The 56,550-nt window shown below is 63.0% G+C and carries 57 protein-coding genes and 1 riboswitch (1 of these 58 only partly in view); of the genes, 33 read left to right on the forward strand and 24 right to left on the reverse strand.

The genetic code is table 11. From position 1 onward, the window contains the following. The first annotated feature begins 39 nt into the window (after positions 1-39). The gene (locus tag ACFWAD_RS09715) at positions 40-690 is read left to right on the forward strand and encodes a TetR/AcrR family transcriptional regulator (RefSeq protein WP_378446232.1); all 651 of its coding nucleotides are present in this window, start codon (positions 40-42) and stop codon (positions 688-690) included. Positions 691-1,100: 410 nt separating this feature from the next. On the opposite strand, the gene ACFWAD_RS09720 is transcribed toward ACFWAD_RS09715, so the two are convergent. Together ACFWAD_RS09720 and ACFWAD_RS09725 are read right to left on the reverse strand one after the other, a co-directional pair. Next, positions 1,101-1,226 carry a hypothetical protein gene (locus ACFWAD_RS09720; protein WP_007733507.1) on the reverse strand — a complete coding sequence of 42 codons (126 nt, stop codon included), beginning with the start codon at positions 1,224-1,226 and terminating at the stop codon, positions 1,101-1,103. Between the two features lie 87 nt (positions 1,227-1,313). Continuing rightward, positions 1,314-3,638, reverse strand: a complete 2,325-nt coding sequence (locus ACFWAD_RS09725) for a helicase-associated domain-containing protein (RefSeq protein ID WP_378543202.1) — start codon at positions 3,636-3,638, stop codon at positions 1,314-1,316. A gap of 60 nt (positions 3,639-3,698) precedes the next feature. Between ACFWAD_RS09725 and ACFWAD_RS09730 the strand changes: the two genes are divergently transcribed. Then, entirely contained in the window at positions 3,699-3,887 is a 189-nt protein-coding gene (locus ACFWAD_RS09730; RefSeq protein ID WP_019744939.1) for a hypothetical protein, read from the forward strand. Positions 3,888-3,970: 83 nt separating this feature from the next. Here the strand turns inward: ACFWAD_RS09730 and ACFWAD_RS09735 are convergent, their stop codons facing one another. Further along, positions 3,971-4,534 carry a transglycosylase family protein gene (locus ACFWAD_RS09735; protein WP_378543204.1) on the reverse strand — a complete coding sequence of 188 codons (564 nt, stop codon included), beginning with the start codon at positions 4,532-4,534 and terminating at the stop codon, positions 3,971-3,973. Between the two features lie 8 nt (positions 4,535-4,542). Beyond that, positions 4,543-4,763: riboswitch (cyclic di-AMP (ydaO/yuaA leader) on the reverse strand. Between the two features lie 383 nt (positions 4,764-5,146). Between ACFWAD_RS09735 and ACFWAD_RS09740 the strand changes: the two genes are divergently transcribed. Continuing rightward, positions 5,147-6,541 carry a YncE family protein gene (locus ACFWAD_RS09740; protein WP_378543206.1) on the forward strand — a complete coding sequence of 465 codons (1,395 nt, stop codon included), beginning with the start codon at positions 5,147-5,149 and terminating at the stop codon, positions 6,539-6,541. Between the two features lie 93 nt (positions 6,542-6,634). On the opposite strand, the gene ACFWAD_RS09745 is transcribed toward ACFWAD_RS09740, so the two are convergent. Beyond that, positions 6,635-7,024: a YccF domain-containing protein gene (locus tag ACFWAD_RS09745; protein ID WP_003939919.1), complete on the reverse strand. Its 390-nt coding sequence runs from the start codon at positions 7,022-7,024 to the stop codon at positions 6,635-6,637. Between the two features lie 33 nt (positions 7,025-7,057). Further along, positions 7,058-7,285, reverse strand: coding sequence for a hypothetical protein (locus tag ACFWAD_RS09750; protein ID WP_003940194.1), 228 nt, complete (start codon positions 7,283-7,285; stop codon positions 7,058-7,060). A gap of 215 nt (positions 7,286-7,500) precedes the next feature. On the opposite strand from ACFWAD_RS09750, the gene ACFWAD_RS09755 reads away from it, so the two are divergent. After that, entirely contained in the window at positions 7,501-7,914 is a 414-nt protein-coding gene (locus ACFWAD_RS09755; RefSeq protein WP_007733502.1) for a cold-shock protein, read from the forward strand. A gap of 87 nt (positions 7,915-8,001) precedes the next feature. On the opposite strand, the gene ACFWAD_RS09760 is transcribed toward ACFWAD_RS09755, so the two are convergent. The 3 genes from ACFWAD_RS09760 to ACFWAD_RS09770 form a co-directional block, all read right to left on the reverse strand. Beyond that, entirely contained in the window at positions 8,002-8,469 is a 468-nt protein-coding gene (locus ACFWAD_RS09760) for a DUF2771 domain-containing protein (protein WP_225989529.1), read from the reverse strand. Between the two features lie 26 nt (positions 8,470-8,495). Next, positions 8,496-10,190: an MFS transporter gene (locus ACFWAD_RS09765; protein WP_378446236.1), complete on the reverse strand. Its 1,695-nt coding sequence runs from the start codon at positions 10,188-10,190 to the stop codon at positions 8,496-8,498. 69 nt (positions 10,191-10,259) lie between these two features. Beyond that, the gene (locus ACFWAD_RS09770) at positions 10,260-11,090 is read right to left on the reverse strand and encodes a glutaminyl-peptide cyclotransferase (RefSeq protein ID WP_378543209.1); all 831 of its coding nucleotides are present in this window, start codon (positions 11,088-11,090) and stop codon (positions 10,260-10,262) included. A gap of 38 nt (positions 11,091-11,128) precedes the next feature. Here ACFWAD_RS09770 and ACFWAD_RS09775 point away from each other — a divergent pair, with 38 nt between their 5' ends. The 3 genes from ACFWAD_RS09775 (at position 11,129) to ACFWAD_RS09785 (ending at position 15,249) form a co-directional block, all read left to right on the forward strand. Then, positions 11,129-11,950, forward strand: coding sequence for a DUF3027 domain-containing protein (locus ACFWAD_RS09775; RefSeq protein ID WP_230814746.1), 822 nt, complete (start codon positions 11,129-11,131; stop codon positions 11,948-11,950). 68 nt (positions 11,951-12,018) lie between these two features. After that, a complete protein-coding gene (locus ACFWAD_RS09780; RefSeq protein ID WP_378543211.1) occupies positions 12,019-14,691 on the forward strand; it encodes a sacsin N-terminal ATP-binding-like domain-containing protein in 2,673 nt (890 codons plus the stop codon). Between the two features lie 6 nt (positions 14,692-14,697). After that, entirely contained in the window at positions 14,698-15,249 is a 552-nt protein-coding gene (locus ACFWAD_RS09785; protein WP_378543213.1) for a phosphatase PAP2 family protein, read from the forward strand. Here ACFWAD_RS09785 and ACFWAD_RS09790 read toward each other — a convergent pair. Together ACFWAD_RS09790 and ACFWAD_RS09795 are read right to left on the reverse strand one after the other, a co-directional pair. Beyond that, on the reverse strand, positions 15,239-16,300 hold the full coding sequence (locus ACFWAD_RS09790) for an iron-siderophore ABC transporter substrate-binding protein (RefSeq protein WP_378543215.1): 1,062 nt from the start codon (positions 16,298-16,300) through the stop codon (positions 15,239-15,241). The genes ACFWAD_RS09785 and ACFWAD_RS09790 overlap by 11 nt on opposite strands. A 90-nt stretch (positions 16,301-16,390) precedes the next feature. Beyond that, positions 16,391-16,648, reverse strand: coding sequence for a DUF2530 domain-containing protein (locus ACFWAD_RS09795; protein WP_007733492.1), 258 nt, complete (start codon positions 16,646-16,648; stop codon positions 16,391-16,393). Positions 16,649-16,750: 102 nt separating this feature from the next. On the opposite strand from ACFWAD_RS09795, the gene ACFWAD_RS09800 reads away from it, so the two are divergent. From ACFWAD_RS09800 to ACFWAD_RS09810, 3 genes are all read left to right on the forward strand, one after another. After that, positions 16,751-18,205, forward strand: a complete 1,455-nt coding sequence (locus ACFWAD_RS09800; RefSeq protein ID WP_378446242.1) for an NCS2 family permease — start codon at positions 16,751-16,753, stop codon at positions 18,203-18,205. 65 nt (positions 18,206-18,270) lie between these two features. Then, on the forward strand, positions 18,271-18,702 hold the full coding sequence (locus tag ACFWAD_RS09805) for a MarR family winged helix-turn-helix transcriptional regulator (RefSeq protein ID WP_003939901.1): 432 nt from the start codon (positions 18,271-18,273) through the stop codon (positions 18,700-18,702). An 81-nt stretch (positions 18,703-18,783) separates the two neighbouring features. Next, positions 18,784-20,091 carry an MFS transporter gene (locus tag ACFWAD_RS09810; RefSeq protein WP_378543838.1) on the forward strand — a complete coding sequence of 436 codons (1,308 nt, stop codon included), beginning with the start codon at positions 18,784-18,786 and terminating at the stop codon, positions 20,089-20,091. Here ACFWAD_RS09810 and ACFWAD_RS09815 read toward each other — a convergent pair. Continuing rightward, positions 20,075-20,623 carry a hypothetical protein gene (locus ACFWAD_RS09815; protein ID WP_378543217.1) on the reverse strand — a complete coding sequence of 183 codons (549 nt, stop codon included), beginning with the start codon at positions 20,621-20,623 and terminating at the stop codon, positions 20,075-20,077. The two genes, ACFWAD_RS09810 and ACFWAD_RS09815, sit on opposite strands and share 17 nt — an antisense overlap. 73 nt (positions 20,624-20,696) lie before the next feature. On the opposite strand from ACFWAD_RS09815, the gene ACFWAD_RS09820 reads away from it, so the two are divergent. From ACFWAD_RS09820 to ACFWAD_RS09830, 3 genes are read left to right on the forward strand one after another with little or no spacing between them, the layout of a single operon-like run. Further along, a complete protein-coding gene (locus ACFWAD_RS09820; RefSeq protein WP_378543219.1) occupies positions 20,697-21,284 on the forward strand; it encodes a TetR/AcrR family transcriptional regulator in 588 nt (195 codons plus the stop codon). A 48-nt stretch (positions 21,285-21,332) separates the two neighbouring features. Beyond that, a complete protein-coding gene (locus tag ACFWAD_RS09825) occupies positions 21,333-22,139 on the forward strand; it encodes a TrmH family RNA methyltransferase (RefSeq protein WP_378532289.1) in 807 nt (268 codons plus the stop codon). Then, the gene (locus tag ACFWAD_RS09830) at positions 22,136-22,396 is read left to right on the forward strand and encodes a DUF2537 domain-containing protein (protein WP_378532292.1); all 261 of its coding nucleotides are present in this window, start codon (positions 22,136-22,138) and stop codon (positions 22,394-22,396) included. Before ACFWAD_RS09825 ends, ACFWAD_RS09830 begins: the two co-directional genes overlap by 4 nt. Positions 22,397-22,416: 20 nt before the next feature. Here the strand turns inward: ACFWAD_RS09830 and ACFWAD_RS09835 are convergent, their stop codons facing one another. From ACFWAD_RS09835 to ACFWAD_RS09850, 4 genes are all read right to left on the reverse strand, one after another. Continuing rightward, positions 22,417-23,202 carry a DUF6928 family protein gene (locus tag ACFWAD_RS09835; RefSeq protein WP_378543221.1) on the reverse strand — a complete coding sequence of 262 codons (786 nt, stop codon included), beginning with the start codon at positions 23,200-23,202 and terminating at the stop codon, positions 22,417-22,419. 52 nt (positions 23,203-23,254) lie between these two features. After that, the gene (gene sepH / locus ACFWAD_RS09840; protein ID WP_378543223.1) at positions 23,255-24,151 is read right to left on the reverse strand and encodes a septation protein SepH; all 897 of its coding nucleotides are present in this window, start codon (positions 24,149-24,151) and stop codon (positions 23,255-23,257) included. A gap of 199 nt (positions 24,152-24,350) precedes the next feature. Continuing rightward, complete coding sequence (gene serC, locus ACFWAD_RS09845) at positions 24,351-25,472, reverse strand: phosphoserine transaminase (protein ID WP_007733484.1); 1,122 nt, start codon at positions 25,470-25,472, stop codon at positions 24,351-24,353. 62 nt (positions 25,473-25,534) lie between these two features. Further along, positions 25,535-26,662 carry a citrate synthase 2 gene (locus ACFWAD_RS09850; RefSeq protein WP_230814514.1) on the reverse strand — a complete coding sequence of 376 codons (1,128 nt, stop codon included), beginning with the start codon at positions 26,660-26,662 and terminating at the stop codon, positions 25,535-25,537. A 245-nt stretch (positions 26,663-26,907) separates the two neighbouring features. Here ACFWAD_RS09850 and pdxH point away from each other — a divergent pair, with 245 nt between their 5' ends. From pdxH to ACFWAD_RS09875, 5 genes are all read left to right on the forward strand, one after another. Further along, the gene (gene pdxH, locus ACFWAD_RS09855) at positions 26,908-27,621 is read left to right on the forward strand and encodes a pyridoxamine 5'-phosphate oxidase (RefSeq protein ID WP_378532298.1); all 714 of its coding nucleotides are present in this window, start codon (positions 26,908-26,910) and stop codon (positions 27,619-27,621) included. Next, positions 27,618-28,883, forward strand: a complete 1,266-nt coding sequence (locus ACFWAD_RS09860) for an MFS transporter (protein WP_378532300.1) — start codon at positions 27,618-27,620, stop codon at positions 28,881-28,883. The genes pdxH and ACFWAD_RS09860 overlap by 4 nt, the downstream gene beginning before the upstream one ends. A 41-nt stretch (positions 28,884-28,924) precedes the next feature. Further along, the gene (locus ACFWAD_RS09865; RefSeq protein ID WP_378532302.1) at positions 28,925-29,872 is read left to right on the forward strand and encodes an aldose 1-epimerase family protein; all 948 of its coding nucleotides are present in this window, start codon (positions 28,925-28,927) and stop codon (positions 29,870-29,872) included. Between the two features lie 358 nt (positions 29,873-30,230). Beyond that, entirely contained in the window at positions 30,231-31,529 is a 1,299-nt protein-coding gene (locus ACFWAD_RS09870) for a citrate synthase (RefSeq protein WP_003940509.1), read from the forward strand. A gap of 70 nt (positions 31,530-31,599) precedes the next feature. Beyond that, on the forward strand, positions 31,600-31,962 hold the full coding sequence (locus ACFWAD_RS09875) for an FKBP-type peptidyl-prolyl cis-trans isomerase (RefSeq protein ID WP_003940440.1): 363 nt from the start codon (positions 31,600-31,602) through the stop codon (positions 31,960-31,962). Between the two features lie 92 nt (positions 31,963-32,054). Here ACFWAD_RS09875 and ACFWAD_RS09880 read toward each other — a convergent pair whose 3' ends face one another. Next, positions 32,055-32,816: an ABC transporter permease gene (locus ACFWAD_RS09880; protein WP_378543225.1), complete on the reverse strand. Its 762-nt coding sequence runs from the start codon at positions 32,814-32,816 to the stop codon at positions 32,055-32,057. Further along, positions 32,813-33,766: an ATP-binding cassette domain-containing protein gene (locus ACFWAD_RS09885; protein ID WP_378543227.1), complete on the reverse strand. Its 954-nt coding sequence runs from the start codon at positions 33,764-33,766 to the stop codon at positions 32,813-32,815. The genes ACFWAD_RS09880 and ACFWAD_RS09885 overlap by 4 nt, the downstream gene beginning before the upstream one ends. A gap of 92 nt (positions 33,767-33,858) precedes the next feature. On the opposite strand from ACFWAD_RS09885, the gene ACFWAD_RS09890 reads away from it, so the two are divergent. Beyond that, positions 33,859-34,662: a TetR/AcrR family transcriptional regulator gene (locus ACFWAD_RS09890; RefSeq protein ID WP_378543841.1), complete on the forward strand. Its 804-nt coding sequence runs from the start codon at positions 33,859-33,861 to the stop codon at positions 34,660-34,662. Here ACFWAD_RS09890 and ACFWAD_RS09895 read toward each other — a convergent pair. Then, on the reverse strand, positions 34,597-35,580 hold the full coding sequence (locus tag ACFWAD_RS09895) for a sugar-binding domain-containing protein (protein WP_317828753.1): 984 nt from the start codon (positions 35,578-35,580) through the stop codon (positions 34,597-34,599). The genes ACFWAD_RS09890 and ACFWAD_RS09895 overlap by 66 nt on opposite strands. A 239-nt stretch (positions 35,581-35,819) precedes the next feature. Between ACFWAD_RS09895 and ACFWAD_RS09900 the strand changes: the two genes are divergently transcribed. The 3 genes from ACFWAD_RS09900 (at position 35,820) to ACFWAD_RS09910 (ending at position 39,984) form a co-directional block, all read left to right on the forward strand. Next, positions 35,820-36,647, forward strand: coding sequence for an MIP/aquaporin family protein (locus ACFWAD_RS09900; RefSeq protein WP_378532309.1), 828 nt, complete (start codon positions 35,820-35,822; stop codon positions 36,645-36,647). Positions 36,648-36,711: 64 nt separating this feature from the next. Beyond that, positions 36,712-38,220 (forward strand): glycerol kinase GlpK, encoded by a 1,509-nt coding sequence (gene glpK, locus ACFWAD_RS09905; protein ID WP_230814506.1) that lies wholly within the window; start codon positions 36,712-36,714, stop codon positions 38,218-38,220. A gap of 48 nt (positions 38,221-38,268) precedes the next feature. Next, positions 38,269-39,984, forward strand: coding sequence for a glycerol-3-phosphate dehydrogenase/oxidase (locus tag ACFWAD_RS09910; protein WP_347874482.1), 1,716 nt, complete (start codon positions 38,269-38,271; stop codon positions 39,982-39,984). A 64-nt stretch (positions 39,985-40,048) separates the two neighbouring features. Here the strand turns inward: ACFWAD_RS09910 and ACFWAD_RS09915 are convergent, their stop codons facing one another. From ACFWAD_RS09915 to ACFWAD_RS09930, 4 genes are read right to left on the reverse strand one after another with little or no spacing between them, the layout of a single operon-like run. Beyond that, on the reverse strand, positions 40,049-41,326 hold the full coding sequence (locus tag ACFWAD_RS09915; protein WP_378543229.1) for a sensor histidine kinase: 1,278 nt from the start codon (positions 41,324-41,326) through the stop codon (positions 40,049-40,051). Continuing rightward, positions 41,323-42,000 carry a response regulator gene (locus tag ACFWAD_RS09920; protein WP_378543231.1) on the reverse strand — a complete coding sequence of 226 codons (678 nt, stop codon included), beginning with the start codon at positions 41,998-42,000 and terminating at the stop codon, positions 41,323-41,325. Before ACFWAD_RS09920 ends, ACFWAD_RS09915 begins: the two co-directional genes overlap by 4 nt. Positions 42,001-42,012: 12 nt before the next feature. Next, positions 42,013-42,576, reverse strand: coding sequence for a hypothetical protein (locus ACFWAD_RS09925; RefSeq protein WP_378543233.1), 564 nt, complete (start codon positions 42,574-42,576; stop codon positions 42,013-42,015). Further along, complete coding sequence (locus ACFWAD_RS09930) at positions 42,569-43,225, reverse strand: hypothetical protein (protein WP_378543235.1); 657 nt, start codon at positions 43,223-43,225, stop codon at positions 42,569-42,571. Before ACFWAD_RS09930 ends, ACFWAD_RS09925 begins: the two co-directional genes overlap by 8 nt. A gap of 254 nt (positions 43,226-43,479) precedes the next feature. Between ACFWAD_RS09930 and ACFWAD_RS09935 the strand changes: the two genes are divergently transcribed. From ACFWAD_RS09935 to ACFWAD_RS09965, 7 genes are all read left to right on the forward strand, one after another. After that, positions 43,480-44,046: a hypothetical protein gene (locus tag ACFWAD_RS09935; protein WP_378543237.1), complete on the forward strand. Its 567-nt coding sequence runs from the start codon at positions 43,480-43,482 to the stop codon at positions 44,044-44,046. A gap of 63 nt (positions 44,047-44,109) precedes the next feature. Then, a complete protein-coding gene (locus tag ACFWAD_RS09940) occupies positions 44,110-44,571 on the forward strand; it encodes an RNA polymerase subunit sigma (RefSeq protein WP_378532320.1) in 462 nt (153 codons plus the stop codon). 232 nt (positions 44,572-44,803) lie between these two features. Further along, complete coding sequence (locus tag ACFWAD_RS09945) at positions 44,804-45,727, forward strand: thiamine pyrophosphate-dependent dehydrogenase E1 component subunit alpha (protein ID WP_378446540.1); 924 nt, start codon at positions 44,804-44,806, stop codon at positions 45,725-45,727. 10 nt (positions 45,728-45,737) lie between these two features. Then, positions 45,738-46,787: an alpha-ketoacid dehydrogenase subunit beta gene (locus tag ACFWAD_RS09950; RefSeq protein ID WP_378543239.1), complete on the forward strand. Its 1,050-nt coding sequence runs from the start codon at positions 45,738-45,740 to the stop codon at positions 46,785-46,787. 2 nt (positions 46,788-46,789) lie between these two features. Continuing rightward, complete coding sequence (locus ACFWAD_RS09955; RefSeq protein ID WP_378543241.1) at positions 46,790-48,307, forward strand: 2-oxo acid dehydrogenase subunit E2; 1,518 nt, start codon at positions 46,790-46,792, stop codon at positions 48,305-48,307. Between the two features lie 6 nt (positions 48,308-48,313). Continuing rightward, positions 48,314-49,711 (forward strand): dihydrolipoyl dehydrogenase, encoded by a 1,398-nt coding sequence (gene lpdA, locus ACFWAD_RS09960; protein ID WP_378543243.1) that lies wholly within the window; start codon positions 48,314-48,316, stop codon positions 49,709-49,711. Positions 49,712-49,816: 105 nt separating this feature from the next. Beyond that, positions 49,817-51,055: a GAF domain-containing protein gene (locus ACFWAD_RS09965; RefSeq protein WP_378543245.1), complete on the forward strand. Its 1,239-nt coding sequence runs from the start codon at positions 49,817-49,819 to the stop codon at positions 51,053-51,055. 10 nt (positions 51,056-51,065) lie between these two features. Here the strand turns inward: ACFWAD_RS09965 and ACFWAD_RS09970 are convergent, their stop codons facing one another. Beyond that, a complete protein-coding gene (locus ACFWAD_RS09970) occupies positions 51,066-52,277 on the reverse strand; it encodes a low temperature requirement protein A (protein WP_378543247.1) in 1,212 nt (403 codons plus the stop codon). 85 nt (positions 52,278-52,362) lie between these two features. Between ACFWAD_RS09970 and ACFWAD_RS09975 the strand changes: the two genes are divergently transcribed. From ACFWAD_RS09975 to ACFWAD_RS09990, 4 genes are all read left to right on the forward strand, one after another. Next, a complete protein-coding gene (locus tag ACFWAD_RS09975) occupies positions 52,363-53,172 on the forward strand; it encodes a response regulator transcription factor (RefSeq protein WP_378446266.1) in 810 nt (269 codons plus the stop codon). A gap of 94 nt (positions 53,173-53,266) precedes the next feature. Next, a complete protein-coding gene (locus tag ACFWAD_RS09980) occupies positions 53,267-54,433 on the forward strand; it encodes an LLM class flavin-dependent oxidoreductase (RefSeq protein ID WP_378543249.1) in 1,167 nt (388 codons plus the stop codon). A gap of 49 nt (positions 54,434-54,482) precedes the next feature. After that, the gene (locus tag ACFWAD_RS09985) at positions 54,483-54,932 is read left to right on the forward strand and encodes a flavin reductase family protein (protein ID WP_378543844.1); all 450 of its coding nucleotides are present in this window, start codon (positions 54,483-54,485) and stop codon (positions 54,930-54,932) included. An 11-nt stretch (positions 54,933-54,943) separates the two neighbouring features. Next, a complete protein-coding gene (locus ACFWAD_RS09990) occupies positions 54,944-55,234 on the forward strand; it encodes a hypothetical protein (protein ID WP_378543251.1) in 291 nt (96 codons plus the stop codon). Between the two features lie 24 nt (positions 55,235-55,258). On the opposite strand, the gene ACFWAD_RS09995 is transcribed toward ACFWAD_RS09990, so the two are convergent. Continuing rightward, positions 55,259-56,550, reverse strand: the 3' portion of a protein-coding gene (locus tag ACFWAD_RS09995) for a YbhN family protein (RefSeq protein ID WP_378532337.1). The gene runs 1,126 nt beyond the window's last position; 1,292 of the gene's 2,418 nt are visible here — the last part of the coding sequence; its start codon lies off the right edge, out of view — the gene reads right to left on this strand; it ends in the stop codon at positions 55,259-55,261.

The raw sequence follows: 56,550 nt of genomic DNA on the forward strand, positions 1-56,550 counted from the left end.
TTCGGAGAACTTCGGCGAGCCCGTGCGAAGCTCGTTCGTATGACCGACTCCAGGCAGAACCGACAAGGCGACGCGACGCGCATGCGCTTGCTCAAAACTGCCGAGCGGCTTTTCGCGACAGAGGGATTGGATGCAGTCTCGTTGCGCTCGGTCAACGCAGCAGCCGGTCTCGGTCCGTCGTCTGTCCACTACCATTTCGGCACCAAGGACGATCTGGTCGCCGCGGTGCTGCTGGACATGGGAACGTCGGTGCGAGATCAGATCAGCGCGAACGTGGACGCCCTTGCCGCCGAACAGACGCCGCCGACGGTCGAGGCACTGGTACGGGCTGTCACCGCGCCCTACGAGGCGTTACTCCTTCGCCACCGCACGCGGGGAATGCGATGGATCAGGATCGTCACGCAGATCTCGCAGCCGCAGATGTCACGACCAGGGCATCCCGCCCTCGAGGCGACCGAGCTGCACCTTCGCGATCACCTTCTCGACCAGGTCCGTCGTACATTTCCCGCTACCGATCCGGAAAGGCTCGAGACTCGCTGGGCGATCGCCTTGATGGGCTTCCTCCAAGCATTGAGCCGGGCCGACGATTGGAGCGGAAGTGGCAAGCCGCTCGCGCCGGAGCGACTTGCCGACTTCTACGAGGATCAGGTCGTCTTTCTGATCGGTGGCGTGCGGCAGTTATTGGGATGAGTTCCTTATTTTTGCGCGACGACAGACTTTCGCATTTCCATTACATGAGTAATGGCCTCGGAAATTCCGGACCGATAACCGATATTCTTTTCGGAATCGCCCGGAGTGGAATCAAGCTCCGATTCGAGTCTCGTTTGAATGCGGTCCAGGGTGTGGATTGTTCTTTTCACGATGGTTAATTCTCTTTCTGCGGAGAATCCGAAAGTAGTATTCCGGACTGCCGAGCGTGTTCGTCGAGGACGCAGAGTGAAGCGAGGGTCATGCCCGCTGCGTAGCCGCGCGAGCGTGCGTCAGTTCCTCGACTACGTGACTTGAACAGGTTGAATGTTTCGTGTAGGTGCACGAGGGTGTCGGTCGGGGCCGGCATTGGTCAGCTTCGCAGTCAGCTCGTCTTTCTCTGAACTGTGCTGTCAGCTCCGCTTTCTCTTACGAATGAACTCCGAAGACTCCGCAGTTTTCGCCCGCTTTTCCGCGCGGCGTTCTTTGATCGACTGAGCGGGTTTCTTCATGTTTTTACCCGGTGCCTTGTCAGCCATTGTCGCTCCTCATTTTTCGAAGTGGCAATCACAAACTGACCTCGACCATACTTCATTTACAGAAAAAAGCCAGTTGCTTCTTTTCTGCTACTTTTTTCCGGAGTCGACGGGGCTGACGGAAGTAATGCGGTGCAACGTGAAACGGCGTACCGCACCACTTGCCGGGTCGAACGCGTCCAGCTGTCCGCCGCCCACGCTGACGGGGTCGACGATGCGATGGGTCGCCACCCCCTGGGCGTCGACGTACCCGATGTTGACGCTGGAATTGTCTCGTGCCGCCGTGGCCAGCAAGGCGATGGTGGCTGCGTTGTTCTCGCGCGAACCGTCCGTTCGAACGCCGCCACGGCCGGGGGCGGAAGCGCGGTCGCCCGCCCGCATCGTGCGTACCAACGACGCCAACTGATCCGCCGACGGGCTCGCAGGCATTCTCGACGCCGGTCGGCTGCGACGGTTCGGTACGCGAGCCCCGCGTGGGCGAAGATCGACCAGCGTTCCCGAGGAGTCTTCACCGGCCGGCGCAAATCCGGCTGCGCGCAATTCGGCCAGGACCTCGCGTAGCGGGGCTTGGGAGATCGCGACCGTGGGAGCCAATGCGCGCAATGCCAGGGACTCGGCCACCGCCGATGCGAGTACCTCCGCCAACAGTGATGCGTCCTCGCACCGGATGAACGACGCTGCAACCCCGGCACGCAGTCGTCCGTGTCGGCGGGCAACGTCGTCAATCAGATACGAAAGCGATTGGGGGACAGGTGTCTTCGATTTCGAGGCGAACATGGCATGCAGTTCGGTAGCCGTCAGACCGGCGTCGAGAGCACGCCGCACACTGTCTTCGCTGATGCGGTACATGGACGCCGATCCTGCGGACTCGATGTCCGCGACCAGGCTCACCTGCTCGAGCAGGTCCGGTACGAGCGGGCCGGGCGCAACCAATGTCAGATCTGCCTGGACCAGGATGAAGTCGATGGGCTCGGGTAGCGCGGACTGCATTTCGGCTTCGGCGTCCCCGCCGTGCAGCAATGCTCGTCCCGGTGACGACAAAGCGCCGCGGGCTACCAGTCCGAGCGCGGCGGCCTCGTCCAGAGTTCGCTCGATCGCGAAGGTCCGTAGGCGCCCGCTCCACCGCGGACGTCGCCACGCCAGCAGCCGACTGACCTCGACGGCCGACGCAGTCTGACCACTGTCGAGTTCGGAGAGCAACCCCAGAATGGCCTGACGATCTCGCGGAGCGGCCGGTGCCCGGCCCTCCTCGGACAGTGCCGCGATCGGCTTGTCGGTGGAATCCCGCAGCCCGATCATCCACGGAACGCGCGGTACGTCCACCCAGGCGGACGCCAGGACCTCCCACCGTCGCGCTGTGGACGCGTTCAGCCAGCCGTCGACGGCGAGTGTAGGCGTCCAGTATTCGTCAGCGTTGTCCGAGATCGGCGCCGGGTCGGGCGTTCCGCTCGCGATGAGTCCGGCTGCCGAGAGCAATTCGACAAGCAGGCTCACTCGCGCTTCGTCGAGATCGGCAGTCTTGGCCACGCGTCGTAGTTCTCGAACGCCGAGTCCACCGGCTCGCAGGGCGGGGGCCGGTGCTGCTCCCAGAACTGCGATCACGTTCTCGCATTGGCGTACCAACTCGAGCGCTTCGCCGGCTGCTGCGGCGTTCACGTCCGCCGGTTTGAGTTTGTCGCCCCCGATGACCGGTGCGGTCAGTGTCGTCGGATCGAAAACCGGCTCGCCGCGGATGACCTGACGAACCGTCGCCGGAAGTTCGACTGTCTGCTCGTCGAGCCACCGCAGCAGGCCGGCTGCCAGCAATCGCTGAACCGGGCGCTCGGGCGGCGTTCCCGGGGCAGCGTCGCGGGTACGGCCGATCGGGCTGGAGTTGGCGAGAGTCTCGAGGAGATCCCGTTCCCGGGTGTCCAGAGCGTCGAGGGCCGCCGAGATCTCGGTCTCGGACATCGCCTCGGCAGGTTCGAGGGCACGCCCCACACGCCAGGGAATCATCCCGATGACTGCCGGGACGACGCTGATGGGATCGACACCCCAGATGAGGGCGGACTCGCGCATCTTCGACAGTGACTTGTCGACGGCCTTCTTGGTGACCTTGCCCTTGCCGGTCAGGGCGCGTTCGGCGATTGCACTGTTGAGCTCCGCCCGCGTCATCGGAGTTTCCTCGGCGCCGGCCAGCGCCAACAATTCGAGAAGACCGAAATCGAGGGTGTCGAGTTCGTCTGCGGCTCGGCTGACCGACGCGCGTTGCTGTGCCCGACCGCTGAGAACCACCATCGTGCTCGGCGGCGGTACGGCCAGATCGGGGCGCAGACGCAGCAACTCCGTCAACTCGGCGTCACTGCGCGCCGAGAGCCAATCGGTCAGACTTTCGGCTGCGGAACTGCCCGCCGGGGTGCCACGTGTTTCGGTCATCAGGTATCAGATTAGAGACCTGGTCTGTACGGCGTAACGGCGTCCTGTCAAAATGACTTCGTGGCCAACAATTCGAAGCAACACTATGTAGATCCAGGATGGCCGGAAACTGCAGACGGAGATCACGCAGTGACCGAATTGTCATCGACCCGCGCAGGTGGACTTTCACCCTTCGGCGAGGACACCACCTTTCCGGTTCCGGTGGAGTCACTTCCTTACGTACACCCGCACACCGTCATCAACCGATAACAACTCGACACGAAGAAGGCCCGCACCGAATCGGTGCGGGCCTTCTTGATGTTCGAGCGTCCGAGCGGACAGTCTTGCCGGTGTTACTTGAGGAACGACTTCGCGGTGTCGGCGACTGCGAGGATCTGCGGGTCGACCGGGATGCCGTTGGCCTCGGCGAAAGCGATTGCCTGATCGATGGCGTCGGCAACCGGGTGTGCAACGGTCTGAGCGACCTGCTGTGCCGGAGCCGGAGCTGCCTGAGGAGCCGTGGTGGCCGGAGCGGAACGCTCGGTGGCGCCGCTGCTCAGTCCGAGGCTGGAGGAGCAGGACGGCCATGCGCCCCAACCCTGGTTTGCGAGAACACGCTCGGCAACAACGATCTGCTGCTCGCGAGAGGCCTGGTTTGCGGTGGCTGCGTACTGTCCGCCGCCGTGTGCGTTCCACGTGCTGGGGGAGAACTGCAATCCGCCCTGGTAACCGTTGCCGGTGTTGATGGCCCAGTTTCCGCCGGCCTCACACTGGGCGAGACGATCCCAGTCGGAGTCGGGGGCAGCGTTTGCGGTTCCGGTGGCTGCAATTCCTGCTACGCCCATGATGGCGCCGGTGACGGCGACCTTGGCGACAGTGCGGCCGGTGGTGGTGGGCTTGCGATGGCGTCCGCTCATGATGGTCGAAATCCTCTCCACACGCGCCTGCGAGGTCAGCTGTCGGGTTCGGGCTGAGAGGTCGCCCGGCCTCGCCTTTCCTGGCTGGAAAGGGTCTGGCTTCACCCCAAGATCCGGTCTTGCGACCGAACCGGTGTCCACTGGAGAACTTTTCTGTTCTCACAGAGGACTTTGGGTCCCCCGTCCTCGTCCCTGGAATGCTCTGTCGGAAGTCCGGTACCCGCGGGACAAGGCTTGGCGCGGCGGGCCGGAGGTGGCCGAGTTTCCCGGCCGAAAACGACGGTAACGGCTCGAGTCTCTCGTGTCACCATTTGATAACGCGGCGTGGCGAAAGACGTACAACGCGTCACACAAAGCGCAGGAGACTCTTCCCAGGTAGGTAGGGGTGCCTGAGTGAATGTCCGGTTGTGTCCGTTCCGTTATCCATCCGTAATGTGAGCAAGGTCACACGTTATGTGGAAATAGGAATCCGGGCGATTGAGAGGTGTGTCGATCCAGGCCGGTGGTGTGGCCCGTGTCTCAACATCCGAATAGAAACTTAGGTTAGGTTTGCCTGACTTGTCTTGAATGGGCAGGGTTCGCAGAGTCTTCCAAAGAAGTAGGGCACCCCTCATGAAACTGCAATACCGTCGGCGCGCGGTCACCGCGTCACTCGCCGTCGCCGCTGCTGCTGTCGGCCTGGCCGTCACTGCTCCCGCTGCACACGCCTCACCCGAGGATCCGACACACGGTGTTGTCGGAAGCTATTCCGCAACCCAGCCCGGCGACATCGTCGTCGACTCGGCAACCCACCGCGGATACATCACGCAGTACGGCGGACCGACCAGTTCGTTGTCCGTCGTCGACACGAACACGGGCAAGTCCGTCGGCAGCATCGACGGTGTCGTCGGTTACCCGTCGGCACTTGCCGTGGATTCGGACCTCGGACGCGCATACGTGTCCTCCTCCTACGGCGGCGCGATCTCGATTGTCGACACCAAGACCGGCAAGGTCGAAAAGACGGTCACGCTGAGCGAGAAGAACCCCGACGGCTCGCGGCCGCAGATCAACGATGTCGTCGTCGACCCCACAACACACCGCGCGTACTTCTCGGACTACAAGTCCGGCAACATCCGAGTCGTCGATCCCAACGCCGCCGACGCCGTGTCGAGCATTCTGGTCGACAAGTCGGCAACGCCGACCAAGCTCGCCTTCGACAGTGTCCGCGGTTTCCTCTACATCGCGGACACCAACTTCTTCGACGAGAATTACGGCCGCACGCTGTGGCAGGCGGACGTACGCAAGGGCGGAGCACTCAAGTCGATCGTGCGTGCCGACAACCTCTACCCCGTCGACGTCGATGTCGACACGAACACCGGCAACATCTACATGACCGACACCCGGGCAACCAACCTGTGGGCGATCACCCCGGGCGGCGCGGTTCTGTCGAAGACCACGCTGTCTCCGACCGCGATTCCCAACGGCGTGATCGTCGACTCTGCGGCAGGCATTGCATATGTCGCGGACGTCATGAACGGACACTTGTGGTCGGTCGATCTGACGACGCGCGCCACCACCGCTCTGGCCGATACCAAGGTTCCGGCACTGGAGAAGGTCAAAAACCTTGCGCTCGACACCTCGACCGGCGCCATCGCGTCGACGACCAACGGGGGCAAGGTGACCGTAGTTGCTGCGTACCCGCTGCCCGCGACCGTCGAATTGCCTGCCGCTCAGGTAGGTAAGGCGTATTCGCAGAAGCTCACTGCCGCCGATGCGCGCGCAACCTTTGCACTCACCAACGGCACTCTGCCCGGCGGACTGTCCCTCGCACCGGACGGCACCATCTCGGGAACCCCCACGGCTGTCGGCAGCGTCACCGTCGAGATCACTGCGAAGAGCGTGCTTTCGCGTGCTTCGAGCGTGACCGTCGTTGTCTCCGAGGGCCCGGTCGGCCCCGTTGATCCGGGCACGGGCACGGGTACCGGTTCGCTCGGTAACCTCCCCGGACTCGGTAGCCTCGGCCGCTGATCCGACCTGATAGAAGAACCCGACCACAGCACCTGCCGTGGTCGGGTTCTTCGGTTTGAGAGGCCGATTACGAGCAATTGACGCGATCGACGGCTATGCGTAATTGACGCGGTCCACGTCGACGATCTCCTTGCCCAGTGGCATCAGCGAGATCGGAATCATCTTCAAGTTCGCGACGGCGAGTGGAATTCCGATGATCGTGATTGCCATCGCGACGGCGGTGACGATGTGTCCGATCGCCAACCAGATGCCGGCGATGATCACCCAGATGACGTTGCCGATCATCGAACCGACACCGGCGGTCGGCTTGTCGACGACGGTCTTACCGAACGGCCACAGCGCGTAGATGCCGATGCGGAACGCTGCGATTCCGAAGGGAATCGTGATGATGAGGATGCAGCAGATGATGCCTGCGGCGAAGTAACCCAACGCCAGCCAGAAGCCGCCGAACACCAGCCAGATCACGTTCAGGAGGATTCTCATGGTCAGTGACCTTTCGGTTGGAGGCGGGAGAGATCAGCGCACGCGTCGACCGGATCTCAGCGTGTAGACGATCGCGAGAAGGAAGCCGATCGGGCACGCGAGCGCGACGAGATACAAGGCCAGGCCGGGCGGAGTGTCGCTGAAGATGTGGACCGCGAAGATGGCCACGATCGCCAGGAATCCGACGATGAACAGTGCCATCGCCGTACGGAACAGACCGTTTCCGGTGCCGGAAGTGCGCGGGTTCGGTTGAGGGTCCACACCTACGAGGATAGTGCCTGTAAACCTGGGTGCCGACCCGGGTTCGTCACAGGTAGACTGTTAACAGACTGCGCGCCCCGCTGAAGCAAGTGTGGGGCGCGTTCTTTTGCATTCTTCCACCGGAAGCGATGCGAGCAAGGCCATGAGGCTCTTCCGAGAGCCTCCCGAGCACATTGGGGCAGATGCCCCAGTCGAGTGATGAGCAGGTGAACGCGGTGCCGACCGGCAAGGTGAAGTGGTACGACGTCGAAAAGGGTTTCGGCTTTCTGTCGCAGGAAGAGGGCGAGGACGTCTACGTCCGAGCTTCCGCTCTCCCCGAGGGCGTCGAGGGCTTGAAGGCCGGCCAGCGCGTCGAGTTCGGCATGGCCGCAGGTCGACGCGGTCCGCAGGCGCTGAGCCTGAAGGTGCTCGAGCCGGCACCGTCGTTGCGCGGCGCTACGGCGACGCGTCGTGAGCCCGTCGAGCGTAAGCACACCCCTGACCAGCTGCACGGCATGGTCGAGGACATGATCACGTTGCTCGAGGCGAAGGTCCAGCCGGATCTGCGCAACGGCAAGTACCCGGACCGCAAGACCGCTCAGCGGATCTCCGAGGTCGTCCGGGCCGTCGCTCGCGAGCTCGACACCTGATCGCTTCGATACGAGCTGCCATATACAGCTGCTGACAAAATGCCCTGCACACCAATCGGTGTGCAGGGCATTTTCATGGTCCGGGGATCAGGCGGTCTTGATCGACCAGATCAGCAGTCCCTGTTCGCTTCCCTCACCGACGGCGAGGTGGATTTCGACGCCGACCAGTTGCTTGACGGGATCGCTCGAAGATTCGACCGTCACGGCCAATGCCTCACCAGGCTCGAAGACTCGGGGCTCGCCGGTCTGGTTGCCGTCGGCATCCTCGTAGACGGCCAGCAGTGCCCACTGCGCATCCGAGACGTCAGTCGACAACGACAGCTGCAGCGGATAGCCCGCGGGAACGTCGAGGGCGTAGATGTCGCCCACCTGGGCGCACTGGGACAGATCGATGGTGCAGAACCCGGCAGGGTTGGTCTCGATCGTCTTGCCGTGTGCGTATGCAGTGATGACCGGCAGCTTCTCGGGGTCGTCGTTGATGTTCTTGATGATCACGAAAAGAACGGAGACGTAAGCAACCAGTGCCACCACCATCAGGACACTGATCGCTGCCACGATCTTCTTTGTTCTCGAGCGCATCATCACTGCGGAGTACTTCCTTGTCCTCGGTTGGATTTACCGGTGTAAATCACTTCGGTCACTTCTTGTTCGGCCAGATCGGGTCGCTTCCCACCGAGGCCGGGCAGGAGGCTGCTTCCTCGGTAGCTCAGGAAGGTCTGTAGGAGACCGATCGTCAGGAACACCGATACAACAGTGAACCCGATCCAGTATTCGGTCGGAAGCAGAACCCCCAATGCGCCGCCGAGTACCCAGCTCAACTGCAGAACCGTCTCCGATCTGCCGAATCCGGACGCGATCGATTCCTCGGGCAGGTCGTGCTGGAGTGACGCGTCGAGCGAGACCTTGGCGAGTGCGCTGGCGGCCGAGGCGATGAGCGTTGCCAGGGCGGCGGTCATCAGGTTGTCCGTCAGAGCGGCGATCACGGCGATGATCCATACCGAGGCCGTGCACCGAAGCACGATCAACGCGGGCCGGCCGAGCTTGAGGCGAGCGCCCGCGGCATTGCCGGCGAAGTTACCCAGACCGGCGGCTGCGCCGACCAAGCCGAGCATCATGGCTTGCTGGAGTGGCTCGTGATCGGTACGCGACTTGGCGACGAACGCGATGTAGAGCGTCAGAAAGCCGGTGAGCACTCGGATGGTTCCGTTGCCCCAGAGTCCGATGATCACGGCCCGTCCGAGAGGCTGACGGACCTTGGCCGGTTTCGCGTTCGGCTGTGGTGGGGCGCTGCCGGCGTGATGTGCCTCGTCCGGGTGGTAAGTGATGGTCGCGGGAACCTCACCCTCGGTGACCTCGACCCACGACGGGATTCGCATGCTCAGATATGCGCCGAAGACGGTGACGGCAACCGCGAACCACAATGCTCCGGTGGAACCGAAAGCGAGCGCGAGCGCACCTGCGACAGCGCCGGCCCCGATCGTTCCACCGATCAACCCGAAGACCGTCAGACGCGAATTGACGCGCACCAGGTCTATTTCCGGTGGTAGCACGCGTGGAGTCACCGCACTCTTGAGTACCGAGAACGATTTACTGAGCACCATCATGCCGAGCGCGGCCGGATACAGAATCCAGCTGTCGAAGTTGAAGACCAGGATCACCGCGAGGAGCGTCCGGACTCCGAACGACGACGCGAGCGCGATTCGGCGGCCACGCTGCAAGCGGTCGAGCATCGGACCGATGAGCGGCGCGATCACGGCGAACGGCGCGATCGTGATCAGGAGATAGAGCGCGACCTTGGTCTTGTCCTCGCCCGTCGCGGCCGAGAAGAACAGCGTGTTGGCGAGGGCGACGGAGATGGCCGCGTCGGTGGCATTGTTCGTCATCACCGCGTAGGTGAGAGCGGTCAGGCCGGACTTGTCCGCGCCGTCGGCCTTCGCTGCGCGCTGGAATGTCGCGATGCCCTTGTTCGTCAGTTCACGGCTGCGCATCGCTGCGACGCGCGTGACGGTGAGCTTGCGAGGCATCGGGGGAGCCTTGGGAGCGTCCGCACCCGGTGCCTTCGAACCGGACGCGGAATCGGAGTCTCCCCGTGATTCCGGGATCGGATGCAGCGGCGGCAAAGGCGTGCGACGGGCAGCGGGACGGGCCGAAGGCGGGTAGTTGTCCGGGCGGGCCGCGGGTGGGTAATTGTCGTAACCGGGGTGCACCTGTTGCCCCTCCGGCTCGTCGTGGATTCGCCGAGTTTCGGGGTCGTAGGGTTCGCGCGGTCCGGTCACCACTCAATTCTGTCCTAGTGTCGGCGCGGCTACCACGCACACCCCTGCGAGTCCTGTGTCATGTCGGACTCAGTTAACAAAACGGACTTCGAACATCTGCGGCCAATACTTGCCGGTGAGCAGGAATCGATCGGTACCGGGAATCTGCGCGATGCCGTTGAGAACGTCGACGGTGTTGGTCGATCCGTCCGTGACGAGTTCTTCGCGGAGCTGCGACGCGTCGTACACGTTCGTGACACTGCCGCCCGACGGGTCGATTCTGACGACGGTGTCCGTGGTCCAGACATTGGCGTAGACGGAGCCGTCTTCGGCGCATTCCAGTTCGTTCAGTTTGCCCACGGACTCCGAAGACCTGGTGACGTCGATCGTGGAGATCGCCGCGAAGGTTTCGGGATCGCGGAAGGTCAACGTGGCCGAACCGTCGCTCGAGACCAGCCGATCCCCGAGCGAACAGATTCCCCATCCCTCGGTGTCGAGTGGAAACCGCCCTCGTTCGATCAAGGTGTCCTTGTCACGAGCGATGGCAACGCCGTCTTTCCAGGTGAGTTGCCACAGCGTGTCTCCGGCGATCGTGATGCCTTCACCGAACAACGGCGGGTCGAGATCGGCACGTGCAACTTCCGGTCCCGAAGCGGGGGACTGCTCGTCCGCGATCTCACTCGCGCGGACCCAGGACTGCCCGACGCGCCCGGTACTTTCGTAGAGACGATTTCCGTCGATTTCGAGGCCTTGCGTGAACGCGTCGGGGTCGTGCGCGGACACTCGAACGATCTCGACGGAGCCGGTTTCGGTCGTGAGGTTGTCGGGAGGGCTGGGGGAATCGGAGCACCCCGCCAGCGCCGACGCGATCACGGAGACCGCTGCGAAACTGCGCACGGAATTGGCGTGTGACCTACTCATCTGCCCAGCATGGCAGCCCAGTGCGTTGCGGACTTGCGGTGGTGCGGCAAACTGGAGGAGTGAGTGTTGCTACTTCTCCAGAGCGTGCAGTGCCGCGCCCAGTACTGGCCGATGCGGTCGAGCTTGCCCGAACGGCAGTCGTCGACCTGCATGAAGGCGGTGTGGGGGCATACCTCGGCGTGACGTCGGAGGACGAATTTGCCGCCACCCATCGATTTGCAGCAGACATTCCGGGATACCGCGGTTGGCAGTGGGCGGTTGTCGTCGCTGCCGGACCGGAGGACACCCACGCCACGGTCAGTGAGTTGGCGCTGCTGCCAGGTCCCGACGCGTTGGTTGCGCCGGAATGGCTGCCATGGGATCAGCGGATTCGTCCCGGCGATCTCTCCGTCGGTGACCTGTTGGCTCCGCCGGCCGAAGATCCTCGCCTCGTTCCCGGCTACGTCGCCACCGGTGACCCGGAAGTCGACGAGGTAGCTCTCGAAATCGGGCTCGGCCGCAAACAGGTCATGAGCCTCGAGGGCCGACTCGATGCCGCGCAGCGTTGGTTCGACGGTGACTTCGGCCCGGAGTCGGAAATGGCGAAGGCCGCGCCGTCGACGTGTGGGCTGTGTGGGTTCTTCCTTCCGCTCGCTGGTTCGCTGCACGCAGCGTTCGGCGTGTGCGGCAACGAGCTCTCCGCAGACGGTCGGGTGGTCAGCGTGTCCTACGGTTGTGGCGCGCACTCGGACACCAGCTTGCCGCTCGGTGCGGGTTCGCCGCAGTTCGACGCATTCGACGACGGAGCAGTCGAGCTGATCGCGGTGCCTGCTCGCCCGTCGAGCGTTGTTGCAGTTGAGGATTCGGTATCCACCGAGTAGAAGATCCGTTCGGCACGGACGCACTCAGGGCGGCGACGCTGCGCGCGTGGTCGGAATCTCCGACGCGATTGCGTGAAGACGCGGCTGCTGAATCCGATCTCGCGAAGGCCGGGTACCGCGACCGTCTGCTCACCGAGTTGGCGCAGAACGCTGCCGATGCGGCTGCACGTGAGGGCATTGCAGGCTCTTTGTGGGTGGACCTGGACGGTCAGACGCTGACCGTGGCGAACACGGGCCGTCCGCTGGACGAATCCGGCGTGCACGCGCTCACTGCGCTGCGAGCGTCGAACAAGGTCGACGCCGACGAAGGCGTCACGGGTCGGTTCGGCGTCGGATTCTCGGCAGTTCTCTCGGTCAGTGACGAGGTGGAACTGCGCTCGTCGACGGGATCGATTCGGTTCTCAGCCTCGCAAACCCTGCGCGAGATCGAGTCTCACCAACTTCCCGTGCCGGAAACCGGTGTCCCCGTACTCCGTTTGGTGTGGCCCTCGGTCGAATTGCCCGGCGACGGTGCCGATTCGGAAGTGGTGCTGACACTGCGGCCGGATGTCGATGCCGCTGCGCTGCTCGCGCAGATGACGCGCGAGGCCGTCGACTTGTTGCTCGAGCTCCCGGCCCTCGGATCTATTCGTCTGGGCGAGAAGATGTTTCAGCGTTCGGAACGAGTGCTGGAATCCGGTCTCGTGGAGATAACGATCGGTGATCGCACGTGGTGGCAGTACTCGGCGCCGAACGCACGATGGTTGGTGCCGGTCCGCGACGGGGTCGTCGAGCCGGTGTCCGACGACGTCCTGCGTGCCCCGACGCGATCCGACGAGGAACTGTCGATCCCCGCGATCATCATTGCCGACATAGCGATGCAGCCCGATCGGCGACGCATCATGCCCGCTGCACCGATCGCTCCGCTCGCCGAAGGATACGCGAAGTTCCTTGCCGCACTGCCGCCCCGGCAGCGCACGGCGCTCGTTCCGATTCCAGCCTTCGCTCGAAGTGAAACGGATTCGCTTCTGCGCGAAGCGCTTCTGAAGGAGTTGCAGGAGAACGAGTGGCTTCCGGTGGTCGGTGAACCCGACCGGGCGCCGCAGCGAGCGTCCGTGGTTCCCGGGCTCAGCGACGAACTCGCCGATTTGCTCACCGACATCATCGGCGGACTGGTTGTCCCCGAACTCTCCGGCCCCAAGCACGAGCGAGCACTTGCGGCGGTGTCGACGCACCGCATCGGGCTCGCGCGCATCGCGGAACTGCTCAGCGGCCTCGAACGTGAACCGAGTTGGTGGAATCGGCTCTATTCGGCTCTCGAGCCCTTGGTGATCGACACCCTTGCGGTGGAAGAGCTTGGAACGCTGCCCGTTCCGCTCTCCGACGGACGGATCGTGACCGGTCCGCGGACCGTCGTCGTCGGTGTCGAACTGGGCGAAGACGCACCGTCGGTGCAGTGGACGAGGTTGGTTCATCCCGTTGCGGCTCACCCGTTGCTGTCTCGATTGGGAGCGCAGACCGCGAGTGCCACCGACCTGCTGTCCGACCCGGCGCTACGAGCATTGATCGAAGATGCTGCGGATCAGGATGATTCGGTAGTGACGGATTTGGCGCAGGTGGTGCTCGGCTTGGCTGCCCACGTGGCGCCAGGGGCACTACCGTCGTGGATCGGTGAAGTGCTGCTTCCTGATTCGGAGGGCGAATTGCGTTCCGCCGACCAGCTTCTGCTTCCGGGGGCTCCCCTCGCGGGTGTCCTGGTCGAGGATTCTCCCTTCGGCATCGTCGACGCTGATTTCGTGCAGCAGGTGGGGGAGCAGGCACTTCGGGTAGTCGGTGTCGGGTGGGGCTTCACGGTGGTCCGTGAGGAATTGCCGTCCGGCCCGGACCACGATCTCGACGCCGAAGACGCATGGTGGGACACCCTCGACGAGGATCCCGAATACATCGAAGCCGTGCGCGACCTCGATCTCGTGGACGAAGACCGCTGGGCTCAAGCGTTGTCGTTGCTGGTCGAATCGCCGGCAACGCGGGCGCTGCTCGTCGATCGCCGCGGATACACGGCGTGGTGGTTGCGATCGAATGCCGAACTGGGCGGGGAGGTTCTGGGACTGCTGCGCGCTCCGGGCGATCGCACTTTCGAGGGATTGCTCGATGCTGCCGAACACCCTGACGCCGGATTCTTTTCCGGACTGCTGGCATCGGATACCGTCGACGATCCGGAACTGGCTCAGCTGCTGCTCGATCGGCTTGCCGACCCACTACGGATGCCGGCCTCCGCCGTCGTCGCGCGGGCGCACAGACTACTGGGTGAGGCAGCGCAGCGACGGGTTCTCGACCTCGAGGAACTGCGCCTGCCACCGTTCGTGCGCGGCCTTTCCGGCGATCTGGTCGATCCCGGCGACGCCCTTGTTCTCGACCGGCCGTGGCTCGGAGCAGCACTACCTGCGCAACGAGTGGTGCTCGGCAGCTTCGAGACGGCCGACGCACTGGCAGATCTCCTCGACGTCGCGACGGCGTCTGCATCCGTTCACGGTCGAGTGAGCAGCACCGGCGTCGTCACGACTTGGGCGAACGAACCTCAGGCAGTTCTCGGCTTCGCAGCCCTCGGCCGTGAGGTTCCCGTCGGCGAGGTAGTGATCCATCACGAATTGTCGGTGGAACTGACAGGAGCAGTGGAGGCGACGGTGACCGTGCCTTGGTGGGTGGACTCGGACGGCGTTCATCACGTGATGCGCACGTGGACTCTGCCGCAAGGAATGTGAGGCCAGATGTCTTTTGATCAGTGGGTGCTCGACAGCGCGGTGAGTCAGCGGACGGCGTGGCTCGTGGACGTGGTCGACGTCATCACCGACAGCGGCGGAACACTCGCGTCGTGGCTGATCGCGACGCTGCTGACGATCGTGCTTCTGGTCCGAGGACTGCGCACCGAAGCTCTGTTGATCGCCGGGTCGATGTTGACCGGCCTGCTCGTGATGAGCGGATTGAAGCGCATCTTCACCCGGACCCGCCCACCCGTTCCGGAGCGTTTGATCGAAATCGACTCGTATTCGTTCCCGTCGGGCCACGCGATGATGAGCGCGATCCTCGCGACTTCGGTTGCCGCCGTGATTCTTCGGCTTGCCTTGCCGAGGCTCGCGAAGTTGGCAATGCTCGCGAGCCTCGGCCTGTACACGATCGCCGTCGGATTCTCCCGCGTCTACCTGGCTGCCCACTGGATGACCGACGTTCTGGCAGGTTGGGCGTTCGGGATGATGTGGGCCGGAGTGTGGATCTGGGGAACTGTGCAGATCAAGGCGCGCCGGACGCCGGTTACTTCGTAAGTTCGGCGAGTAGTTGGCTCGTGGCCCAAGGCAAGCTCAGCGCTGAGCTTGCGGTCAGGGCAGCGCCGACCTGCGGGGCCTGATCGTCGTTGACGTAGACGACGCGGTTGTTCTTGACCACGTCGAGTTGCTGGAAGCCGAGATTGCTCCGGACCGCCTGGGCAGCATCGGGATTGCCGATGACCACGAGACGGTCCACATCGAGGAGATCGAGTCGTTCGGTGGAGATCGGAGCGTAGAACTCGCCGTTCATCAACGCCTCGACCGCGGGAGCAGGTTTGAATCCGAGGCTGCCGAGGATCCGTCCGCGGGCATCCTCGGAGGAGAAGGCGTAGAACTCCGGAGTCGTGTCGACGCTGATGATCACCGCGGTCTGATCCGCGAATTCGGGGTGAGCGCTTCTCGCGTCGGCGAACTGCTTGTCGATGTCGGCGACCAACTTCTCACCGTCGGCTTCGCGTCCCACTGCCTTTGCCGCGGTCTTCGTCGTGATCTGCCACGGGGTTGCGTAGTCGCCGTAGGCCGGATCCTTCGCGACGGTGGGGGCGATCGCGGAAAGTGTGCTGTACAGGTCTTTGTCGATGCTCGAGTAGAGCCCGAGGATCAGGTCCGGCTCGAGCGCGGCGATCTTTTCGACGCTGATCGTGGTTTCGGGATTGCTGCCGACGACGGTCGGTTCGGTTCCGCCCCAAGGTCCGGTCACCCACGGCCACGTGCGGTTGACGTCCGGCTCGCCCGGGTACTGATCGACCATGCCGACGGGCTTGATGCCCAAGGCCAACAGAGCTTGCTCGTCGTTGTAGCCGACGGTGACGATCCGCTGTGGTTCGGAATCGATCGTGGTGCTGCCGAAGGCGTGATCGATCGTGACGGGGAAGGCGCCGCCTCCGGAAGTCGACGAACTATTTGTCGTGTCGTCGTCGCCCGATCCGCAGGAGACGAGTGCTGTGCCGACCAGTGCGACCAGGGCAACGGACGTCAGTCTCGTCCGATGTCCTCGACTTTTCCTGAGGTCGCGGCTTTTCCGACGATTTCGGATGGAGATCTTCACGGTGACGTGTTTCCTTTCAGCGGCGGCAAGCCGGGATCCGCACTACAGTGCAGGGTAGGCTTACCATACTGAATGGTTAATTCGACCCGCTCAGTCGACCAGACCGGCGCCCTGTTGCGCGCCCTTGTCGCCGCGCACAGCTGCGCGCCGTTGAATCGAGAACAGAGCGAAGCCGAGGAAGCCGACTCCGATACCCGCGTAACAAATCGGGAGTGCATCCGACCAACGGTCGCCGCTCACCGCGACCACGATCGTGGCGATCACCCACAACGCGGTGCCGATGATCAGTGCCGGCGCGGGTGCGGACAATTTGCCGATCAGGCCAGTTGTGTTGCGAGTCTCCGTCACAAAATTAACGCTACCCGTACCCCGGTGGCCTACTCTCCCTAGTGCGACCGGCTTCATGTGCGCCGGCACACGGCGACCTACAGCGATGGGGAAAGAACAAACATGGCGGCACCCGGCAAGATCCTCGACACCTATTTCAAGATCAGCGAACGAGGGTCGACGATCTCGACCGAGATTCGCGGCGGTGTCGTCACCTTCGTGGCGATGGCCTACATCGTGGTCCTCAACCCCCTCATCCTCGGCAGTTTCTCGGCCGAAGACGCTGCGGCGAAGACCGACGTTCTCGGCAACATCCTTCCGGTCAACCAGGTGGCTGCAGTCACCGCTCTGGTGGCCGGCCTGATGAGCATCGTCTTCGGTGTCGTCGCCAACTATCCGTTTGCCATCGCCGCGGGTCTCGGCATCAACAGCCTCCTCGCAGTCACCATCGCACCTCAGGTCACCTGGCCCGAGGCGATGGGTCTGGTGGTCATCGACGGTGTGATCATCGTTCTGTTGGCGCTCACCGGCTTCCGAACGGCGGTGTTCAACGCGATCCCCGCAGCGCTGAAGTCCGCGATCGCAGCCGGTATCGGCATGTTCATCGCCTTCATCGGACTCGTCGACGCCGGATTCGTCCGCCGCATCCCCGACGCCGCCGGTACGACGGTCCCCGTCGGACTCGGAATCAACGGCTCCATCGCTTCGTGGCCGACCGTAGTGTTCATCTTCGGTGTGCTGCTCATGGGTGTTCTGGTCGTGCGCAAGGTTCGTGGTGGACTGCTGATCGGCATCGTCGTCACGACGATCCTCGCCGCCGTCATCGAAGCCGTTGCCGACGTCGGACCCTCGCTCGGCACCAACCCCAAGGGCTGGAACCTCAGCATCCCCGCCATCCCGGACATGCTCGGCGGTATGCCTGACCTGAGCTTGGTCGGCGACGTCAGCATCTTCGGAGCGTTCACCCGCATCGGTGTTCTGGCCGCCAGCCTGCTGGTCTTCACCCTCGTGCTCGCGAATTTCTTCGACGCCATGGGCACGATGACAGGTCTCGGTAAGGAAGCCGGCCTGACCGACAAGGACGGAAACCTCCCCAACGTCGGTCGCGCGTTGGTCGTCGAAGGTGCGGGTGCGATCGTCGGCGGTGGCGCTTCGGCGTCGTCGAACACCGTGTTCGTGGAATCCGCGTCGGGTATCGCCGAAGGCGCCCGCACGGGCCTGGCAAACGTGGTCACGGGTCTGCTCTTCCTGGTCGCGATGTTCCTGACGCCGCTGTACTCCGTCGTGCCGATCGAGGCAGCTGCGCCTGCCCTCGTCGTCGTCGGTGCATTGATGATCGGACAGGTCCGAGACATCGATTTCACGAAGTTCTCGGTGGCACTCCCGGCGTTCCTGACCATGATCGTCATGCCGTTCACCTACTCGATCGCCAATGGCATCGGCGTCGGCTTCATTTCGTGGGTGGTCCTGCACGCTGCCAGCGGTGGTATCAAGAAAATCCACCCGTTGCTGTGGATCGTGGCGGCACTTTTTGTGGCCTACTTCACTGTCGGACCCATTACCGACGCCCTTACGTGAAATCGGGGTTGACCGGTATTCGATTACGTGAGCTACCGGCCAGCTCTTGACGTATTGTCTGACGCGTGACCACCGAAACTCGTGCGCTGGCCAGCGATCTTTCCCTGGCTGTAGTGCGTCTCACCAGGCATCTGCGCGGCCGCAGAGTCGACGCTCAGGTATCGCTGACGCAACTGTCCGCTTTGGCGAGCCTGGATCAGTACGGCCCGATGACTCCTGGCGTACTCGCAGCACGTGAGAAAGTGCAGCCGCCGTCGATGACGCGGGTTGTTGCTTCTCTCGCCGAGCTCGGTTTGGTCGAGCGTTCGCCGCATCCCACGGACGGTCGTCAGATCATCGTCAACCTCTCCGACGCCGGGCAGGCGTTGCTCGCGGACGAGACCCACGCGCGTGAAGCGTGGATGAACGAGCAGTTGGCGGGGTTGGGTGGCGAAGAACTCGCGACGCTGCGCGGGGCTGTCGAGATCATCACGGAGATGGTCAACAAGACGGAGTAGCTCCGCCATGCCATAGGTCGTTGCCCAAACGAATTACTGGAGGGGCAAGATGGTGTGGTGCCCCGAGACCCCGATTCCGGCATGTTTGCCGCGCTCCACAACCGTAACTACCGCCTTTGGGCTTCCGGACAGATCGTTTCTCTGGTCGGCACGTGGATGCAACGTATCGCCCAGGACTGGCTGGTACTGACGCTCTCGGACGGCAACGCGTTGGCGGTGGGCATCGTCATGGCCTTGCAGTTCGGCCCGACGCTGTTCCTCTCGGTATGGGGCGGTGTGCTGGCCGATCGGTACGACAAGCGTCGGATCCTGATCTTCACGCAGTGGGCGAGTGCGGCCTGTGCGCTGGTACTGGGTGTGTTGGACGTCGGCGGACTGGTCGCGTTATGGCACGTCTTCCTGATTGCCTTTGCGCTCGGTTGTGTCTCGGCGCTCGACGCACCGGTGCGTCAGTCGTTCACTATCGAAATGGTGGGCAAGGAGCACCTGTCCAACGCCATCGCGCTCAACTCCATGACGTTCAACACGGCCCGCATCGTCGGCCCGGCCATCTCGGGTGTTCTGATCAACCTGATCGGTACCGGGTGGGTGTTCCTGCTCAACGTCGCGACGTTCGGAGGGGTGCTCATCGCGCTCTACCTCATGAACAAGAAGGAGTTGATCCCGTCCGAACCCGCTCCGCGTACCAAGGGCCAGGTGCGCGACGGGTTCCGATATGTGTGGGGCCGCAAGGACCTTCGGGTGATCATGGTGTCCGTCTTCATGGTCTCGACGTTCGGTCTGAACTTCGCGATCAGCCTTGCGGTGATGGCGCGTAACACGTTCGGTCTCGAGGCCGACGGCTACGGACTCCTGTCCACGACGCTCGCCGTGGGAACCCTTGCGGGCGCTGCGTATGCCGCGAGACGGAAGGAAGCACCGCGACTGCGTACGTTCCTCGGTGCCGCCGTGGCTTTCGGTGTGTTCGAGGTCGCGGTCGGGTTGATGCCCACCTACGCGTTGGTGGCACTGATGCTGATTCCCACGGGCGCACTGACATTGACGTTCACGACGTCTGCGATGAACATCCTGCAGATGTCGGTACCCTCCGAGATGCGCGGGCGGGTGATGGGCATCTACATGCTCAGTTTCCTCGGTGGCACACCGCTGGGAAGCCCGTTGCTGGGCTGGCTCGCCGACTCCGTGGATCCTCGCGCGCCCCTGATCGTGGGCGGAGTGATCTCGCTGGTCTCGGGCACTGCCGCCGGGGTGTACCTGCTGCGTAGCGAAGGACTGAGGCTTCGGCTCGCGAGGCCGGAAGACGGTGGCAGGCTGCCGGTGTTCGTCCTGCGTCCGGTGATCGTGTGCGATGCGACCGAACAGGCAGTCGAGGCTAGCCGCGCGCCATGACCTTCTCTCGCTTGGGAAATACCGTGTAGCTCAACGCGATTGCTCCCCAGATTCCCAGCACCACAGTGAGCTTGCTGATCCATCCGTCGAGGGCTCCCGTACGGGCGGGGTCGTCGACGAGGTAGATGGCGGCGGCGAGAAGCCCGCACGCGACGGCCCAGGCGATCGCGGCTTTGCCGAACTCGCGCCATTCGCGCAGGGCCCGCGCACTCCCGTACTTGGGCGGTGCCACGGGCGCTGGGCCGCCGGCGAATCGGTAGGCGAACCTGGTGTCGGCCCAGGAGATGAGGCTGTGTCCGAACGCGACGGAAAAGCCGATGTAGGCCGCGGCAAGGCCGTGGGTGAAGTTCGCCTCGCCACCGCCGCGAAGATCGAGGGCCGTGGCGACGAGCAGGACCACGTCGACCAGGGGAGCGCAGATGAGCAGCGCGGCGCCCAGCGTCTTGCGGCGCAGGAGATAGCGGGCGGCGAGACCGACGGCGATGAACACCCAGAACATGATTTCGCACGCGATGATCAGGTGGACGATCATGAAATCAGCTCATTTCTAGTACGACTGTATTAGTGGAGGAAAACTAGCACAGTTGTGTTAGGTTTGTGAAGTGGTGAAACGAATCAGTCCCGACGAGCGACGAGAAGAGATCGCCGAGGCTGTCTGGCGTGTGATTCGACGCGACGGTGTCGCGAGCGCCAGCGTCCGAGCCGTCGCGGACGAGGCGAAGATGTCGACGGGCTCGCTGCGTCACTTCTTCACCACGCAGTCCGAACTCTTGCTGTTCGCGATGACGCTCGTGACCGTTCGGGTGGAGAAGAGGATTGCCGGCATCGACTTCGATCCCGACATCCGCCGCGCGATCCGCCAGTTCACCGATCAGTTCGTGCCCCTCGACGAAGATCGGCGTGAAGAAATGCAGGTCTGGGAGGCCTTTGCTGCTGCCGCCCAGACCGATCCGGCGTTGACGGCGGTGCGTGACGAGACAGACCGGACCTTGTTCGAGCACTTTCGTTCGTTCGTGGAAGCGGCGCATCGAGCGGGTTTTCTACGGCCGGGTGCCTCGGTCGACATCGAGGCGATGAGATTGCATGCGCTCGCCGACGGGCTCGCGTCGCACGGCGTCGACAATCCCGAGCGAACCAATCCGGAGGTGATCAGCGAGGTGCTCGACGCGCATTTTGTCACGCTGTTGCGCTAGGTCGGGAGTAGTGGTGGGGGCTCGCGGTGCGTACGGCACGATAGACCCGTGGTTCACGTCATCGACATCTCAGATCCCGCCGACTCCCGGCTGGATGACTTTCGCGATCTCAACTCCTCGGATCGACGCCCCGACCTGCCGGAGGGCAAGGGGTTGGTGATCGCCGAGGGAGTGTTCGTCACTCAGCGGCTGCTGACCTCGCGGTTCGAGCCGATCAGTCTCCTCGGCGTCGAACGACGGCTCGTGGAGTTGGCTGACGATCTCGACGGTGTGGACGTGCCGTTCTACCGTACGAGCGCCGAAGTGATGGCCGAGGTCGTCGGATTCCACCTGAACCGTGGCGTCCTCGCTGCAGCATCACGTCCGGCACCGCTCGCGGTCTCGGACGTGTTGAGGGATGCGAAGACGGTAGCGATCCTCGAAGGTGTCAACGATCACGAGAACCTCGGCTCGATGTTCCGTAACGCTGCGGGGCTCGGCGTCGACGCCGTTCTGTTCGGGAAGGGTTGTGCCGACCCGTTGTACCGGCGCTCGGTCCGCGTGTCGATGGGGCACGTGCTGCGAGTGCCCTTCGCGCACGTGGCGAAATGGCCGTACGACTTGGAAGAGCTGCGTGGCAACGGTTTTCAGCTCATCTCCTTGACCCCGAACCCGGAGGCGGTCACTTTGGCCGAAGCGATGACCGGGGAGAAGGTGGCGCTACTGCTGGGCGCCGAGGGGCCAGGACTGACCGAACATGCGATGCGCGCCACCGACATTCGCGCCAAGATACCGATGGCACCAGGCACCGATTCGCTCAACGTCGCGACCGCAGCGGCGATGGCCTTCTACGAACGTGTCAGGACCGGCCGGTGACTCAGGACCGCACACCCTGGTTCACCGGAATCGCGGTGTCGGTATTCGCCGCGATGCTCTCGACCAGTGCCGTCGCGGCGTTCTGCGTCGCACTGGGCAACGTGAACGTGCTCCTGGCGATTGTCGTCAATCTCATTGCGGTAGGCGGACTTGCGCCGACCGTGTGGCGCTGGCGAGCGATTCCTGTCTGGCGATGGGTGGTCTTCGGCGCAGTTGTCGGCGTTCCGCTCGGGTGGATCGCAGCGATAGCCGCATGAACCTGTGAAGGCGTACCGCGCTACTTGAATCCGAAGTAGCGGGCGAGGCGGCTGCGCGGCTTGGCTGCCGGCGCTTCGCGGATCGGCGGCATGTTCTCGGGCACGGGCACCTCGGTCGGCGCCTGCTCGGGTACCGGCACGGGAGCTGGTGGCGCAGGTTTAGGCGCCTCGCCGGGACGGTGAATCTTGAAGCCCCACAGGAGAATCTGCGTCGTATCGAGTTCGTGTTCTCGCGGAGCGCCGGTGTATCGGAATCCCAGCCACTCGAGATTGGCGGACTCCGCGAACTGTTGCGGGTGGAACGGCAATGACTGCGGATCGGGCAGGATCCCGGGCGGATAGCGCAGAGGATGATCGCCGGCCCAGAATTCCCGTTCCCAGGTCTGCGGGATCCCCACATTTTCGACGATGTCTATTGGGATGGCACTGAACGAGCGTCGTAGCTCGCCGTCCTCCCACAGTGCAAACGAGCCCTGCGCGGTTTCGGGGACGGAGCTGATCAGCAGCGTCGACCCACCCTCGGCCGAAAGGTGCCAGGACTCAGGCAGTTTCGAGGGGACGAAGGTGCTGAGTTCGGCGCTGCATACGACGCTCACCCGGTTGTACGCGCCGATGAAGACGTAGCCGGGGCTCACCGTCGCGGCCATCGACAGCGGCTGGGGCCCGAGGGATTCGAACTCCTTGTCCGGATACAACGACATGGCGATTTTCAGCGCCTCTGTCTGATCCGGCTGCGGGTACTTGCTCAATTCGGTGCGAGCGTCTGCGCCGCCCAGAAACCAGATTGTCGATACCCGTGCAGCCACCGGCAGCCCTCTCTCCTCAGCCTCGCTCGAAAGAAGAATACTTTCCTTCGGGTCAGCGACCGCTGCTGCGGACCCCGAGAAGAACGTCATCCCACGAGGGCAGAGCAGGCCTTCCGCGCTTGTCCTTTGTCTGCGTCTGTTGCGGCGCGGTTTTCGGCGTCACATCCGGCGCAGGTTCGGGAACCTCTTCGGCGACGACGGTTTCCGGTTCGGCAATCGGCTCGGGCGCCACGATCCGTTCGGGAACCACAGTCCGTTCGGGAACCACCGTCGGCTCGATTTCCGCCACCGGTTCGACGTCGAATCGGGACAGTTCGAGCTGTTCCGGCTCGTTCGAGGCCACCGGTACCAGCCCGCGGAGAGGGCGACCGAAGTCAGGATCGATCAAGTCGAATGCTGCGTCGTCGAGCGCAACGATCGTTCCGCCGTGTGCATCGGGCTGGTAACGCCAGTGCGCGGCGTTGGTGGTGCGGCCGGCCTGCCACTGCAACTGCGCAACCCACTGATTGTCCTCGTCGCGCCAGGCATCCCAGGTGGCCTCGTCGATGCTGTGGCCACGAGCACGGAATGCGTGAGTCACGATTTCGGAGAGTGTGGGAACCGTCGGACCGTTGTCGCGAACCGGGTGACCGCCCTGCGCCATTTCTGCGGCGCGAGAGCGCTCGAGCAGAACGGGATACGCAAAGCGCTCGACCTTGCTGATGGGAATCTTCGCTTCTTCGGCGACCTGTTCTACGGAAGCACCGGAACGGATGCGGGCCTGGATTTCGCGGGGACGGAGTTGGCTTTCCATTTCGATCTCAATCTGGCCGAGTCGAGCCACGTCTCCGCGGGAAGCTGCACGAAGTTTGTCATCGGCGGGAAGCCGGAATTTCTGGCCGGTTTCAGCATCTGCGCACACCACATGCGATCCATCGGGTTCAAGTCCGATCACTCGAAGCTCTCGCACATTGACCTCCTTATCGCGCCGGCTCGCGACTTTGCGCCGCGCTCAACTGTAATTCATTCGTGACCATGGGCTCGGCAGGACACGCAGGGCGAGATGGCCTCTGATTCACCTACCGGTGTGGTAGCTCACAGGGTCTTGCGCAAACGACGCTCGGCCCCCGACACGATGTCGAGGGCCGAGCGGTGAAGCAGTGTGAAAATCAGCCGAGCTGAGAAACGACCCAGTCGATGCTCTTGGTGAGAGCGGTGACGTCATCGGGGTCGATGGCCGGGAACATGCCGACACGCAACTGGTTGCGTCCGAGCTTGCGGTACGGCTCGGTGTCGACAATTCCGTTGGCGCGCAGGATCTTTGCAACTTCTGCTGCGTCGACGTCGTCGTTGAAGTCGATGGTGCCGACAACCTGCGAGCGGTGTGCCGGATCAGCGACGAACGGCGTTGCGAACTCGCTGGCCTCGGCCCAGTTGTACAGGCGCGAGGACGAATCCGCGGTGCGAGCGGTGGTCCAGTCGAGGCCGCCGTTGCTGTTCATCCACTCGATCTGGTTGGCGAAGAGCAACAGGGTGGCCAGGGCCGGGGTGTTGTACGTCTGATCCTTGGAGCTGTTGTCCACGGCGATGGGCAGCGAGAGGAAGTCGGGCGTCCAGCGTCCCGAATCCTTGATCTCCGCGACGCGTTCGAGGGCGGCCGGGCTCATCAGCGCGATCCACAGTCCGCCGTCTGCAGCGAAGCACTTCTGCGGAGCGAAGTAGTAGACGTCGGAATCGGCGACGTTGACCGGGAGTCCACCGGCGCCCGAGGTGGCGTCGATGGCGATCAGGGCGTTCTCCGAACCCGCGGGACGCGAGACGGGGATCGACACACCGGTGGAGGTCTCGTTGTGCGCCCAGCCGATGAGATCGACGGACGGGTCCGAGACCGGCACCGGTGCGCTGCCCGGATCGGCGGAAACGACGATCGGGTCACCGATGAACGGGTTGGCCTTGGCGACCGAAGCGAACTTGGAGCTGAATTCGCCGTTGGTCAGGTGCAGCGACTTCTCGCGGATGAGGCCGAATGCAGCCGCATCCCAGAACGCAGTGGTTCCACCGTTACCGAGGACGACCTCGTAGCCCTCGGGCAGTGAGAACAGATCGGCGAGGCCGGAACGAATGCTGGCGACAACGTTCTTGACCGGCTTCTGGCGATGGCTGGTGCCGAACACCGAAGCGCCCACCTCGACCAGGGACTGCAGCTGCTCGGGGCGAACCTTGGAAGGACCGCAGCCGAAGCGTCCGTCGGCGGGCTTGAGGTCGGCGGGGATGATCGGTGTGGAGGTCATCGCTTCTTTCTGTTCCTTCACTTGTGTTCTGTACTACCGTGATTGGTGAATTCGAGCGGGTGTCACGCGTGGCTGATCTGGTCCCAGCCCTCGACGGACTCAGGCGTGCGGGGCTCCGGGCCGGTGTAGATGGCGGCCGGGCGTACCAGTTTACCGAGACGCTTCTGCTCGAGGATGTGTGCACACCAGCCGGCGGTGCGGCCACAGGTGAACATGGCGGGCATCATGTGCGCGGGAACCTCGGCGAAGTCGAGGATGACTGCAGCCCAGAACTCGACGTTGGTCTCGATCGCGCGATCGGGACGACGCTCACGCAGTTCCGTCAGTGCTGCCTGCTCGAGAGCTGCGGCAGCCTCGTAGCGGGGAGCGTTGAGACGCTTCGCCGTAGCGCGGAGCACGCGTGCACGGGGATCTTCGGCGCGGTAGACGCGGTGTCCGAAGCCCATGAGCTTTTCCTTGCGGTCGAGGATTCCCTTGACCAGTGCGCGGGCGTCGCCGGTCTTCTCGGTCTCTTCGATCATCGGAAGAACGCGGGCCGGAGCGCCGCCGTGCAGCGGGCCGGACATCGCGCCGATGGCGCCGGAGAGCGAGGCCGCGACGTCGGCGCCGGTGGAGGCGATGACGCGGGCCGTGAAGGTGGAGGCGTTCATGCCGTGCTCGGCTGCCGAGACCCAGTACGCGTCGATTGCCTCGACGTGTGCCGGATCGGGCTCGCCCTTCCAGCGCACCATGAAGCGCTCGGTGACCGTCTTGGCCTCGTCGATGCGGCTCTGCGGGACTGCGGGCTGGTAGATGCCGCGAGCGGACTGCGCGACGTAGGACAGTGCCATGACGGACGCGCGGGCGAGCTGGTCGCGGGCGGTCTCGTCATCGATGTCGAGGAGTGGCTGGTAGCCCCAGATGGGAGCCAGCATCGCCAGTCCGGCCTGGACGTCGACACGGACGTCGCCGGTGTGAATGGGGAGGGGGAACGGCTCGGCCGGCGGGAGGCCGGGGCCGAAGCGGCCGTCGACGAGAAGGGCCCATACGTTGCCGAAGGTGACCCTCTGGCCGACCAGGTCTTCGATGTCGACTCCGCGGTAGCGCAGTGCGCCGCCGTCTTTGTCGGGTTCTGCGATATCGCTGGTGAAGGCGACGACGCCTTCGAGTCCGCTCACAAAATCGTCCGGTATTGCTGCGCTCGCTGCCATTCTCGTGGACTCTCCTCGTTCGAGTGCGCCAGGTCTACAGTCGCACTGCCTCAGCTTCAGTGACTGCGCCTCGGTGCTCGCAGGGATGAGCACGCACCGTGTTTAGTACTGCGCAATCTTCTCGTCCCGATTCGGTTGCTGTCGCTGGTGCGGCTCGCGGTCCGGGTCGGGTCTAGCCACGGCAAACTTTAGCGCGTGCCGCGTAGCCGTTGGCCAGTGAGTACCCGGGAGTAGCGTTCTCGGCTGTGTCGAATGAACGTCAGGACCCGCAGGCGGTGGACAACGAACTCGCGGCCATGCGTGTGGGCTATCCGCAAGCAGGCAGCGAATCGGAGTCCGTCGAGGACCGCATGAGTGCGGAATTGGATACCTCGGTCGTCGAGACCGGTTGGCTGCCCCTCATGCGTCAATGGCTCGTGGACGCCGTCGAAGCGGACGCGCCGGAACCGAATGCCATGACTCTGTCGACGGTCGACGACAGTGGACACCCGGCCTCGCGCACCGTGCTCTGCAAAGGCCTCAGTGAAGACGGCGTGCTCTTCTTCACCAACTACGGATCCGACAAGGCTCGTCAACTCGACGCCCATCCGTACGCGTCGGCCAACTTCACGTGGCTGACCCTTGCCAGGCAGGTGATCGTTCGCGGCGCCACCGAGCGGGTGAGTGCTGAACTGACGCAGGAGTATTGGCGGACCAGGCCTCGTGGATCGCAGCTCGGTGCGTGGGCGTCGTCGCAGTCTCGTGCGATCGGCTCGCGTGCCGATCTCGACGAGCAACTGCGTGAGGTCGCGGCCCGATTCGGCGTGGACGGAGAGATTCCGGTGCCACCGAACTGGGGTGGGATTCTGATCCGGCCGGAGTCTGTCGAGTTCTGGCAAGGGCGCGCGAACCGCATGCACAATCGAGTTCGCACGAGCCTGGTCGACGGACAGTGGTCCGCCGTCCGACTCCAGCCGTGAGCCGGTTACTTGCGGATACGACTCCGCTCGAGAATCGCGACTACCGACGACTGTGGACGGCCGGCATCGTCACCGTTATCGGCGCTCAGCTCAGTGTGGTCGCCGTGCCGCAGCAGGTGTATCAGATCACCTTGAGCTCGGCCTATGTCGGTCTGACGGGAATCTTCGGCCTGGTACCGCTGATCGTTTTCGGTCTGTGGGGCGGCGCCCTCGCCGACGTCATGGATCGACGACGACTGTTGATGATCACCTCGATCGGACTCGGCGTCACGTCGGTTCTGTTCTGGATCCAAGCCGCGCTGAACGTGAACAACGTGTGGTTGGTGCTCGGCTTGTTCTCGGTTCAACAGGCGTTCTTTGCCGTCAACCAGCCGACTCGAGCGGCGATCATCCCTCGGCTGATTCCGGGCCGACAGTTGCCTGCCGCGAACTCGCTGAACATGACCGTCGTGCAGTTCGGTGCAATAGCCGGCCCGCTGCTGGCCGGCGTTCTCATTCCGAAGGCAGGTCTGCAGCTGCTCTACCTGGTCGACTCGATCTTTCTGCTCGCCACGTTGTGGGCAGTGTGGAAGCTCCCGGCGATTCCGCCGACCGGAACCTCTCGGCGGGCCGGATTGAGCGAGGTGCTTGGCGGCTTCACGTATCTGGCGACGCAGAAGGTTCTGCTCGCGTCGTTCGTGGTGGACATCATCGCGATGGTGTTCGGGATGTCGCGAGCACTGTTCCCGGAGATCGCACACGAATCCTTCGGTGACCCTGCCAGCGGTGGTTTTGCGCTCGGACTGCTGTTCGCGGCGATGTCGGTGGGAGCCGTTCTGGGCGGAGTCTTCTCGGGTTGGTTGCCGCGGGTGCAGTACCAGGGGCGCGCCGTGATGGTCTGCATCGTGCTGTGGGGGCTGTCCATGGTCGGCTTCGGCGTTGCCGTGTACTTCGCGAGTCCCGGTTCCAGCGTGATTCTGCTCTGGGTCGCGGTGGCGTTCCTGGCGTTCGGCGGCGCCGTCGACATGGTCTCGGCCGCATTCCGCAGCACGATGCTCCAGCAAGTGGCAACCGACGACATGCGCGGAAGATTGCAGGGCGTTTTCATCGTGGTCGTGGCAGGCGGTCCGCGTATCGGTGACGTACTGCACGGCGGCGCGGCCTTCCTGTTCGGAACCGGTGTTGCGGCAGCGGGAGGCGGCTTCCTGGTGATTGTCGGTGTTGTCCTTTCTGCCCTCGCATTCCCGGCGTTCGTTCGCTACAAGGTGGGACGCGCCGTCTGACGTCCTGGTTAACCGGTCGCTCGTGGTGGAAACTGGTACGTATGACTGCGCCGCACAGCACGGGTAGGGGAGGGTTCGAGATCCGTGGTGGCGGCTATCGGGCCGAGATCGCGGCGGCCGGTGCCGGACTGCGGCTTCTCGATCACGAGGGGCCCAACGGTCAGCGCGCGCTGACCGAAACCTGGGCCCTCGGATCGAAGCCACCGCTCTCTGCCGGATTGGTTCTCGCGCCGTGGCCCAACCGGATTCGGGACGGGCACTTCATGTTCGACGGAATCGAGCATCAACTCGAGATCACCGAACCGGCGCTGGGGAACGCAAGCCACGGGTTTGTCAGGCGTCGGAATTGGAGCCTCGTCGACCACACCTACGAGCGCGTCGAACTGTCGGTCGACGTGGGACTGCACAAGGGTTGGCCGTATCCGTTGCAGCTGACGGTCGCCTACGAGGTCGGTGTTGACGGATTGACCGTCACTCACACGGCCACGAACAAGGGTGCGACCTCGTCGCCGTTCGGGCTCGGAATGCACACCTTCATCCGCGCCGGCGACTTTCCGCTCGACGAATGTGCTCTGCATCTGGCGGCAGGCACGCGACTGCCGATCGATCCGGCGAGGATGCTGCCGAACGCGTATTCGCAGGCAGTCGCCGGTACGGACTACGACTTCCGGACGCCGAGACTGCTCGCCGGGGTTCAGTTGGACACCCCGTACAGCGCGTTGGACGTCGTCGACGGCAGTGGTCGCACTCAGCACGAGCTGCTGGCTCCGGATGGAACGGGCACAGCGTTGTGGACCAACCGCGAGTTCCCCTGGATTCAGGCATTCATCGCAGATCCCGCCAATGACAAGGGATATCCCGACCGTGGACGAGCATTGGCGTTGGAGCCGATGACCTGCCCACCCGATGCATTCAACTCGGGCATCGATCTCCTGGTGCTTCAACCGGGTCAGACGTGGACTGGTAGCTGGGGCATCAAGGCTCTGTGATCCGGCTCTCATACCGTGGGATCGTGTAACGCAGTCTGGGTATCGGCCGATAACAATCGATTTTCGGTACGCCGTGTCAGTGGTTCAGAAGGTCGATCATTCGTCCACGTCTCGTGCTGCTGTCGAGACTTGCAGATCAATGCGGGTAAGCGCGCGATTCCGTAGACAGGAGTACCGGTCACGCGGGTGGGAAAATCCCGCCTGGAACGTGTTTCAGTTTCGGTGGGTATGTCGGGTTCGTGAGTACCCGAAAAATAGCCGTGGGGCGACCCTCCTTCGGCACGATCTCTCCCGTGCGACTAGTTTCTAGTTGATCGCATGTAGTTACTCGTTGGTTCGAGCTTGAGAGGGATCCTTCGTGCCCGCTGACAATGACACAAAGCCCACGCTTACTTACCCCGGTGGTGAGTACACGATGTCCATTGCCAGGGCAACCGAGGGCAATGACGGCATCGAGCTGGGAAAGCTGCTGGCCACAACGGGGTACACCACCCTTGACCCCGGTTTTGTGAACACTGCATCCACCAGTTCTGCAATCACCTATATCGACGGCGAGAAGGGAATCCTGCGTTACCGCGGATATCCCATCGAGCAGTTGGCAGGTAAGTCGACGTTCATCGAGGTCAGCTACCTGCTGATCTACGGCGAACTGCCGACCGACGCCCAGCTCGAGTCCTTCACGGACCGCATTCGTCGACACACCCTGCTCCACGAGGACCTCAAGCGGTTCTTCGACGGTTTCCCGCGCAACGCTCACCCGATGCCGGTTCTCTCGTCCGCAGTGAACGCACTGTCGGCGTACTACCAGGATTCGCTCGATCCCGAGGATCCGGAGCAGGTGGAACTGTCCACCATCCGTCTTCTCGCGAAGCTGCCGACCATCGCTGCGTACGCGTACAAGAAGTCCGTCGGACAGCCGTTCCTGTACCCGGACAACTCGTTGAACCTGGTCGAGAACTTCATGCGCATGACGTTCGGCTTCCCGGCCGAGCCGTACCAGGGTGATCCCGAGGTCGCCAAGGCACTCGACATGCTGCTGATCCTGCACGCCGACCACGAGCAGAACTGCTCCACGTCGACCGTGCGTATGGTCGGCTCGTCGGACGCCAACCTGTTCACCTCCGTCTCCGCCGGCATCAACGCACTGTGGGGCCCGCTGCACGGTGGCGCGAACCAGGCAGTGCTCGAGATGCTCGACGAGATCAAGGCCAGCGGCAGCACCGCAGCCGAGTTCGTCCGCAAGGTCAAGAACAAGGAAGACGGCGTGAAGCTCATGGGCTTCGGGCACCGCGTCTACCGCAACTACGATCCGCGCGCTGCGCTGGTCCGCGAAACTGCGCACACCATCCTCGCCAAGCTCGGCGGCGACGACGAACTGCTCAACATCGCAATGCAACTCGAAGAAGCCGCCCTCACGGACGACTACTTCATCGAGCGCAAGCTTTACCCGAACGTCGACTTCTACACCGGCCTCATCTACCGCGCGATGGGCTTCCCGCCGCGTATGTTCACGGTGCTGTTCGCCATGGGCCGTCTGCCCGGTTGGATTGCGCACTGGCGTGAAATGCACGAGGATCCGGCTACGAAGATCGGCCGCCCGCGCCAGATCTACACCGGCTACACCGAGCGTGACTACAGAGACATCACGTCCCGCTGACGCGTGACCTAGCGATATCACCACCCGCTAGTCTTCTGTACCCAATATTTCGCCTCAACGAGGAGGACCCATGAGTAGCAAGCCCGTAATCGAGTTCCAGGAAGGCCCCGCGCCGACCGATCTGGTCATCAAGGACCTGGTTGTCGGAGAAGGCGCCGAAGCCGTTCCCGGTGGCACCGTCGACGTTCACTACGTCGGTGTCGAGTTCGAATCCGGCGAAGAGTTCGACTCTTCCTGGAGCCGTGGCGAGTCCATTCAGTTCCCGCTTCGTGGCCTGATCAAGGGCTGGCAGGACGGCATCCCGGGCATGAAGGTCGGCGGACGCCGTCAGCTCACCATTCCGCCGGAGCTGGCATACGGCCCCGCCGGTGCAGGGCATCAGCTTTCCGGCAAGACCTTGGTCTTCGTGATCGATCTGCTGGACGCCAAGTAATTTACTGTGCGCCTTTATTAACCCCCCCGCGGTTAATAAAGGCGCACAGCACGAGGGCCCCGCACTGTCAGGTGTGGGGCTTTCCTGTGTGGTCAGCGTGCTGTCTTTCGCCGGTAGAGCCAGTTCGACCATACAAATCCCACGGCGGCGATGCCTAGGCACCAGGCGAGCGCGATGACGGCGCTGTTTCCGATCGGGGTGCCCATCAAGAGTCCACGCACCGTCTCGATGATGGGAGTCACCGGTTGGTGCCGGGCAAACCCCTGCAGCCAGGACGGCATGGTCTCAGCCGGTACGAAAGCAGTGCTGACGTAGGGCAGGAACATGATGGCGAAGGTGAAACCACTTGCCGCCTCGGGGTTCCGGGCCAGGAGCCCCAGTGCCGTCGACAGGTACGACATCGCGAACACGAAGGCGACGATCACCGCGGCGACGCCGAGCCACCGTAGCGGATCACTGGTCGGACGAAAACCCATGATCAGCGCGACGAGAACCACGATCGCCGTCGTCAGAATATTGCGGACGACGCTGGCGAGCACATGCCCGGTCAGGACCGATGACGGTGAGATCGCGAGCGTCCGGAAACGGTCGATGATCCCGTCCTTCATGTCGCCCGAGACGCTGACGGCGGTGGTGGAGGCGCCGAAACCGGCGCACAGAAGGATGATTCCGGGCACGACGTAGTCGATGTACTCGGTACCGGTGTTGATGGCACCACCGAAGACGTAGACGAATAGCAGCATGAGCATGACCGGCAGCGCTATCGCGGTGATCATCGAATCAGGGCTACGCAGAACGTGTTTGAGATTCCGGCGAAGCATCACCGCGGAATCGACTGCAATGGTGGACGTCATCGAACGCTCGCAATCTCGGGTTGGCCGGCTCCGGTGAGCGCGAAGAACACGTCGTCCAGATCCGGGATGTGAACGGAGAACTTCTCGACGGTGATCGACGGGTCGTCGATAGAGTCGAGGATGGCTTTGATCGACGGAACGGCTCCGTCGGAGGGGACGTGCAGGGTCAATGTCTCGGTATTCGAGTGTGCCTGCGGCAGTGACGCCGCGGCGAGATCGAGTTGGGCCAGGTTCTCGAATTGCAGTGCGACGTGGCCGCCAGGAACAAGACGCTTGAGTTCGTCCGGTGTTCCCTCGGCGACCAGACGGCCGCCACTGAGCACGCCGACGGTATCGGCCAATTCGTCTGCCTCGTCGAGGTATTGGGTGGTGAGGAAGATCGTGACACCCGACGCTGTGAGGCCACGAACTATCGACCACATTTCGTGGCGGCTTCTCGGGTCCAAGCCGGTGGTGGGTTCGTCGAGGAAGACGACGTCCGGCTTCGTGACCAGGCTCATCGCGATGTCGAGTCGCCTGAGCATGCCGCCCGAGTAGTCGCCCGCTCGTTTCTCGCCGAAGTCCGTCAGGTCGAACTGGTCGAGCAGTTCGTCGGCACGTTTTCGAGAGTTCTTCCGGCCCAGGTGATTCAGCTCGCCCAGGAGAGTCAGGTTCTCGGAACCGGTCAACAGAGTGTCGACGGCAGCATATTGCCCGGTGACGCTGATGCGTCGGCGAACGTTCTGGGGATCGTCAGGGAGTGAGTGGCCCGCCACGGTGACCTCGCCGGCGTCGAAAGGAATGAGGGTGGTGAGAATTCTTACCGCTGTGGTCTTTCCGGCGCCGTTCGCGCCGAGGAGGGCGTACACCGATCCGGCTGGTACCGACAGATCGAGTCCGTCCAGAACCTGTTGATCGCCGTAGCGCTTGCGGAGTCCGCGGACCGAGATTGGGGGGATCGTTCCTGGCATCGAAACCTCCGAGGTAACTGTGTATGGCATAAACTCGTGTTTATAGCGTACACAGTTCTAGGATGATGGCAAGAGCGAAGAGTGGGAGCTGTATGGATGGCGGCGCGCTACCGAGGGCGGTCGAACTGGCCTGGGGACTGGATCAGCCCGGAACGCGGGGTCCCAAGAAGGGGCTCAGTCTCGAGCACATCCTCGACACCGCGATCGAGTTGGCCGACGCCGAAGGTGTCACGGCACTGTCGATGGGCCGGGTGGCCAAAGCGCTCGGGTTCACGACGATGTCGCTCTATCGCTACGTGGCAAGCAAAGACGAACTGATCGAACTGATTTCGGATCGAGTGATCGGGCCGCCGCCGATAATTCCCGACGACGTGACCTGGCGCGTCAAGCTCGAGGCGTGGGCGAACCAGGAGTACGCCACGATGCTGAGTCGGCCCTGGTGGCTCAAGCTGCCCATCACCGCTCCGCCGACCGGACCGAACAACATGGCGTGGCTCGACGCGGGGCTGAGCGCACTCGACGGCGTCGCTCTGAGTGCCGCATCGAAGTTCCAGGTGGTGACCAACGTGTCGTTGTTCGTGATCGGCCGTGCCCGCTTCTCGGCTGACCTGGCTTCGCGGTCGGCGCAGTCGGCTGACGACGACGTGGCTTACGGCGCCCTCATCGCGCGAGTCATCAACCGCGAGGACTTTCCCTACCTCAGTGCTGCAATCGAGGAGGGAGGCTTCGAGGACGGCAGTCCGGAGGGCGAGGCAGCCGGCGATGATGCTTTCGATTTCAGTTTCTCGCTTGGCCTTCTGCTCGACGGAATCGAGAAGTTGGTGCAGCGGTCAGGACACCAGTGCGGTGGCACTGACGTCGTCGATGATCAGGTCGGTGATCAGCCCGCCCCGTAGTGCTCCCTCCAGGGCGGGCAGTTTTGCTGTTCCGGCGACGATGCACACGCGTCTGGCGACCTTCTCGAAAAGGTCGAGCCGCGGTCCACTCGCGCGCTCGTTGAGTTCTATGCCGCGATAGCTCCCGTCGGACCGGAAGAACACGGTTGCGATGTCCCCGACCACTCCGTCGCGTCGAAGTGCTTCTGCTTCATCGGGTTCGAGGTATCCGGCGGTGTAGACGTGACTGGGCACGTTCCCACCCGGGACACCGATGCTGAAGACTGCCAGGTCCATTCGTTTCTGCATGTCCAGCACTCGCTTGATGCTGCGTTCGCGCCACAACTGTTCCCGGGTTTCCGGGTAGTCGAAGAATGCAGGTACCGGAAATCCTTGTGGCAGAGCGCCGTAGGCGTCAGCGATGGTTCTGATGATGTCGCTGGCGTAGGAGATTCCCGTGGTGCGGGTATTGGCAGCACCGTTGAGTTGCACGACATAGGAGTTGTACGTGCGTTTGGGGGCGAGGTGCTTGCTGACTTCACTGAGAGTGGTTCCCCAGGCGATTCCCATCACCATGTCGCTGTCGAAGAACGAGGCCAGCAGTCGCCCCGCGAAAGTGGCGACCTTCTCCAGTCTCTCGAGATCCCCCACCAGTTCCGGCACGGTCACGACGTGTGCGCGTACTCCGTACCGTTCCGAGAACTCGCGTTCGATGCGAGGCGCCTGGCCGTGCGGCGTGCTGATCTTGATCTCGACGAGTCCCGAAGTGCGTGCGTAGGTGATCAGCCTGGAGACGGTGGATCTGGAGACTCCCATGTCGCGCCCGATGGCAGCCATCGTCTGATCTTGGAAGTAGTAGAGGCGAGCGGCCTGAACAGCGTCGGCGATACGCGGGTCCGCCGGGTCGGAGGTTGGAGAGTCGGAAGTGGGAGTTTCCATGGTTTCGTCCTGTCTGCACGTACGTGCAAGAGCACTGAACCGAATCTTATCCGAGTAGGACCAGGCTGAAGCGTTCGATCACGCAAAGTCCCTGAAGTGTGTCTGTTACCCACGTTACGGTGCGTAAATGGGCAACTTGCACATATGTGCACGAGCTATGCGTGAATGTGCAAAGGGTCTTACGCTACGAGTGCAGCAGACCAAACTATGACATGCATCACAACGAAGTGAGGGTGGGGATGGAGAAAGCCAAGCGATTGGGGCTTCCAGGCGAGTTGGCAGCCGAGTTTGCAGGAACGATGATCTTGATCTTGTTCGGCGTCGGGGTGGTGGCGCAGGTGGTGTCCGGCGGGAGCGAAGGGGGTCTCGGTGGACACGACAGCATTGCGTGGGCCTGGGGACTCGGCGTGATGTTCGGAATCTATGTCGCAGGCCGGGCGACGGGTGCTCATCTGAACCCCGCGGTCACGTTCGCCTTCGCGATCTTCCGGGACTTCTCCTGGCGCAAGGTGCTGCCTTACACGCTGGCGCAGACTGCGGGAGCTTTTGTCGCGGCGTTGATCGTCCGATGGAATTACAACGACATGCTCAACGCCATCGATCCCGGACACACAACGGCCACTCAGACGATCTTCTCGACGATGCCCGGAAACGGAACGCTTCCGGTCAGTCTCGGCTCGGCGCTGATCGATCAGATCATCGGTACAGCCATTCTGCTGTTTCTCATCGTTGCCGTGACGGATTCCCGCGGCACTCCGCCGCTTGCGAATCTCGCGCCCTTCGTCGTCGGATTGATCGTCGTGGGAATCGGATTCGCCTGGGCGACCAACGCGGGTTACGCCATCAATCCGGCCCGTGACTTCGGCCCGCGTCTGGCGTCGTACCTCACCGGTTACGGCAGTGCCTGGCGGGATCAGTACGGAAGTTTGTACTTTTGGGTGCCCATCGTTGGACCGCTGATCGGCGCTCCGATCGGTGTGTTCCTCTACGACAAGCTGGTTGGACGATTCCTGCCTGACGAGTCGGTGGAGAAGGCGGCCGAGGAGCCGGCCACGATACCTGCCTGATGGCGAATCATCATCTCTGACAGTAAATCTTTCGCACTTTCTTCGACACCAAAGGGGTAGCACGATGGCGCAGTTCGTAGCCGCGATAGACCAGGGAACCACCTCCACTCGTTGCATGATCTTCGATCACAGTGGACACGTGGTTGCCGTCGAGCAGCATGAGCACTCGCAGATCTTCCCGCAGGCGGGTTGGGTCGAGCACGATCCGATCGAGATCTGGGACAACGTCCGCAACGTCACGGCGGGCGCCCTCGCCAATGCAGACTTGACCGCAGCCGACATCGCATCCGTCGGAATCACCAATCAGCGTGAGACGGCAGTGGTCTGGGAACGAGCAACCGGAAAGCCCGTCTACAACGCGATCGTCTGGCAGGACACACGCACTGATCGGATCTGCACGGCGCTCGCGGGCGAAGACGGCCCCAAGAAGTACACCGAGGTCACCGGACTGCCGTTGGCAACGTACTTCTCGGGCCCCAAGGTCAAGTGGATTCTCGACAACGTCGAGGGCGCTCGCGACAAGGCCGAAGCCGGCGAGTTGTGCTTCGGCACGATGGACACCTGGGTGTTGTGGAACATGACCGGCGGCGTCCAAGGCGGAGTGCACGCCACCGATCCGACCAACGCCTCGCGCACCCTGCTGATGGATCTCGACACTCTCGCTTGGGATTCGGCGATCTGTGCCGACATGGGAATTCCGGAGTCCATGCTTCCCGAGATCCGCAGCTCGTCCGAGGTCTTCGGATTCGTCCGTGAACGTGGCACCCTGTCGGGCGTGCCGATCGCCGGAATCCTCGGTGATCAGCAGGCTGCGACCTTCGGCCAGGCCTGCCTCTCGCCTGGAGAAGCGAAGAACACCTACGGAACCGGAAACTTCGTGCTCCTCAACACCGGCACCGAAAAGGTGATGAGCAAGAACGGATTGCTGACGACGGTCTGTTACAAGATCGGCGAGCAGCCCACTGTCTATGCGCTGGAAGGATCGATCGCCGTGACGGGTTCGCTGGTGCAGTGGCTTCGGGACAACCTCGGCATGATCGACAATGCGGCCGACATCGAGGTGAACGCTCGCTCTGTGGAGGACAACGGCGGCGCGTACTTCGTGCCCGCGTTCTCGGGTCTGTTTGCACCGCATTGGCGCGCGGATGCACGCGGCGCGATCGTCGGTCTGACCCGGTTCGTGAACAAGGGGCACCTTGCCCGGGCGGTGCTCGAAGCGACTGCGTACCAGAGCCGTGAGGTGATCGAGGCGATGAACCTCGACTCGGGTGTCGACTTGAAGGTGCTCAAGGTCGACGGCGGAATGGTCGCGAACGAACTCCTCATGCAATTCCAGGCCGATCTGCTCGACGTCGAGGTGATCCGCCCGGTCGTGGCAGAGACCACGGCTTTGGGCGCCGCATACGCCGCTGGTCTCGCGGTCGGGTACTGGGAGAGCGAGGACGACATTCGCAGCAACTGGGCGAAGGACAAGAGCTGGACGCCGTCGATGGATTCGGCGGAGCGTGACCGGCTGTACGCAGGCTGGCAGAAGGCCGTCACTCGGACACTCGACTGGGTCGACGCAGACTGATCGCGGCGCCCGCATTTCTACCTATTTTCAAGTGAAGGAACAGTTTTCATGAGCACAGCACAAGCATTGAGTCCGTCCTCGCGGGCGGAGTCGCTGAAGAAGTTGGAAGAAACCGAACTCGACGTCCTGGTCATCGGCGGTGGCGTGGTCGGTGCAGGTAGCGCGCTCGACGCCGCAACCCGCGGTCTGAAGGTGGGCTTGGTGGAGGCTCGCGACTTCGCGTCCGGAACCTCGAGTCGGTCCAGCAAGTTGTTCCACGGCGGACTGCGCTACCTCGAGCAGTTCAATTTTGCGCTCGTGTTCGAGGCGCTGCGTGAGCGGTCGCTGGTACTGAACTCGCTGTGCCCGCATCTCGCGAAGCCGGTGCCGTTCATCTACCCGCTCGAGAAGCTGATCGACCGGCCGTACGTCGGTCTGGGCATCGGCGTCTACGACGTGATGGGCGCAGGCCGCGGGGTTCCTTCACACCACAAGCATGTGGGCAAGAAGAAGACTCTCGAATCGTTCCCTTCCGGAAAGCGTTCTGCTATCCGGGGTTCGGTCAAGTTCTACGAGGGTCAGGTAGATGATGCCCGCCACACGATGATGCTGGCGCGCACGGCGGCCGAGTACGGCGCTCTGTGCGTCAACAGCACTCGCGTCGTCGGTTTTCTCCGTGAGGAGGACCGCGTGGTCGGTGTGAAGGCGGTGGATCTGGAAACGGGTCGCGCCTTCGAGATCCGTGCTCGCCAGGTCATCAACGCGGCCGGCGTGTGGACCGACGAGATTCAGGAAATGGTCGGTGGGCGAGGACAATTCCAGGTTCGTGCCTCCAAGGGCGTGCATCTGGTTGTCCCGCGCAACCGGATCAACTCCTCGACCGGGATCATCACGCGGACCGAGAAGAGCCTGCTGTTCGTGATCCCGTGGGGAAGCCACTGGATCATCGGTACGACGGACACCGATTGGAACCTCGACCTCGCGCATCCGGCAGCCAGCCGAAGCGATATCGACTACATCCTCGGACATGTCAACAAGCTCCTTCAGGACGAGTTGACGCACGAGGACGTCGTCGGTGTGTACGCGGGGTTGCGTCCGTTGCTGTTCGGCGAATCGGATTCGACCAGCACTCTCTCGCGTGAGCACGCGGTGTCGAGTCCGGTCCGAGGTTTGACGGTGGTCGCCGGTGGCAAGTACACCACTTACCGCGTGATGGCCAAGGACGCTGTCGATTCCGCGGTGCACGGATTGGAACAGAAGGTGCCGAAGTCCTGCACCGAGCGTATCCAACTGGTGGGTGCCGACGGCTACTTCGCCGCGCACAACAATCGGCATCTCACCGCTGAGCGCACGGGACTCCACGTTTCGACCATCGAGCACCTACTGGGTCGGTACGGCACTCTGGCCGACGAGTTGTTCGAACTCGTCGAGGCGCGGCCGGAACTGGGGCAACCGTTGGACTCCGCTCCCGAGTACCTGAAGGCAGAGATCCATTACGCTGCGAGCCACGAGGGTGCGCAGCATCTCGACGACATCCTGACCCGTCGTACTCGCATCTCCATCGAGGTTACCGATCGCGGCGATGCGGCAGCTGCCGAAGTGGCGGAACTGGTTGCACCGGTGCTCGGTTGGACTCCCGAGCACATTGCCGAGGAGATCGAGCACTACCGGTTGCGCGTTGCAGCCGAGCGGGAATCTCAGGAGCAGCCCGATGACCTGACGGCTGATGCGGCGCGCCTCGGTGCACCGGACGTTCGCACCGGAGTTACTGTCGGACAGGTTTGAGCCTGAAGCACCAATGATCGGCCGGGGCACTGTGTCCCGGCCGATCGACCGAACTGCACCGGTGTCAATCGAACTCGTCCGACGAGCATTCGGGGAGGTCGACCGTCACCACCGCGCCCCCGTTCGGATGGTTCGCGAAGTCGATTCGAGCGCCGATGACCGCCGCTTGCCCCACTACGATCGTCAAGCCGAGACCCAGGCCCGAGTTCGGGCCGCGTTCGACGCAATCAGTCTGAAATCTCTTCGGCCCCTGACGAAGCCACTCTTCAGTGAACCCGCTGCCCCGATCCCGCACCGTGATGCGGGAGTGGTCGACGTCGACATCGATCGGCGACTTTCCGTGATTGCGAGCATTCAAGATCAGGTTGGCGATGATCCGTTCGAGTCTGCGTGCATCGGTGTACGACGCGGGGGCGCCGTGAACTCTCACTTCGCACTCCACCCCGGTGGTGGAAATCGCGTGGTGAACCACCGGTGCCAGTTCCACCGATTGGATGTCAGCCTGCTCGGACGTGGTGTCGAGGCGGGCCACTTCGATGACGTCCTCGGCGAGTCTCCTGAGTTTATGTACGCCGTCGCGCACCAATTCGGTAGGCCTACCTGGCGGCAGAAGCTCCGCGGCGCCGACCAGTCCGGAGATGGGCGTCCGGAGATCGTGCGCGATGTTGGCTGTCACACGCTTCTCGGCGTCCAATTGTCCCCGCAGCGCATCCGACATTGCGTCGACCGCATCCGCCAACTCGGTGATCTCGTCGTCGAAAAGCGACCAGGTGACCGAGCGGACGCGGATGTCCGCTCCGGTAGACACTTTGCGTGCCGCACGGGCGGCCGAGCGCAAACGATACGACATCGCGAGCCCAAGCATCACACCCAGGACGGCACCCGCTGCGATCACAGCGACGGTGGCACTGCGCAGTGTCCGATCGACGCTGGCGATCGATTCCTGCTGCGCGGTGTACGGGACGCGAATCGCCACCACCTGAGTGTTCACGTCGGCAGCTGCCCAGACGAATGGTTGGTCGCCACTGTCGACGAGGTAGGTGGCGCGTTTGCCGCCGGCGACGGCCTCGCGTAACTCTTCCGGAACGTCCAGGCCATCCGTGGTGGCGCGGAACAATGCACGCATGCTGCCTGTTTCGTCCTGCAGCACCAGTTGGAGATTGCGATCAGCTGCAGCCCGCGCTGCATCCTCCTGGTTGTGTGAAAAGGTTTGATGCATCACGGTACTGAGCGTGATCGAGGCGACGGCAATCACGAACGTGATGGCCGCCGCGATCTTCCACTGAAACGACAACCGCCTCCCGGTGGACGGGAGCTTGGCGGCGAGATCCCGCGATCTCACCGATGGTTGTCCATCGTGTAGCCGAACCCCCGGACGGTTCGGATCTGTTCGGAGCCGATCTTCGTGCGCAATCGCTGAACGTGAACGTCGACGATGCGCGTATCGCCGCCCCAGTCGTAATCCCAGACGTCCGAGAGCAGTTCGGAGCGAGACCAGACTTTCCGCGGCACACTCACCATGACCAGGAGCAGCTTCATTTCAGTGGGGGTGAGTGCCACTTCGGCGCCCGAACGCGTGACGGTCACCAACTCGCGATCGATCTCCAGATCGCCGAGAGTCACGATGTCTTTCTCCGTACCGGAATGGGATTCGACCCGCCGGAGCACACTTCGGATACGGGCCACCAGGACACCGCTGTCGAAGGGCTTGGTGACGTAGTCGTCGGCACCGGCTTCCAATCCGAGAACTATGTCGACCGGGTCGTCGCGCGCGGACAGCATGATGACCGGCACCGACAGTTCCTCACGAATGCGTCGGCACAGGCTGATTCCGTTCAGGTCGGGAAGCATCACGTCGAGGACGGCGATATCGGGCTTGGCGTCGATCGCCAAATCCATTCCGGTCAACCCACCTGGTGCGGTGATCACCCGAAACCCGTTGCGTTCGAGATTCAATTGCGTTGCTTCGCGGATGACAGCGTCGTCTTCGACCAGCAAAATCAACGGATCGGTCATCGGCCTTCGCTTTCATGGGAACGGAACACTCTCAAACCCTTCACCGGTCCACTTGTATGCAGTCGACGATTGACAGAACTCCGGAATGCCGGGGTCTTTGCACAGGTCGACCATGACCGACAATCCTCCGGTTGAGCCGACGACGTAGCGTCCTGGGTCTTGCACTCCGAAGACTTTGTGAGCGCCCGATTCGTCGATCTGGTAGACGAATCCGGCGACCATGAAGCTGACCGGTGGGGCCGGTCGTCCCCAGATGCCGACAGACTCGCAGGTGAAGACATTGACGACGGCATCTTGCCAAACGGCGTCCGTCACGTGGGAGTAGCGGATTTCGAAGGGGAAGTTCGCATCACCGCACAACCGGAGACTGTCCTTGACCGCATCGGACACTTCCGGGTCTGCTCTGAGGAGGGCAACAGGATCGATGCTCAAGCCCTGTGAGAGATCCGAGGGGTCGAGTGATGCTGCGATATTCGGAGTGGGTTCTGATTCAGGCTCGGTGGAACAGGAGGCGAGAGCAAACGCGACCGGCAGGCAGAGCTCGGCGAGCAGCGCGCGACGACGGCGATCAATCACGGATGAACTCCGTTCCATCCCAGTGGAACTCGGTCCGAAGCGGTGGACGGGGGCAACATTCGAACTCCGGTGGCCGCGGATCCGTCTCCAGGACAGACAAACTCGCGGCGCGTTGACCGCTGACGATGAACTTTCCTCGCTCTTCGACGGAGAACAGGCGCTCACCTAGTTCGGGATTGTCTTCACTCGAACCGGCCTTGCCGCTGCGGTAGACGTAGCCGGCGAGGTTGACCGAAATCGATACTCCGGTCCCGGGTTGGTGGGCCGGTTGGCACGGATACACGTTCATGACGATCAGTTCGGTCTCCGGCACGATACGAGGTGCGCCTGGATCGAGAAGGATGGATCCGACAGAGATCGGATACCAGTCCGGGCACGATCGGAGTTCGGTCTTCACACCCTCCGACACCCCGGGGTCGTCGAGAAGCGCCCGCCCCAACCTCGAATTCTCGGCAACCCGTCTGGCCAGGTCGGCGGGCTGTGTGACGGACAATCCGGTGGAAGCGACATCGCCTTCGATCACAACACCCTGGGTGGACCCGCATCCGGTGATCACGGACGCTCCGAGGGCCGCTGTCGCGAGTGCCGTACCGAACAGCCTGCGAGTGCGGCCTGTTCGGCCCTCGCAGATCTCATTCCGATACAACACTTTCCCCTCCCCGGCCGGTGCGAACTGTCTCATCGGCATGCGCACTTTTCATAGGATCACACGTGATCTCGATATCGGCGTTTCACCACCCACCGTTACGTAATCGTATGAATGTCGGGACCGTCGAGAGTTGGTACGCGACCGCCGGAATTCTGTTACGAAACCGATGGAATCGGGCTTCTAGAGTGAGTCACGTCGGTGTTCACCGCTTGGGCGGAACGAGCTGATCCGCGTATCGAGGAGTGTGAGAGCAAATGCCTGAAGTATTGCTGACCAACAAGACTCGGCGTCCGCGAGTGCTGCTTGCCGTACTGACGATCGGAGTGGTGTGCGCGATGGCCGGGTGTTCGATTGACGACACCAGCGCGCCAGGACTCGAATCGACGACTACGTCGGTGGTCGCGGCGTCGACGACCGCGCCGCCGCCGACCCCAGCGACCACGTCGGAGACAGTCGAAAGCTCGAACTCGGTGGGCGGCGGTGCGGACACATCCACTCCCGGAGCCCCGGCGGGCGATGCAGCGCCGGCCTGGACCCCGGTCTCGACCAGCGCGGTTGCCCCTGCGGGCCCTGGTCCGTCTACCGAGTCGACCAGGTGCACCGATCAGATCAACTATGCGGGTGATCCTCGTTCGAATGCGGAGATCAACAGCATCGGAGAGCGGATGGGTTCGTGTCCGGCGCCGCTCCCACCCGATGCCGTCGAGCCCTCGGAGAAGTGCACCGACCAGATCAACTACGGCGCTGACCCTCGTTCCAACGCCGAGATCAACATCATCGGGGAACAAACCGGGATCTGCCCCGAGCCGATACGCCCCTGACAAGTTCAAAACCTGAGCAGTAGTCGGGAATTCGACCAAGGGCCGAACCAGGGGGAGATCGCAATGACAAGCAGGGCAGGTGGACGTTCGATCGACAGTGTTGCCGACGATGCGTGCCGAGGGGATCGTGACGCGATTGCAGAACTCCTTCAACGCATCGTGCCTCTGGTGACGCGGCGCTGTCGTGCCGAACTGCGACCGCTCGACGCTGATCGTATTGCCGTCGGTATCTGCCGATCCGTCCTGTCCGACATCCGGCGACGAAGACGCGCCGGAGAAGCGTTCCTCGCGCATCTGTACGACGCGATCAGTCGCGAAATCGATTCGCTACCAGCATCGAGTCGACTCACTCTGCCTTTCGGCGATCTGTCGGCCGTCGAACGCAACGTTTTGGTAGCTCGCATCGTTGTCGGTTTCGACGTGCGCGAGACGGCGCTGTCACTGAGAACAACAACGAGCGCCGTCGAACTCGTCCAACACCGCGCGCTGTCCAAGATCAGACGCGGCAGCCTGAGCGGCGCCTAATCAACGCTCGAAAGTCAACAGCTGCAACCCTTCGCAACTCCCGGCAACCGTACGCAACTTTCTCTTCGCCCGTGATCTACACGACACTGCATGGCACGAGTGATCGAGAACGAGGAGTGTGACGGTGGTTCAACGGACGGCGCAGAAGCCGACAACGCCAGGATCGAAAAAGACCGGGGCCAAGCCTCATTCAGGACTGGGCCGGGAAGCATTGCTGAAGGCGTACGAGAAGATGTCACGTATCCGTGCCTTCGAGGATCGCTTGCACGAAGAGAATGCAACCGGCGACATCCCCGGCTTCATTCACCTCTACTCGGGCCAGGAAGCCATCGCCGTCGGAGTGTGCGAGAACCTCAGCGACGCCGACTACATCGGATCCACACACCGCGGTCACGGGCACTGCATTGCCAAGGGCTGTGACCTCAACGGAATGATGGCGGAGATCTTCGGCAAGGACGACGGCCTGTGTCGCGGCAAGGGCGGTTCGATGCACATCGCCGACCTGTCCGTGGGAATGCTCGGCGCCAACGCGATTGTCGGCGGCGCACCGTCGTTGGCGATCGGTGCAGCACTGAGTGGTAAGACCCTCGGAAACGGAGTCATCGCAGCCTCGTTCACAGGTGACGGTGGATCCAACCAGGGAACCGTCTTCGAGGCGATGAACATGGCTGTGGTGCTGGATCTTCCGATCGTCTTCGTGATCGAGAACAACGGATTCGGTGAGGCCACCGGAACCGACTACGCCGTCGGTGCACCCGACATCGCCGCGCGCGCCGCATCCTTCGGCATGCCTGCCGTCAAGGTGGACGGCACCGACTTCTTCGCGGTCTACGACGCAATGGCAGAAGCATCCGAGCGTGCCAGGACGGGCGGTGGCCCCACCACGATCGAGGCGGCGGCATTCCGTTGGCACGGCCACTTCGAGGGCGATGCGCAGCTGTACCGCACGGCGGAACAGGTTGCGCAACTGCGGGAAACCAAAGATCCGCTCAAGAACTTCCGTAGCAGTGTCGACGCGAAGAAGGTCAGCTTCGCTGATCTTGACGCGGTGGACGAGCAGTCGCGAGTGTTGGTGGACGAGGCGGTAGCGAAGGCGCGCGCCGCGGCGTATCCACCCGTCGAGAATCTGCTGACCGATGTCTACGTGTCGTACTGAGGAGCCCGAGATGACAAGCGTGGAAACCAAGAACGTGTCGAAGAAGACTTACCGCGAGGCCGTCAAAGAGGCCATCGCCCAAGAGATGCAACGAGATCCGAGCGTCGTCCTCATCGGTGAGGACGTACGCGGCGGGCATGCCGGTACCAATCCCGATCTGGAGACGAAGAAGATCGAGGCGTTCGGCGGTGTCCTCGGTGTCACCAAGGGCCTGTGGACGGAGTTCGGATCGGAGCGTGTGATCGACACCCCGATCACCGAATCCGCGATCATCGGAATGGCTGCCGGAGCCGCACTGACCGGACTTCGGCCGGTCGCCGAGTTGATGTTCATGGACTTCTTCGGAGTTTCCTACGACGCGCTCTACAACCAGGCTGCCAAGTTTCGCTACATGTTCGGTGGCAAGGCCAGAACTCCGCTGGTGGTGCGAGGCATGATCGGCGCAGGATTCTCCGCCGCTGCACAGCATTCTCAGTCCCCGTACAACGTGTTCGCTGCGGTGCCTGGTCTGAAGGTGGTCGCTCCGTCCAACGCGTACGACGCCAAAGGGCTTCTCATCCAAGCTATCCGGGACGACGACCCCGTCGTCTTCTGTGAGCACAAGGTTCTCTACGACCTCAAGGGCGAAGTGCCGGACGAGCCCTACGCGATTCCGTTCGGCGTCGCCAACTACACCAGGCAGGGCGACGACGTCACGATCATTGCTTTGTCCGCGATGGTGAACCGCGCCAACGACGTAGCGGACAAGCTGGCAGCAGAGGGTATTTCGGTGGAGGTCGTCGATCCTCGTACCGTCTCCCCATTGGACGAGGATGGCATTCTCGAATCCGTCGCGTCGACCGGAAGGGTCGTGATCGTCGACGAATCCGCCGCCCGCTGCGGCTTCGGGCACGACGTGGCCGCGTTGATCGCCACCAAGGGTTTCAACTACCTGAAAGCGCCGATCGAACTGATCACGCCGCCGCACACGCCGGTTCCGTTCTCACCGACCCTCGAAACTGCCTGGCTGCCTGACGCGGCGCGGATCGAAGAGTCGGTTCGCAAGCTGGTGAGAGCCTGATCATGGCGGATATCAAAGCTATCGACATACCCAAGTGGGGGCTCTCCATGGAGGAGGGGTTGGTCAACGCCTGGCTCATCGGGGAAGGCGAGTCGTTCACCAAGGGCCAATTGATCTGTGAGATCGAGACCAGCAAGATCACCAACGAGCTGGAGGCGCCGTTCGACGGTGTTCTCCGCAAGATCGTCGGCACACCTGGGCAGACTCTGCCCGTCGGTGCCGTGATCGGTGTGTCCGCCGACGCGTCCACGACGGATGAGGAGATCGAGCAGTTCCTCGCCGCCCGCGGCGCAACCGCGCCGCCGGAAGAGCCGTCACCGTCACCAGCTGCCGCGCCGGCGGCTCCCGCGACACCCCTGCCGACGCCGGCTGCGAAGGTGGTTGTTGCGCCGAAACCTGCACCAACCGGCTCCACCGTCGTACCGAGCGTTCTGCAGGGCACGACTCAGAGTGACGTGTTTGCCAGTCCTCGCGCACTCCGACGTGCCGAAGCACTCGGAATCGATCTCGCCGCCGTGGTGGGTACTGGCCCACTCGGACGGATCAGTGTCCGAGACATCGACGACGCGATTCGTGACGCCGGTGGCACTGTTGCGCCGGTAGTGCCGGCCACGAGATCCGGACTTCCGCTGCGATCGACTGTCGATGACAGCGCCGTACCGGCCACCCCGGTCGCACGCAGAACTGCGCAATCGCTGGGTGTCAATTTGCACGACTGTCGTCCGACGGGCTCGAGGGGGCGCGTCTGCGTCGCCGACGTGCACGACGCCGCCCGTTCCGCGCAGCTCCTACCTGATGCGGCGGCGAAGACGGGAACCGTTGCCGTCGAACCCGATTACGACACAGTTCCTTTCACACCCATGCGATCGGCAATCGCCGGTAGGTTGCAGGCGTCCAAGCAGCAGGCTCCCCATTTGCGGCTCTCGGCGGATCTCGAGCTCGATGCGCTCCTCGCTCTGCGCAAGGAGATCAATTCGACCGTCCCGGCGGTCAAGTCGTCGGTCAACGACTTCATCGTGAAAGCCTGCGCCGCCGCGCTGATGAAGGTGCCGGACGTGAACGTCCAGTTCGATGCTGCGAACGAATCGGTTCTTCGATTCGCGTCGGCGGATGTCTCGGTGGCAGTGGCACTTCCGACCGGGCTGATCACGCCCATCGTGCGCAGTGCGAACACCAAGTCGTTGGCGGACATCTCCGGTGAGGTGCTCTCGTTGGCCACCAAGGCGAAGACCGGCAAACTCCGTCCCGAAGAATTCCAGGGTGGAACCTTCACGGTGTCCAACCTCGGTATGTTCGGGATCAAGGCCTTCGACGCGATCATCAATCCGCCCCAGGGTGCGATCCTCGCCGTTGGTGCGGGGGAGAAGCGGGCCGTGGTGGTCGGCGACACCGTCTCGGTTCGGACACTGATGACCGTGACCCTCTCGTGCGATCACAGGGTGATCGACGGAGCGTTGGGTGCGACCTTCCTTCGCGAACTCCAGCGCTTTGTTGCTTCTCCCGCGCTGATGTTGGTGTAAGGGGCTGTGGTGGAAAGCAATACGTCTCAGAAGTACGACGTTCTTGTCATCGGCGGCGGCCCGGGTGGGTACGTTGCGGCGATCCGGGCTGCCCAGTTGGGGTTGAGCGTTGCGCTGGTCGAACGTGATCGCCTCGGTGGTATCTGCCTCAACTGGGGCTGTATCCCCACCAAGGCAATGCTTCACGGCGCTGACGTCGCGCATACCTTGAGCGAACTCGACACATACGGATTCAGTTCGGCGTCTGTTGAATTCGACATCTCGAAGTTGGTGGCGTTCAGCCGTGGCGTTTCGGAGCGGTTGTCCGGCGGTGTTGCCTATCTGATGAAGAAGAACGGCGTCGACGTCATCTCCGGCACTGCGAAGTTGGTGGACAAGGGCGTCGTATCCGTGGAAGGTCGGACGTATCGAGCCGACCACGTGATCATTGCGACCGGCGCCCGGCCGCGCTCGATTCCCGGTGTCGCTCCGGACGGCGACCGGGTGTGGACCTACTTCGACGCACTCGTCCCGAATGAACTGCCGAAGTCGCTGCTCGTGATCGGGTCCGGCGCGATCGGAGTCGAATTCGCCAGCCTGTACCGCGATCTCGGAACCGAGGTGACCATCGTGGAGATGGCACCGCACATCATGCCGGTCGAGGACGAGGAGATCTCCGGCTTCGTTCGCAAGCAGTTCGAGAAGCGGGGCATCACGATTCACACCGGAGCCTCGGTGTCGGCGGTAACCGTCGGCGCCGACGCCGTCGAGGTGAATGTGCAGACGAGCAACGGTGTCCACGCGTTGACCGTGGACCGGGTTTTGGTGGCGGCCGGAATTACCGGCAACGTCGAGGATCTCGGGTTGGAAGCCGTGGGTGTCGAGATCGAGCGCGGTGCGATCGTCACCGACGAGTGGTGCCGCACCAGTGCTTTCGGGATCTACGCCATCGGCGACGTCGCGGGCGCTCCGTGTCTGGCGCACAAGGCAAGTCACGAAGCCGTCCTGTGCGTCGAAAAGCTAGCCGGCGTGCCCGATGTTCACCCGCTCGATCGTGACTACGTTCCTGGTTGCACTTATGCCCGCCCTCAGGTAGCGAGTCTCGGTCTGACGGAGAAGCAATGCGCCGACTCTGATCGCACGTTGCGCGTCGGGCACTTCGACCTGCAGGCGAACGGCAAGGCATTGGCGATCGGTGAGGCCGAAGGCTTCGTCAAGACGATCTTCGACGCCGATACCGGGGAACTGCTCGGCGCGCACATGGTCGGTCCGGACGTGACCGAGCAGATTCAGGGGTTCGGAATCGCCAGATCCCTCGAAGCCACCGGCGAGGATCTCGCCGAGGTCGTGTTTGCTCATCCGACGCTCTCGGAGGCAATGCACGAGTCGGTGCTCTCGGCGCTGGGGAGACCCCTCAACGCGTGAGCACAGTCCGCGTGCGTGAACGCCGTCCTACGTTCACGCACGCGGACAACTCTGCAACCGGGTGCAACGCTCGCTTTCGGTGACCCCGTCGCATAGGACTGGAGTGTGATCGGCGCAACGAATCGACTCGAACCGGCCCTGGGTAGTGGTGAAGACCCGGCGCAGTACGCACGTGTTCTCGAATCCGTGTACGAAGCAACGATGTCGGGGCGCAAGCCGCCTGCGCGTCCGCGCTCCGTCATCGCGAATTCGTGGTCGCGTCTGCGTGCGCTCGGAGTTGATCCGGAGCGGTGCTCGATCACCAAGACGGGCCGCGAATCCGAGATCGAAGAGGGCCGACGCGCCGCCGGCATGACGGAGATCTTCGACGAGGCGGTGCACGGTCTGGCGCCACTCGTCGGCCCAGGCGACGCGAATCTGATCGTGGTGGCCGACCGCCACGGGCGGATCCTTTGGCGACACGGGCCCAGTCGAATGCTGGATCGGGCCGAACGGCTCGGGATGATCGAGGGTGCGTCGTGGACCGAGGAAGCTGTCGGTACCAACGGGATCGGCACCTCCTTGGCATCAGGTTCGGCAGTGCAGGTGTTCTCGGCCGAGCACTACTCACGCTCGCAGCATCCGTGGACCTGCTCCGGAGCGACGGTTCGGGATCCGCGTAGTCGCCGGGCCATCGCCGTCGTCAACGTCGCCGGCGCAGCAGACACGGTCCACCCTTCGACCCTCGCACTGGTTGACAGTGTGGCCAGGCTGGCGGAATCCGCACTGCGGGAGAAGCATCGAATCGGATTGGATCAGCTCCGGATGATCTCGGCGTCGACACTGGCTCGCGCGAGTCAGCCGACAGTGGTCGTGGACCGTGGTGGCTGGGTCGCGGCCGTGGATTCGATGGCGCCGATCTACCGCATTGCGCTGCCGAAAGTGATGAGCAGCGGCGAGCATTGGCTCCCGTCGCTCGGATTATGTATGTGCGAGCCGCTTCCGGGTGGTTGGCTCATCCGTCCTCAGGTGAACCCGGCGTCCGGAACTGTCTGTGCCGAAGTTGAATTGGACCTGCGAGATCCCAATGCGATGGAACTGCGGTACTCCTCGGCCATGGGGAGTTGGAGTATCGACCTCAGCCCGCGCCATTCGCAGATCCTTCTCGCTCTGACGCAGACGTCCGAGGGCCTCACGGCCTCGCAGCTCGCCTCACAGCTGTTCGGCGATCCGCGCAAGACGGTGACCGTCCGGGCCGAGATGTCGAGGTTGCGTAAACGATTGGCCGGAATCCTCTTGGCGCAGCCCTATCGCTACGACCCGGCGGTGCGGGTAAAAACCCTCCCTGCTGTGCGCCTTTATTAACCGCGGGGGGTTAATAAAGGCGCACAGCAGAGCGGCGCGAACGCCTCACCTGCGCGTACTCGTAGCCGTTCTGCCAGGTCACGGTGGCCACCAGCACCCAGATGATCCACGTAGCGCTCATATGCGTGCCGACGATGCCCATGATGATGGGGATTGCAGTGCAGGGGAGTGCCCAGCCGAGCAGCCACCGTCGATCCGTTCGCGCAAACAATCCGGCCACGGTGCTGATACCGAAATAGACTGCGATGCTTCCGCACAACAACCACCGCAGGTTCGCGGGCGTGTGTTCCGCGCCGTGTTCGGTGGCCGCCCCGAGGCCCGCGACCAGAACTGCGATCGCCCCGGTGGTGAAACAGTGCAGGGCCATGTCGATGCGAGCGGGAAACTTCTCGGCCTGCAGGTGCGGAACACCGGCGTGGCCGTAGAGAAGCGAGAGCGCCCACATGCCCGAGAGCAGGACAAACGATCCGACGGCGAGGCTGACCACCGTCGAGTCCCAGGTGAGCTTCGAGGCCGCAGAAATCACGAGAATCACGCCCTCGCCGAGCACGATGATGACGTACAGGCCCAAGCGCTCGGCAAGGTGGGCCCGATCGGAGTGCAGGGCTTCGAGTTCCGGCATTCGGTCGTCCTTGAACCCGCGGACCTTGATGATGCGGTCGAGCTTTTCCTGAGCGTCTTCCATGATCGCGCTGCCGGAGACGACGAACATGATCAGTAGGTCGATGGTGACACCTGCAGTCCAGAGCCAGAAGCGGGTGTCTCCCTCGAACCAGAACGAGACGATCCACGGAATCACACCAAGTGACATCTGGGCGATCGGCCAGTCGACGACGATCTGACCGTTGTGCCACACGCGACTAGCCAGCAGACGTACGGCTACGTAGGCGACAGCGAAGGCCAGCGCATGGTTGTCGTGGATGCCGGCCACTGCCGCCATCATGACGGCCAGCCCGAACATGGCGATCAGCATGCTCGGAATTCGGACGCGGTCGCCGGCAACGTTGCCGTACATCGTGAACGTCGCCCACGCGGTCCAGAACGCGAGGTAGAGCAAGGCGTAGAGCCCGACATCCGACCAGGACGGTGAACCGTGGAGCAGGTGAGCGAGCTGACCGATGCCGGCAACCACGACGAGGTCGAAGAACAATTCGATCCATGAGGCGTGCCGCTCCAGAACTGCCTTCTGCTTCTCGTCTGGTTCTTTTCCGAGTTCCGACATAGGGGTCAGTATCCGGTATCGACGTCAACAGTGCAGGTAGGGGCGGAACCTGTCCGTTTCGCGAGCGCAGTGCCTATGCTGTTCGGTGAGTGATCTGGATCATAGTTCCGGTGAGGTGGTAGACGTGCGTGGTGGCGGCGACGTGGCTTTGTCTGCGACGGACTACGACCGTGTTTTCGCGATCCTCGACTACTGCTCGGCGGCGAGAACGCTCGATCAGCTCAAGAACCTCCTCATGGTGGCCTTGCATGATCACTACGGCTGCCCCAACACCACATTCCTCGCCGGTCCTACCTTCACGACAGCGTTCGCCGATCCGAATCCGGTGACGACCGGGCGGATCACGCCGATCCTCGACGAGTACCAAGCGCATTGGTACCTCGACGACGTCTTTGCGACGGCGCAATCACGGGCGACGCTGTTGTCCTCCCCGGCGATCACGCACACCCAGTTGGCCGACGTCCCTTCGCAGTCGGCGACCTACCTGCGGGATTTTCTCTATCGCAAACGACTGCACAGCGCGTCGGTGATGCATCTCCAGCTGGCCCACGGTGGTCACGGTCTGGTGGGGATCTTCGATTCCGAAGGCAAGGATCTTTCAGGGCGCGACATCGCAGGATTGGGCATTGTGGGCAGGCAATTGTCGCTGCTGTGTCAAACACTTCCCGGTCAGCGCGAGCCGGGATGGCGAGAGAAGCTGACGCCCAGGCAGATCGATCTCGCGGAGCTGTTGGCGGACGGTCATACCAACGACGAAATTGCGGTGATCTTGTCGCTCAGTCCGGACACGGTGAAGAAGTACGTCAGCCGCATCCTTGCCGTTTTGCACGTACGTAACCGTGCCGAGTTCGTGAAGTTGGTCTACGAGCAGAAACTCGCCGATCAGCGGGTCTGAGATTGTCCACTTTCGTGCACTGTGACCACGGTCACGTCGCGGATAGCGTTTCCGGTGCACGGCCAGGAGTTGGCCCACAGCACTAGGAGAACTCATGAGCAGGCTTCGTTTCGGGTATTTCATGGCACCGTTCCACGTCCCCGGACGCAATCCCACCGCCGCACTGCAGCGCGATCTCGAACTGGTCGAGCACCTCGACCGGTTGGGCTACGACGAGGCGTGGTTCGGTGAGCATCACTCTGCCGGAAGCGAGATCATCGCGTCGCCGGAAATCATGATCGCTGCAGCCTCGCAGCGCGCACCGCGGATTCGTTTCGGCACGGGTGTCACGTCGCTGTCGTATCACAACCCGCTGTGGGCAGCGGATCGAATCATGCAGTTGGACCACCTGACTCAGGGCCGCACCATCTTCGGAGTCGGGCCCGGTTCGTTGCCCACCGACTCGGCGATGATCGGTTTGAACCCGACCGACACCCGAGAGTTGTTGCAGGAGAACCTCGACATCGTCGTACGCCTCCTTCGTGGCGAGACGGTTTCCGCGAAGACCCGAACTCACGAGTTGTACGACGCCAAGCTACAACTCGCTCCGTACTCGGAGAACGGCATCGAAATCACCGTTGCCGCAGTGGCTTCCCCGACTGGTCCTCGCCTGGCCGGTAGGCACGGTCTGGGGCTGCTCTCCATCGGAGCAACGTTGTCCGCCGACGGTTTCGACGCCTTGGCGCACCACTGGAATGTGATGGAGGAGCGCGCGGAGGTCAACGGCACGACGGTGGATCGCCGACGGTGGTCTCTCGCCGGGCCTTTTCACATCGCCGAAACCGAAGCGGAAGCACGCAAGCAAGTGGAATACGGCATCGAGGAGTGGTTCGACTACTTCCAGCACGTCGCGGCCTTCCCGCAGATGGCGGTCTCCGGTGCGCGCCTGAGCGAGATGATCGACTTCATCAACGAAGCCGGGATCGGTGTCATCGGCACACCGGAGCAGGCCAGGCGTCAGGTACAACGGCTGTGGGATCAGTCCGGTGGTTTCGGCTGCATGCTGCAGATGGGTCACGATTGGGCGAACCCGCAGGACACCCGACGTTCGGCAGAGTTGTTCGCGCAGGAGGTCTTTCCGCATTTCCAAGGGCAGGCGCAGGCGACGCTCGATGCGGCAGCTCACGCTCGGGCCGTCCGGGAGGGGCATGCCAAGGCGCAACTCGACGCCGTCGACCACATGACGAAGAAGTACGCACAAGAGTTGGCAGACAAGGGCTGACGTCGTGAACGATCCACAGGGCAATCGGGCGTTGCGTTTTCGAGAAGCCATGGCGCACGTGTGCTCACCGGTCGCCGTCATCACGGCAATGGACGGCGACCGGCCGCACGGCACGACGGTCAGCGCATTCATGTCGTTGTCGATGGACCCGCCGATGACCGCGGTGGCTCTGGATCGACAGTCGGAAGTTCTCGGCCTCATCGAAGGAACGCGGAGGTTCGCGATCAATGTCCTCGGGACCGCGCAAAGCTCACTGGCGGTTGCCTTTGCGAGGAAGGGCCGTGCGAAGTTCGACGGTGTCGAGTGGGCGGAGCATCTCGGTGTTCCGAGACTGCCGGACGTATCCATCTGGATCGTGTGCACCGTTGATGCCGTCGTGGACGGTGGTGATCACAAGATCGTGACAGGATCGGTGGACGAGGTCGAGCACCGCGAGTCGAATCCACTGACCTACCACCGGCGTGCATTCGGTACGCACGCACCGACGTCAGTGCTCTAGGAAGGAGAGCCATGTATGTATTGGTGGACGACGGCCGCGTCAGCATCCATGACGGCGAGAATCTGAATGACTTCCACGTCGAGGTGACTACCGACATCTCCGATTCCGAACTGGACGAGCTGTTGCGCGTTCGAGATTACGGATACGTCAGCGGTGGTAGTGCTTTCGTCTCGGTGGCCCGTGTACGCGAGAGCACCACGGACGTCGAAGGTGTTGCCGCGATGGTCGATTACGCGCAGAGCAAAGGCTGGGTCGACGAGGACGGAGAAGCGCTGCAGGCGCACGTCGTTCGTCGGCAGTAAAACCGGCAGTAAAAGGGGAACGGCTCAGACCATGTCGTTCTTCTGCAGCCATCGCAGCGTCGGCCAACCGCAGAACACCGGGAGCCAGCAGGTCAGTACTCGGTAGAGCAGGACCGACGGAACCGCGATGCTTGCCGGCAGTCCGAATGCGGACAGACCGCCGATGAGGGCGGCCTCGACGGCTCCGACGCCACCCGGTGTCGGAGCTGCCGAGGCCAGCGTGCCGCCGATCATCGTCACGATGGTGACGGTGATGAACGTCGTTCCGCCGCCGAATGCTTCGACGCTCGCCCACAGCGCCAGAGCGGCACCCAGAGTGGTTGCGGCGCTGCCGCCGACGATGATGAGGAAACGCGTGGGGTTTCGCGCGAGCTGGCTCAGTTCACCCAACACTTCGGTGATCTGAGGACGCAGATCGTCGCGCAGCCACCCACGGAGCTTCGGGATGAACATGAATGCGCCGAGAACTCCGAGCGCGACTCCGCCCGCCAGATACAGAACCGTGGATCCCGGGATGAAGTGCGAGAGATTCGTATCGCGTCCGGCGACGACCGAGAAGAAGATCAGCAACCCGACGTGGGTGACCACCTGAACCGTCTGCTGAAGCGCCACAGCGGCCGTTGCGCGGACGGTACCGAGCCCGCCCTTCTGCAGGAACCGCACACTCAGAGCGAGCCCGCCGACGCCGGCGGGAGTTGTCGTCGCCGCAAAGGTGTTGGCCACCTGCATGATCAGGAGGTTGCGGTAGCTGACCATCGACGACGCGCACGCCCACAGGGCCGCTGCTGCACCGACGTACGTCAGTGCGGAGACGCCGAGGCCGAGCAGCGCCCACCACCAGTTGGCTGTCTTCAGTTCGGTGATGAATGCCGGTACCTGGCTGATGAACGGATAGGCGACGTAGACCAGACCGATGAGCAGCACGAGCTGGATGAGTTGATTGCGACTGAACCGGGTGACCTGCGCGGGAGCGACCTTCTCGATCCCGTTCTTCGCACCGACCTCGTCTCGGATCTCGGTCATCAGTTTCGCGGAATCCGCGACGGTCCGCCGAATGCGGTTGGGCAACGCCGCAGTGGTCAATCGGCCCGACGCGGCGAGGATCGTGTCTGCGCCTTGCGCGCGAATCGCGGCGTCCACTGCTGCGTCGACGCCGAACAGTGATGCGGTGGCGAAAAGAAGCTGGGCGTTGTCGGACTGCATCTGCACTTCGGTCGCGCCGAATTCGGAGTACGCGTATCCACCGAAGAGGATGGTTCCGCCTTCGACGCGAATCTCGGAAGCGCGTAGGTCACCGTGCGCCATCTGGTGCACAT

Origin of the sequence: Rhodococcus sp. NPDC059969 (assembly GCF_042738325.1) — a bacterium.
Lineage (GTDB): Bacteria > Actinomycetota > Actinomycetes > Mycobacteriales > Mycobacteriaceae > Rhodococcus_F.

What these genes read in the sequence shown, in the direction of transcription:
- ACFWAD_RS09715 (WP_378446232.1), top strand. Translation starts at nt 40, where the DNA reads ATGACCGACTCCAGGCAGAACCGACAAGGCGACGCGACGCGCATGCGC.
- ACFWAD_RS09720 (WP_007733507.1), bottom strand. Translation starts at nt 1,226, where the DNA reads ATGGCTGACAAGGCACCGGGTAAAAACATGAAGAAACCCGCTCAGTCG.
- ACFWAD_RS09725 (WP_378543202.1), bottom strand. Translation starts at nt 3,638, where the DNA reads ATGACCGAAACACGTGGCACCCCGGCGGGCAGTTCCGCAGCCGAAAGT.
- ACFWAD_RS09735 (WP_378543204.1), bottom strand. Translation starts at nt 4,534, where the DNA reads ATGAGCGGACGCCATCGCAAGCCCACCACCACCGGCCGCACTGTCGCC.
- ACFWAD_RS09740 (WP_378543206.1), top strand. Translation starts at nt 5,147, where the DNA reads ATGAAACTGCAATACCGTCGGCGCGCGGTCACCGCGTCACTCGCCGTC.
- ACFWAD_RS09745 (WP_003939919.1), bottom strand. Translation starts at nt 7,024, where the DNA reads ATGAGAATCCTCCTGAACGTGATCTGGCTGGTGTTCGGCGGCTTCTGG.
- ACFWAD_RS09770 (WP_378543209.1), bottom strand. Translation starts at nt 11,090, where the DNA reads ATGAGTAGGTCACACGCCAATTCCGTGCGCAGTTTCGCAGCGGTCTCC.
- ACFWAD_RS09785 (WP_378543213.1), top strand. Translation starts at nt 14,698, where the DNA reads ATGTCTTTTGATCAGTGGGTGCTCGACAGCGCGGTGAGTCAGCGGACG.
- ACFWAD_RS09800 (WP_378446242.1), top strand. Translation starts at nt 16,751, where the DNA reads ATGGCGGCACCCGGCAAGATCCTCGACACCTATTTCAAGATCAGCGAA.
- ACFWAD_RS09810 (WP_378543838.1), top strand. Translation starts at nt 18,784, where the DNA reads ATGTTTGCCGCGCTCCACAACCGTAACTACCGCCTTTGGGCTTCCGGA.
- ACFWAD_RS09815 (WP_378543217.1), bottom strand. Translation starts at nt 20,623, where the DNA reads ATGATCGTCCACCTGATCATCGCGTGCGAAATCATGTTCTGGGTGTTC.
- serC (WP_007733484.1), bottom strand. Translation starts at nt 25,472, where the DNA reads ATGACCTCCACACCGATCATCCCCGCCGACCTCAAGCCCGCCGACGGA.
- ACFWAD_RS09850 (WP_230814514.1), bottom strand. Translation starts at nt 26,662, where the DNA reads ATGGCAGCGAGCGCAGCAATACCGGACGATTTTGTGAGCGGACTCGAA.
- ACFWAD_RS09865 (WP_378532302.1), top strand. Translation starts at nt 28,925, where the DNA reads ATGACTGCGCCGCACAGCACGGGTAGGGGAGGGTTCGAGATCCGTGGT.
- ACFWAD_RS09875 (WP_003940440.1), top strand. Translation starts at nt 31,600, where the DNA reads ATGAGTAGCAAGCCCGTAATCGAGTTCCAGGAAGGCCCCGCGCCGACC.
- ACFWAD_RS09880 (WP_378543225.1), bottom strand. Translation starts at nt 32,816, where the DNA reads ATGACGTCCACCATTGCAGTCGATTCCGCGGTGATGCTTCGCCGGAAT.
- ACFWAD_RS09885 (WP_378543227.1), bottom strand. Translation starts at nt 33,766, where the DNA reads ATGCCAGGAACGATCCCCCCAATCTCGGTCCGCGGACTCCGCAAGCGC.
- ACFWAD_RS09890 (WP_378543841.1), top strand. Translation starts at nt 33,859, where the DNA reads ATGGATGGCGGCGCGCTACCGAGGGCGGTCGAACTGGCCTGGGGACTG.
- ACFWAD_RS09895 (WP_317828753.1), bottom strand. Translation starts at nt 35,580, where the DNA reads ATGGAAACTCCCACTTCCGACTCTCCAACCTCCGACCCGGCGGACCCG.
- ACFWAD_RS09900 (WP_378532309.1), top strand. Translation starts at nt 35,820, where the DNA reads ATGGAGAAAGCCAAGCGATTGGGGCTTCCAGGCGAGTTGGCAGCCGAG.
- glpK (WP_230814506.1), top strand. Translation starts at nt 36,712, where the DNA reads ATGGCGCAGTTCGTAGCCGCGATAGACCAGGGAACCACCTCCACTCGT.
- ACFWAD_RS09910 (WP_347874482.1), top strand. Translation starts at nt 38,269, where the DNA reads ATGAGCACAGCACAAGCATTGAGTCCGTCCTCGCGGGCGGAGTCGCTG.
- ACFWAD_RS09920 (WP_378543231.1), bottom strand. Translation starts at nt 42,000, where the DNA reads ATGACCGATCCGTTGATTTTGCTGGTCGAAGACGACGCTGTCATCCGC.
- ACFWAD_RS09935 (WP_378543237.1), top strand. Translation starts at nt 43,480, where the DNA reads ATGCCTGAAGTATTGCTGACCAACAAGACTCGGCGTCCGCGAGTGCTG.
- ACFWAD_RS09940 (WP_378532320.1), top strand. Translation starts at nt 44,110, where the DNA reads ATGACAAGCAGGGCAGGTGGACGTTCGATCGACAGTGTTGCCGACGAT.
- ACFWAD_RS09945 (WP_378446540.1), top strand. Translation starts at nt 44,804, where the DNA reads ATGTCACGTATCCGTGCCTTCGAGGATCGCTTGCACGAAGAGAATGCA.
- ACFWAD_RS09950 (WP_378543239.1), top strand. Translation starts at nt 45,738, where the DNA reads ATGACAAGCGTGGAAACCAAGAACGTGTCGAAGAAGACTTACCGCGAG.
- ACFWAD_RS09955 (WP_378543241.1), top strand. Translation starts at nt 46,790, where the DNA reads ATGGCGGATATCAAAGCTATCGACATACCCAAGTGGGGGCTCTCCATG.
- ACFWAD_RS09970 (WP_378543247.1), bottom strand. Translation starts at nt 52,277, where the DNA reads ATGTCGGAACTCGGAAAAGAACCAGACGAGAAGCAGAAGGCAGTTCTG.
- ACFWAD_RS09980 (WP_378543249.1), top strand. Translation starts at nt 53,267, where the DNA reads ATGAGCAGGCTTCGTTTCGGGTATTTCATGGCACCGTTCCACGTCCCC.
- ACFWAD_RS09985 (WP_378543844.1), top strand. Translation starts at nt 54,483, where the DNA reads ATGGCGCACGTGTGCTCACCGGTCGCCGTCATCACGGCAATGGACGGC.
- ACFWAD_RS09990 (WP_378543251.1), top strand. Translation starts at nt 54,944, where the DNA reads ATGTATGTATTGGTGGACGACGGCCGCGTCAGCATCCATGACGGCGAG.